General features: G+C 48.3%; 38 protein-coding genes and 1 pseudogene. 29 read left to right on the top strand and 10 right to left on the bottom strand.

Annotated features, from left to right (window positions below; all coding sequences use genetic code 11):
- Positions 1-187: 187 nt before the first annotated feature.
- The 4 genes from AC4IE8_RS06085 to AC4IE8_RS06070 all read right to left on the bottom strand — a co-directional run bounded on the left by AC4IE8_RS06085 (position 188) and on the right by AC4IE8_RS06070 (position 2,475).
- Positions 188-919 (bottom strand): hypothetical protein, encoded by a 732-nt coding sequence (locus AC4IE8_RS06085; protein ID WP_490777371.1) that lies wholly within the window; start codon positions 917-919, stop codon positions 188-190.
- 187 nt (positions 920-1,106) lie between these two features.
- Positions 1,107-1,487, bottom strand: coding sequence for a helix-turn-helix domain-containing protein (locus AC4IE8_RS06080; RefSeq protein WP_490790565.1), 381 nt, complete (start codon positions 1,485-1,487; stop codon positions 1,107-1,109).
- A gap of 83 nt (positions 1,488-1,570) precedes the next feature.
- A complete protein-coding gene (locus tag AC4IE8_RS06075; RefSeq protein ID WP_490777369.1) occupies positions 1,571-1,939 on the bottom strand; it encodes a metal-dependent hydrolase in 369 nt (122 codons plus the stop codon).
- 272 nt (positions 1,940-2,211) lie between these two features.
- Positions 2,212-2,475, bottom strand: a complete 264-nt coding sequence (locus AC4IE8_RS06070; RefSeq protein WP_490777367.1) for a hypothetical protein — start codon at positions 2,473-2,475, stop codon at positions 2,212-2,214.
- 410 nt (positions 2,476-2,885) lie between these two features.
- On the opposite strand from AC4IE8_RS06070, the gene AC4IE8_RS06065 reads away from it, so the two are divergent.
- From AC4IE8_RS06065 to AC4IE8_RS05975, 19 genes and pseudogenes are all read left to right on the top strand, one after another.
- Entirely contained in the window at positions 2,886-3,800 is a 915-nt protein-coding gene (locus AC4IE8_RS06065; RefSeq protein ID WP_490777366.1) for a WYL domain-containing protein, read from the top strand.
- A gap of 31 nt (positions 3,801-3,831) precedes the next feature.
- The gene (locus AC4IE8_RS06060) at positions 3,832-6,681 is read left to right on the top strand and encodes an SNF2-related protein (RefSeq protein WP_490790564.1); all 2,850 of its coding nucleotides are present in this window, start codon (positions 3,832-3,834) and stop codon (positions 6,679-6,681) included.
- A 189-nt stretch (positions 6,682-6,870) separates the two neighbouring features.
- Positions 6,871-7,218, top strand: coding sequence for a type II toxin-antitoxin system RelE/ParE family toxin (locus AC4IE8_RS06055; protein ID WP_490777364.1), 348 nt, complete (start codon positions 6,871-6,873; stop codon positions 7,216-7,218).
- Entirely contained in the window at positions 7,211-8,311 is a 1,101-nt protein-coding gene (locus AC4IE8_RS06050; RefSeq protein ID WP_490777363.1) for a helix-turn-helix domain-containing protein, read from the top strand. The genes AC4IE8_RS06055 and AC4IE8_RS06050 overlap by 8 nt, the downstream gene beginning before the upstream one ends.
- A 49-nt stretch (positions 8,312-8,360) precedes the next feature.
- Complete coding sequence (locus AC4IE8_RS06045; RefSeq protein WP_490790563.1) at positions 8,361-10,475, top strand: GmrSD restriction endonuclease domain-containing protein; 2,115 nt, start codon at positions 8,361-8,363, stop codon at positions 10,473-10,475.
- Positions 10,476-10,518: 43 nt separating this feature from the next.
- The gene (locus tag AC4IE8_RS06040) at positions 10,519-12,471 is read left to right on the top strand and encodes a site-specific DNA-methyltransferase (protein WP_490790562.1); all 1,953 of its coding nucleotides are present in this window, start codon (positions 10,519-10,521) and stop codon (positions 12,469-12,471) included.
- A gap of 1 nt (position 12,472) precedes the next feature.
- The gene (locus tag AC4IE8_RS06035; protein ID WP_490777360.1) at positions 12,473-13,513 is read left to right on the top strand and encodes a virulence RhuM family protein; all 1,041 of its coding nucleotides are present in this window, start codon (positions 12,473-12,475) and stop codon (positions 13,511-13,513) included.
- Complete coding sequence (locus tag AC4IE8_RS06030; protein WP_490790561.1) at positions 13,514-16,459, top strand: restriction endonuclease; 2,946 nt, start codon at positions 13,514-13,516, stop codon at positions 16,457-16,459.
- Between the two features lie 76 nt (positions 16,460-16,535).
- Positions 16,536-18,983, top strand: coding sequence for an AAA family ATPase (locus tag AC4IE8_RS06025; protein WP_490777358.1), 2,448 nt, complete (start codon positions 16,536-16,538; stop codon positions 18,981-18,983).
- Positions 18,984-19,014: 31 nt separating this feature from the next.
- A complete protein-coding gene (locus AC4IE8_RS06020) occupies positions 19,015-20,277 on the top strand; it encodes a metallophosphoesterase family protein (protein ID WP_490777357.1) in 1,263 nt (420 codons plus the stop codon).
- Positions 20,278-20,295: 18 nt separating this feature from the next.
- Positions 20,296-23,799, top strand: coding sequence for an ATP-binding protein (locus tag AC4IE8_RS06015; RefSeq protein WP_490790560.1), 3,504 nt, complete (start codon positions 20,296-20,298; stop codon positions 23,797-23,799).
- A 32-nt stretch (positions 23,800-23,831) separates the two neighbouring features.
- Entirely contained in the window at positions 23,832-23,978 is a 147-nt protein-coding gene (locus AC4IE8_RS06010; RefSeq protein WP_490777355.1) for a DUF6361 family protein, read from the top strand.
- Positions 23,979-24,431: 453 nt separating this feature from the next.
- Positions 24,432-25,034 (top strand): tyrosine-type recombinase/integrase, encoded by a 603-nt coding sequence (locus tag AC4IE8_RS06005; protein ID WP_490777354.1) that lies wholly within the window; start codon positions 24,432-24,434, stop codon positions 25,032-25,034.
- 167 nt (positions 25,035-25,201) lie between these two features.
- Entirely contained in the window at positions 25,202-25,414 is a 213-nt protein-coding gene (locus tag AC4IE8_RS06000; RefSeq protein WP_490777353.1) for a type II toxin-antitoxin system RelE/ParE family toxin, read from the top strand.
- The gene (locus AC4IE8_RS05995) at positions 25,411-25,689 is read left to right on the top strand and encodes a helix-turn-helix domain-containing protein (RefSeq protein WP_068994947.1); all 279 of its coding nucleotides are present in this window, start codon (positions 25,411-25,413) and stop codon (positions 25,687-25,689) included. The genes AC4IE8_RS06000 and AC4IE8_RS05995 overlap by 4 nt, the downstream gene beginning before the upstream one ends.
- 176 nt (positions 25,690-25,865) lie before the next feature.
- Positions 25,866-27,026: pseudogene (locus tag AC4IE8_RS05990) on the top strand (IS30 family transposase).
- A gap of 360 nt (positions 27,027-27,386) precedes the next feature.
- Complete coding sequence (locus AC4IE8_RS05985; RefSeq protein ID WP_490790559.1) at positions 27,387-28,829, top strand: hypothetical protein; 1,443 nt, start codon at positions 27,387-27,389, stop codon at positions 28,827-28,829.
- On the top strand, positions 28,826-37,357 hold the full coding sequence (locus tag AC4IE8_RS05980; protein ID WP_490790558.1) for a hypothetical protein: 8,532 nt from the start codon (positions 28,826-28,828) through the stop codon (positions 37,355-37,357). The genes AC4IE8_RS05985 and AC4IE8_RS05980 overlap by 4 nt, the downstream gene beginning before the upstream one ends.
- Positions 37,354-37,950 carry an amidase domain-containing protein gene (locus AC4IE8_RS05975; RefSeq protein WP_490790557.1) on the top strand — a complete coding sequence of 199 codons (597 nt, stop codon included), beginning with the start codon at positions 37,354-37,356 and terminating at the stop codon, positions 37,948-37,950. Before AC4IE8_RS05980 ends, AC4IE8_RS05975 begins: the two co-directional genes overlap by 4 nt.
- 275 nt (positions 37,951-38,225) lie before the next feature.
- Here AC4IE8_RS05975 and AC4IE8_RS05970 read toward each other — a convergent pair whose 3' ends face one another.
- The 4 genes from AC4IE8_RS05970 to AC4IE8_RS05955 form a co-directional block, all read right to left on the bottom strand.
- Complete coding sequence (locus AC4IE8_RS05970) at positions 38,226-38,738, bottom strand: hypothetical protein (RefSeq protein WP_490790556.1); 513 nt, start codon at positions 38,736-38,738, stop codon at positions 38,226-38,228.
- A gap of 252 nt (positions 38,739-38,990) precedes the next feature.
- A complete protein-coding gene (locus tag AC4IE8_RS05965; RefSeq protein WP_490790555.1) occupies positions 38,991-39,215 on the bottom strand; it encodes a hypothetical protein in 225 nt (74 codons plus the stop codon).
- A 95-nt stretch (positions 39,216-39,310) separates the two neighbouring features.
- Positions 39,311-40,156 (bottom strand): ParB/RepB/Spo0J family partition protein, encoded by an 846-nt coding sequence (locus AC4IE8_RS05960; RefSeq protein WP_490777348.1) that lies wholly within the window; start codon positions 40,154-40,156, stop codon positions 39,311-39,313.
- Positions 40,157-41,203, bottom strand: a complete 1,047-nt coding sequence (locus tag AC4IE8_RS05955; protein ID WP_490777347.1) for a DNA-binding protein — start codon at positions 41,201-41,203, stop codon at positions 40,157-40,159.
- A 554-nt stretch (positions 41,204-41,757) separates the two neighbouring features.
- Between AC4IE8_RS05955 and AC4IE8_RS05950 the strand changes: the two genes are divergently transcribed.
- The 9 genes from AC4IE8_RS05950 (at position 41,758) to AC4IE8_RS05910 (ending at position 55,541) form a co-directional block, all read left to right on the top strand.
- Positions 41,758-42,486, top strand: a complete 729-nt coding sequence (locus AC4IE8_RS05950; protein WP_490790554.1) for a tyrosine-type recombinase/integrase — start codon at positions 41,758-41,760, stop codon at positions 42,484-42,486.
- Between the two features lie 428 nt (positions 42,487-42,914).
- Entirely contained in the window at positions 42,915-43,808 is an 894-nt protein-coding gene (locus tag AC4IE8_RS05945; protein WP_490790553.1) for an IS110 family RNA-guided transposase, read from the top strand.
- A 129-nt stretch (positions 43,809-43,937) separates the two neighbouring features.
- Positions 43,938-44,180 carry a tyrosine-type recombinase/integrase gene (locus AC4IE8_RS05940; protein ID WP_490790552.1) on the top strand — a complete coding sequence of 81 codons (243 nt, stop codon included), beginning with the start codon at positions 43,938-43,940 and terminating at the stop codon, positions 44,178-44,180.
- A 211-nt stretch (positions 44,181-44,391) separates the two neighbouring features.
- Positions 44,392-48,054, top strand: a complete 3,663-nt coding sequence (locus AC4IE8_RS05935; protein ID WP_490790551.1) for a DUF4132 domain-containing protein — start codon at positions 44,392-44,394, stop codon at positions 48,052-48,054.
- On the top strand, positions 48,045-49,139 hold the full coding sequence (locus tag AC4IE8_RS05930; RefSeq protein WP_490790550.1) for an ATP-binding protein: 1,095 nt from the start codon (positions 48,045-48,047) through the stop codon (positions 49,137-49,139). Before AC4IE8_RS05935 ends, AC4IE8_RS05930 begins: the two co-directional genes overlap by 10 nt.
- Positions 49,132-51,528, top strand: coding sequence for a DUF5682 family protein (locus tag AC4IE8_RS05925; protein ID WP_490790549.1), 2,397 nt, complete (start codon positions 49,132-49,134; stop codon positions 51,526-51,528). The genes AC4IE8_RS05930 and AC4IE8_RS05925 overlap by 8 nt, the downstream gene beginning before the upstream one ends.
- On the top strand, positions 51,525-52,640 hold the full coding sequence (locus AC4IE8_RS05920) for a VWA domain-containing protein (RefSeq protein ID WP_490790548.1): 1,116 nt from the start codon (positions 51,525-51,527) through the stop codon (positions 52,638-52,640). The genes AC4IE8_RS05925 and AC4IE8_RS05920 overlap by 4 nt, the downstream gene beginning before the upstream one ends.
- Positions 52,637-54,589: an SWIM zinc finger family protein gene (locus tag AC4IE8_RS05915; RefSeq protein ID WP_490790547.1), complete on the top strand. Its 1,953-nt coding sequence runs from the start codon at positions 52,637-52,639 to the stop codon at positions 54,587-54,589. The genes AC4IE8_RS05920 and AC4IE8_RS05915 overlap by 4 nt, the downstream gene beginning before the upstream one ends.
- Positions 54,590-54,782: 193 nt before the next feature.
- Entirely contained in the window at positions 54,783-55,541 is a 759-nt protein-coding gene (locus tag AC4IE8_RS05910; RefSeq protein ID WP_490777335.1) for a tyrosine-type recombinase/integrase, read from the top strand.
- Positions 55,542-55,657: 116 nt separating this feature from the next.
- On the opposite strand, the gene AC4IE8_RS05905 is transcribed toward AC4IE8_RS05910, so the two are convergent.
- Positions 55,658-56,818 carry an IS30 family transposase gene (locus AC4IE8_RS05905; RefSeq protein ID WP_490790546.1) on the bottom strand — a complete coding sequence of 387 codons (1,161 nt, stop codon included), beginning with the start codon at positions 56,816-56,818 and terminating at the stop codon, positions 55,658-55,660.
- Between the two features lie 111 nt (positions 56,819-56,929).
- On the opposite strand from AC4IE8_RS05905, the gene AC4IE8_RS05900 reads away from it, so the two are divergent.
- The gene (locus tag AC4IE8_RS05900) at positions 56,930-57,583 is read left to right on the top strand and encodes a hypothetical protein (RefSeq protein ID WP_490790545.1); all 654 of its coding nucleotides are present in this window, start codon (positions 56,930-56,932) and stop codon (positions 57,581-57,583) included.
- Here AC4IE8_RS05900 and AC4IE8_RS05895 read toward each other — a convergent pair.
- Complete coding sequence (locus tag AC4IE8_RS05895; RefSeq protein WP_490790165.1) at positions 57,564-57,671, bottom strand: integrase core domain-containing protein; 108 nt, start codon at positions 57,669-57,671, stop codon at positions 57,564-57,566. The two genes, AC4IE8_RS05900 and AC4IE8_RS05895, sit on opposite strands and share 20 nt — an antisense overlap.

Genomic DNA, 57,671 nt, shown 5'->3' with positions numbered 1-57,671 from the left:
ATACTCAGGCCAATACTTTCTTTTTTACGATTTCAGATTGTACATGGCCATGATGGCGATCGAGGCAACCCCAGCTACATGTCAACTTCCATTCACTGAATAGATCTTTCAGCAGATGTGCTCTGTAATAATGCCTCTTGGATGATTGATCCATACTAGATTCACCATTAACCCACTAGCTCTTTTTTCAGAAGCGGGTCAGCTTGCTTAATGTGTCCGAACCGGCAAGTGCTTTGCTGTCATCATAATAGTCAAACCAGGGCAGGCTGGCTTCTGTATAATCCTTGGCAGTCGTAGGTTTATGTGGTGGTTGATGCCCGGTAATCATCTGGTATTGCTCACTGTTGGTCAGATGGATGAAGCACCGGAAACCGTTGTCCTGATCCCATGCGTCAATACCGTATTCGTCCTCATAAATCTCCTGCCGCATCAAGCCGCCTGGTGCCAGACCCATATCCGGGGCAGCCGATTCGCAGACCAAACGACTGAACATCGGCATATCAAGGTAGTCCATGTCTGCTTCCACGGTGCGCTCGAAATGTTCGACGTAATAATCATGCTTCATCGGGTAGACAATAATCTGGAGTCCGCCATGTTCAGCCGTACCGGTAATCTGCTCCTCGGCTGTGAAGCCTTCACCCAGGGGCATGACAACAAACTGTCGAATGAAATCTTCCGAGACATTGAATCCATCCAGCCAGGACTGTTCCGGAATCACCGCATAGTCCTGCGGACCGGCCGAAAGCCCATTGCTCCAGGGTTCCCCGGATACGGCATTGATCTTGCCGGCGGCGATCTTGAAGGCGCAGGGGTAGTCACCGGAGAAATTGATCCACAGTGCCTCTGACTGATACATGGGTATGAAGACGCCACCGTGTGTCCGCCAGGTATCAGGCAAATTGTCTGCGAAGTCATCCACGTGCTCCACCGGGAAACGACCCAGGCCGGGGGGAGAGGGTATTCCCGGTTGTCATCCGGGATTCGCAGGGTGCGCTGGAAGTCGATGCTGCACGTCGCTTTTTGGTGGACCTCCGGAAACAGGAAGGTCAGTTGGTTGATCATTAGTTCGATCATTGTCTTTTCTCCCCTGAGTCACTATTCAGGTGTTACCAGTCGCCATCACGGACATCCCGGGCAATACGTAACAGAGCGTGATCCGGTGCGGATTCGAGCTGGCGGATCAGATCCGCGAACAGTTGCGGGCGCTTACGAATGATCTCCTGCAAATCCGACGATACCTTCCCGGCCATAGCCAGCAGCACATCCGGGTCTTCGCCGAGTTCCTCGGCCAATGCCCGGATTTTTGCCTCGGACGGCGGCGCCACATCCCCGCGCTCTATCTTGCTGAGGTAGGCGGGCTCCACACCAATTCGCTGAGCGACCTGCCGGACGGAAAATCGCCGATCCTGTGACTTCAGGGCCTCGCGATGTTCACGGATGTGCTCTCCAAATGTCATGTGTAGTATATAGTATACATCTGATTCCAAGGCAAGCTTTCTGTGTGATGTCGGTCTAATTAATTGCTAATGTGGGGTAGCTTATGAAAACGGGGCCTTGATCTACGCCGCTATCAGAGACGACCTACTAGAGGCAGTGAACGACTGGTTAGCGCGTCCAGCGCCAAATGACTGAGATATGCGGCGCCGCCAACCAACAGGATGCCCCTTAGAACTTTGTCGAAATCATCCTGCGGTTCCCAATGGTAGATCTTATGCATTCCAGTAGCCAATAAAACAAGCACCACGATGCTATGGAAGAACTGTCGATGGTTAGGGTTACCAAGGGCGGGTTCGATCATATCTGGAAGTTTCCCTAAGAGCGCACCAATGGGAATGGCGGCAGCAGGATGATGTAGTGCGCCAGATTTTTCTGACGCGTCATTTTGAGTTATAACGAATGCTGCGACTGCGCCTGCTAACTGGTGGGTGGGACCATTCATTGCTTCTCCTTCAATTATTTTAATTTTTCTTTACAGCCTCAATCAGGCTGTCACAGCATCCCGAAACCTCGAATTTCAGTGAATCGAGATTACGGCCTTTGACGTTGATTTTGGGTTTCTGACCATGTTCAGGGCAACGTGTGGATCCAACCGCTTTGGTAATCGAGTCTTGCACTGATTGAAGCATGCTTGACTCGAGTGCATCACCGATATTTCGTGGAGACACCTTCCTGCCGTTTATTTCAAAAGAAATGTCAATCATATAAGTGCCCTCAACTGAACGTATATTCTTGCCAGGGGATGCGACTCGGATGGACCTTCCTCAAGAAATTCACGATGTCATTCCGCCCCCAGTAGGTTGGAGTTCCGCGAGAGTCTTGCCCCATCAGCACAATTGGCATGCCCGGAAACAGTGGCTGGACGGATTGAACTGCCTGCTGGCATTGCATCTGCGACCTCAAAATATGTTTTTTCACAACCGTGATCGCAAAAGTCACGCCTTGTTCTTTGATTACTGCACCTTGGAGTTTAATCATCAGGTAGTCTCCGTTTTCGATAATCTGGCAGGCCCCCGGAACCACTGGGAGCAAACCACTACTTTTCTTTCTTTACGCCCTTGAACGGGGACTTATCAGACGTTTTCACATCCATAAACTGACCGGTTGCGGTATCGCGCTTAACCCAGTTGCCAGCTGGGGTCCTAGTCTGTGAGCGCTGCCTGGCGGCGCCATTTCGGTGTCCATCGCCTTTCGGAGGGTTGGTGGCCATAGCTGAACTCCATTGCAAAATGAAAGAGCAGGCAGAGCAGGTCTCTAGCTAGCATGCTACTATCATCAAAATGATGATGTCAAGTGGTATTAATGATCGTAGCATGAAAAAAGAGTACTACAAGTCGTCATATTAGGGCAGAATACTTCACTATTTGGAGCTTGGGAGATGATTTACGGTGCTTCTTTCAGAAATAAGCCAGGTACAAAAAGAACGGTTATCCCATATAGATTTCAGGGCGTATTTCCTGGGGGGAATCGGTCGAAGCGACCTTGTGTCCCGGTTTGGCATTGGGGAGGCGGCGGCCACAAGAGACATAACCCTATATAGAGAGCTGGCGCCGAAAAATCTCGAGTACGACACACAAGTCAGGTCGTATCTTAAGTCCGAGGCGTTCAAACCTCTGTTTGATTACTCGCCCGCACAGGTTCTGGCCGCGCTTTCGCATGGCTTCGGCGAGGATTTCGTCGGTAGTCACAAGGCGATGATTCCATGCGCGACGCCGGCCGAACTGAACAAACCTATATTACCTGTCCTTGCCGTTCTCACTCGGGCTATTCATCGCAAGAGGGTGGTCCGCATTCAGTATCGTTCAATTGATTCCGGCCTGAGCACTCGTGAAATTGTTCCATTTGTTCTGGTCGATAATGGCCTGCGCTGGCATGTGCGCGCATATGACCGAAAGCGGGAAGCCTTCATAGATTTTGTGATAACTCGTATCACGGATCCAGTCATTACCGACAGCGAACCACAAGAGCATGAAACACGCGAGGCGGATATCCAGTGGAATCGCATCGTAGAGATGGAGTTGGTGGCTCACCCGAAGTTGCTGCACCCGGAAACCATCGAAATGGATTATGCCATGCAGGATGGTGTACTGAAGGTCAACGTACGAGCTGCCGTTGCGGGCTATGTGTTGAGACGGTGGAACGTAGACTGCACGGAAGATCATAGCCTAAGGGGGACGGGAAACAACAGCCAGAAAGGGGCAGAGTATCACCTCTGGCTTCGAAACAGGCAGGCACTATACGGCGTTCAGAATCTGGTGCTGGCGCCAGGCTACATGACTGAAACAGCCTCCGGTAAACAATAACGAGTAAGTATCAGGGAAGTGCTAGACAACAATGATTACTGATTACCATGCCAAGATTTTCGCTCATGAATTGAGTAAGCGGTATTCCGTGGCGGATGCCGAAAAGCTGGCGGGTACGTTGTTCGATGCTCAAGTTGATTTGAACCCACATCAGGTCGAAGCTGCTCTGTTTGCCTTCAAATCGCCTCTGTCAAAAGGGGCGATTCTCGCGGACGAAGTTGGTTTGGGTAAAACCATTGAGGCCGGTCTTGTGTTGGCGCAAAAATGGACCGAACGGAAGCGACGCATCCTGATTATCACGCCTGCTAACCTCCGCAAACAATGGTCACAGGAGATCGAGGAAAAATTCTTCCTGCCTACGATGATCCTGGAAGCCAGGAACTACAACAAGATGATCAAGGATGGCAAACGACATCCTTTCGAGCAAAAAGTGCTGGTGATCTGCTCCTTCCAGTTCGCCGCTCGCCATGCTGAGGAGCTCATGGTCACGCCATGGGATTTGGCGGTGATTGATGAAGCTCATCGGCTTCGTAATGTCTACCGGCCGGACAACAAAATTGGCAAAGCGCTCAAGGGGGCGCTCGCCAACACCCCCAAGGTGCTGTTGACTGCCACACCGCTGCAAAACTCCCTGATGGAGCTTTATGGACTCGTTAGCATCATTGACGATTACACCTTTGGGGATGCCAAGAGTTTTCGAACTCAGTACGCTCGTCTTACCGGTGAATCTCTATTCAACGAACTAAAAGGTCGCCTTGCGCCGGTATGCCAGCGCACACTGCGTCGGCAAGTGCTCGAATACATCCGCTATACCAACCGCATACCCGTTACGCAGGAATTCGTCCCAACCGATGACGAACAGGCACTCTACGACATGGTATCCGATTATCTGCGTCGTCCCAGCCTGCAAGCCCTGCCGTCCGGCCAGCGTACACTCATGACGCTTATCATGCGCAAGCTGCTGGCATCGTCCACCTTTGCTATCGCCGGCGCTCTGGATTCGTTGGCGCGAAAGCTCGAACGGCAGCTTAAGGAAGACAAAGATCTGAAGTCGCGTCTCGAAGAAGAGATCGCTGAAGACTACGAAGAATTCGACGAGGTTGCAGATGAGTGGTCCGATGAGGATGCCGAACGTGAACTGCTTACGGAAACTGACATAGAAGCGATCAAGTTCGAGATCGATGATCTACGCACCTTCCGTGACCTCGCCGTTACCATTACCGAAAACGCCAAGGGGCAGACCTTGCTTGGCGCTTTGAACGTCGGTTTTGCTAAAGCTGCAGAGCTTGGCGGTCCGGAAAAGACCATCATCTTTACCGAGTCCCGCCGCACACAGGACTACCTGGTGCGCTTGCTCTCAGAGAATGGCTACGACGACAAGCTCGTACTGTTCAACGGATCCAATAACGACCCACAATCAAAAGAGATCTACAACACCTGGCGTGAGGTCAACAAAGGCAGCGACAAAATAACCGGCTCACGCACCGCAGATATACGTGCTGCTTTGGTGGATTACTTCCGTGAGAAGGCATCTATCATGATCGCCACCGAAGCCGCAGCGGAAGGTATCAACCTGCAATTCTGTTCCATGGTGGTCAACTACGATTTACCCTGGAATCCACAGCGTATAGAACAGCGCATTGGCCGTTGCCACCGGTACGGCCAGAAATACGATGTGGTAGTGGTTAACTTCCTCAACAAGAATAACGCAGCCGATCAGCGTGTATATGAACTGCTGGCAGAGAAGTTCCAGCTCTTTTCCGGTGTGTTCGGGGCCAGTGACGAAGTACTGGGAGCCGTTGAGTCCGGTGTCGAGTTCGAGAAACGTATTGTCGCCATCTACCAGAACTGTCGAACCACCGAGGAGATCGAAGAAGAATTCGAACGCTTGCAAACGGAAATGGATAGTCAGATCAACGCTTCCATGGAGGATACACGGCAAAAGCTGTTGGAGAATTTCGACGCGGAAGTGCATGACCGTCTCAAAGTGAATCTTAGCAAAAGTAAAGAGTATCTCGATCGCTATGAACGCATGCTCTGGTCGATGACGCGTCATGAACTGTCTGAGCATGCGACGTTCGATGACGCCTACCTGACCTTTACCCTTAACACACAACCGGATGGCGTCACTGTGCCAATCGGCGGCTATCACCTGTCCAAAACCAGCCTTGATGGTCACCGGTACCGCATCGGTCACGCGCTCGCCCAGCATGTTCTCGGCATTGCAGGCTCACGCAAACTCAACGGCGCAGAATTGATCTTTGACTATTCAGCATGGCCTCTGAAAGCGGTGAGCGTGGAGCCGTATGTAGGTAAGTCCGGCACAATGACTGTACAAAAGCTCTCTGTCAGAGGCGCTGACGACCAGGACCATATCATTATTGCCGCCATCACCGACGACGGCGAGCGATTAAAACACAAGGCTGCCATTCGGCTTTTTGAACTGCCATCGAAGATGAATAGTCAGGCAGATCTGGCCGCGCCTGCTTCTGTAAAGCGAATCGTTGAAAACGAACGCAAGATCATCCTGGATGAGCTTGCCGCGCGCCAGGCCGCATGGTTCGACGACGAAATGGACAAGCTCGACAACTGGGCGGAGGACAAGCGCGCCGGTCTCAAGGCGGATTTGAGAGAGCTGGATGACCAGATCAAGACACTGAAAAAGGAAATTCGGCAGACAGGTAATTTGCCTGACAAGCTTGCTCTCCAGAAGAAGATGCGTCCACTCGAGCAAAAACGGGATGAAGCGTGGCGAGCCTACGACGCTGCCGCCAAAGAGATTGAAATCCAGAAGGACAGGATACTGGATCAGGTGGAGACGCGGCTCGGGCAAGAGGTTACCGAAGAAGAACTGTTCACCATCAGATTCAGGGTCAATTGAGTGAGACAGGGAGTGCTGTGGGGCAGTGGGGCGCCAGGAGTCCGCGAACTAGATCAAGGAGAACAATATGTTACGAGAATCCAGGCCGGAACTCAGCTGACGACAACCATGCCGGCGGTGGCGCCAGATTTGGCAAAATAGTAATGGATATATAGACAAAAATGTATTAACCTAATAGGTAAGTAAAAATTGATTGATATCGATTTTGCCAGCAAGAAGCTGCAAAAGCAATTTAACGAAGAAAAGACGATGCTCAAGGCCTTCGGGCAGCAGCGCGCAAAGCGAATCAAGGTGGTGATGACGGCATTACGGGCAGCCCCAAACCTGGGTGTATTTGCACCGCCCTACAGTCCACCACACCGGTGCCACGAACTGACGGGCAAGCGCAAAGGCACGCTCAGCCTGGATCTGGACGGCCCGTACCGTCTGATCGTCCAGCCGTTACACAACCCGCTACCGGTGCGGCCGGAAGGTGGGCTGGATTGGCACCGTATTACAGCCATCAAGATATTAGGCATTGAGGACACCCATGGATAACGCAGCTATCAACCACTACACGCCTGACTATACAGTCACTCCCGGCGAGGTGCTGGGCTACGAGCTCGAACTGCGTAACATGAGTCGAACCGAACTGGCCAAGCGCACGGGCTTAAGCGAAAAGCACATCATTGCCATCCTCAAGGGCAAGGGCACGGTCATTATCACGCCTGAAACCGCCATCAAGCTGGAGCGTGCCCTGGGTATGCCAGTCGAGTACTGGCTCAATCTGGAGGCCCACTACCAGGAGACCCGCGCGCGGTTGGCGGAAGAGGTTCAGCTGGAAAAAGACCTCGGCTGGCTCAAACGTATACCCGTCAATGCTATGGTAAAAATGGGATGGCTAAAAAAGCATAAGGACAAAAAGCAGCAGCTCGATGAAGTGCTGCGCTTCTTCGGTATTGCCAGCGTGGAACAGTGGGATGATATCTGGCCCAACGTGGCCGTCGCCTACCGTCAGCACAACAAGCACGAAATCTTCCCGGAGGCGGTTTCCGCCTGGCTGCGCCAGGGTGAACTGGAAGCCACAAACATCGCGTGCCAGCCATATGACAAACCCGCATTTCGGCAGGCGCTGGATGATATCCGCGCCCTCACGGCCGAAACCGATCCCGCGCATTTTGTTCCCGCCTTGCAGCAGCGTTGTGCCCAGGCCGGCGTCGCCGTAGTGTTTATTCCATGTCTGCCCAAGACCGGCGTCAGCGGAGCAACTCGCTGGGTTAGTTCCGACAAGGCCATTATCCAGCTCAGCCTGCGCTACAAAACCAACGATCATCTCTGGTTCACTTTCTTCCATGAAGCCGGGCATATCCTCTTACACGGCAAGAAGGAGCTGTTTATTGAAGGTACGAACGGTATGGATGGTGAGAAGGAAGAACAAGCCAATCTCTTCGCCGAGCAGGAGCTGCTACCGAGAAAGGCCTTCAACAATTTCGCTACACAAGCGCCGTTCAGTAAAGCGGCTATCTGCCAATTTGCACAGGAAGTGGGTATTGCTCCCGGGATTGTGGTTGGGCAATTGCAACACAAAAGACTGCTGCCGCCGACGCATTGCAACGATTTGAAGGTCAGGTATCAATGGAGTCACGAGTAGTGGCCAATAGTGGGAACAGTCCTGAAATGAAATGGATGAGCAATAACGAATGAAAGCAACTGAGGCAAAGCTACTCGATTTTCTGAAGAAATCACCACAGTTTGTGATTCCTATCTATCAGCGCACCTATTCCTGGACGGAAAAGGAAGTGCGGCAACTTTGGGATGATATCCTTCGCGCAGGGCAGAGCGATGATATCTCGGCCCATTTCATTGGTTCGGTCGTGTATGTGGAAAAGGGTCTTTATTCAATATCAGCCCAGTCACCGTTGTTGGTTATCGATGGTCAGCAACGTCTTACAACAGTCAGTCTGTTGATCGCTGCATTGGCGTCTGCGATCGGCGAAGGAGAGCCGATAGAAGGTTTTTCTCCCCGGAAACTGCGCAATTACTATTTGCTGAATCCAGAAGAGGAGGGAGGGCGGCACTTCAAGCTGATCCTTTCCCAAACAGACAAGGCCTCTCTGATTTCGATCCTCAAGGATGCACCGCAGCCAAAGGAACATTCAATCCGCATCACGGAGAACCTGAAGCTTTTCCAGGAATTGTTAGCTGAACAGAAAGAGAATCTGGAAACCGTCTGTAAGGGCATCGCCAAGTTGATGGTTGTCGATATATCGCTCGATCGCGATCAGGATAACCCACAACTCATTTTCGAGAGTATGAACTCCACGGGCCGAGAACTCAGCCAGGCCGACCTGATTCGCAATTTCATACTCATGGGCCTGGAGCCCGAGCTACAGACCCAGCTCTACGAAAGTTATTGGCGACCGATGGAGCTGGCCTTTGGACAGGAAGCCTACACGACTCACTTCGACGGCTTTATGCGGCATTACCTGACGGTCAGGACTGGCGAGATTCCCAAAATGGGCGAGATCTATGACGCGTTCAAAAAACATGCACGGTCATCCAGCGTCTCCAATGCGGGTGTGGAATCCCTGGTTGCGGAGTTGCATGCCTATGCCGGACACTTCTGTGCCATGGCACTGGGCACTGAAGAGGATTCGGGGCTCAATCGTGCCTTTCATGACCTGCGGGAACTCAAGGTCGATGTCGCCTATCCATTGCTGCTCGAGCTGTATCACGACTATCAAAGCCAGATTCTTTCCAGAGAAGACTTCCTTAAGGCGGTACGCGCAATAGAAAGTTACGTCTTCCGTCGTGCGGTCTGTGCCATACCGACCAATTCCATGAATAAGACGTTCGCCAATATCGGCAAGACGCTAAAGAAGGATCGCTATCTGGAAAGCCTGGAAGCCGCCTTTCTGTTACTGCCGTCCTATCGCCGTTTTCCGAAGGACGATGAATTCAAACGTGAACTCAAGATCAAAGATCTCTATAACTTCCGTAGCCGGAGTTACTGGTTACGAAGGCTGGAAAATCACGGGCGCAAAGAGCGCGTGCCAGTCGATGAATATACGATAGAACACATACTGCCCCAGTGTGATAACGATCCTGAAAAAGTACCCGCCGTGTGGCGAGAGGAACTCGGTGAAGACTGGGAAAACGTCTGGGAGACCTACCGGCATACGCTCGGTAACCTGACCCTGACCGGTTATAACTCGGAATACTCTAACCGCAGCTTTGCCGAGAAGTGCAATATGGAAGGCGGCTTTGCCCAGAGTCCATTGCGCCTGAACAAGAACCTGGGGGCGGAAGGAAGCTGGAATAAGGACTCCATTGAGGGACGGGCCGCCTACCTTGCGGCCCAGGCAGTTTCAGTATGGCAGGCCCCAGCGCTGGATGCAGAACTACTGGCTGCCTACAAGCCGTCACCGGCGATCACGTCGGCCAGCTACACCATTGAGGACCATCCACACCTGGCTTCAGGTTCAATGCGTGACCTGTTTGATGCATTCCGTAAACAGGTGTTGGCGCTTGATCCGGTCGTGTCAGAGGAGTTTCTAAAACTCTACGTGGCCTACAAGGCAGAAACTAATTTTGTGGATGTCGTGCCCCAGGCCAAACGCCTGCGTCTTTCACTGAATATGCCATTCCCCGATATCGACGACCCCAAAGGCCTGTGCAAAGACGTCACTGGTCTGGGGCGCTGGGGCAATGGCGACGTGGAGGTGGGACTGTCGACTCTCGACGAACTGCCCTATGTGCTGGGCCTGGTACGACAATCCTTTGAAAAACAGATGGGTAATGGCACAGATGAGTAGTCTGTCGATTGCCAAAAGAGAAAACAAAAGTGGATAACTCACTATGACTGATAGCGTGAAACCGGCCGACCAGGAAAAGATGGATGGCACATCACTCGATATTGCAGAACAAAGGCGCCGTGAACTCGAGCTGCTGTTACCCGGTGTGTTCACCGAGACCACTGGCCCGGACGGGCAGCCGGTAGAGACCATCGATTTCGAGCGCCTCAAGGCCGAACTCGGTACCTTCAGCGATGTGTACGAAGGCCGACGCGAACGCTACGGCATGGAATGGCCGGGCAAGCGTGACTGCATGAAGCTGATCCAGGAACCCTCCCGCGCCACGCTCAAGCCCTGCCGCGAGGAGTCGGTGGATTTCGATACCACCCAGAATCTGTTCATTGAAGGCGATAACCTTGAAGTGCTCAAGCTCCTGCAGAAGAGTTACTACGGTAAGGTGAAGATGATCTATATCGATCCGCCGTATAACACGGGAAAGGAGTTTATCTATCCCGATAAATACAGCGAGTCATTGGAAACCTATCTGGCCTATGCCGGGTTGGTGGATGACGAGGGTAAGAAATTCTCGACCAATACGGCTGCTGAAGGGCGTTTTCATACCAAGTGGCTCAATATGATGTATCCGCGGCTCTACCTCGCCCGTAATTTGATGCGGGAAGACGGGGTGATATTTATCTCCATTGATGACAATGAAGTAGAAAACCTTCGTCGAATGTGCGATGAGATATTTGGCGAAGAAAACTTTATGTGTACTTTTGCATGGCAGAAGCGTTATTCACCCCCGCCTGACACGGCTGATGTTGGCTACGAGCATGAGTCAATAGTTATGTATAGGCGCTCACCTGAATTCAAAGCTAATCTTTTGCCGCTTACTGAAGAGCAACGGGCACGATATAAAAACCCAGATGATGACCCAAGAGGGCTATGGAAGGCTATGGATTATACATGCCGATATACGTCAGATGAGCGACCAAACCTTTATTACCCCATTGTTAATCCTAATACTGGCGAGGAAATATGGCCAAATAAAACTCGTGTTTGGGCTATGTCACGCGAAGTTACAGAAAAGAATTTAGATGAAAATAGAATTTGGTGGGGTGCTAATGGGAGTAATTCAACGCCGGCGCTGAAGAACTTTTTAACGGAAATAAAACAAGGGCGAACCCCTAGTTCACTATTGCTTCATCAAGATGTTGGACATACAGACGAGGCTTCTAAGGAGTTCAGAGCGCTAATACCAGAAGTGAAATTTACATCAAAACCTACGAGATTGATAAAGCATCTTTTTGAATTGTCATTGGATGAAGATGACCTGGTATTGGATTTTTTTGCTGGCTCATGTACGTCATCAGATGCGCTATATCAGCGTATAACAGAAAATGGTAGCAATAACAGTTATATCGTTGTGCAGCTTCCTGAGCCTTGTGGAGAGAAAACTGATGCTTTCCAAGCAGGATATAAAACTGTCTCAGAAATTGGCAAGGAGCGTATACGTAGGGCTTCCCAAAAAATACGTCATAAACATGAAGGCCAACTAGATTTGGATGGAAAGGATGAATTGGATCTCGGTTTCAAAGTCCTCAAGCTGGATCAGTCCAACTTCAAACCATGGCAGGCTCCTAGCGAAGAATTGAGCGCAGATCATCTCAGCCAGCAACTGGCGCTGCACACTGATCATATCGACCCCGAAGCCAGCCAGGAAGATATCCTCTACGAACTGCTGATCAAGGCTGGCTTCGTGCCCACCGAAAAGATCGAGACCCTCGATCTGGCAGGAAGGCAGGTTTTCTCCATTGCCGAAGGCGCGTTGCTGATCTGTCTTGAAGAAGAACTTACAAGCGAAATGATCGATGCAGTTGCTGACCTTGAGCCCATGCAATTCATCTGCCTAGACAAGGGCTTTAAAGGCAACGACCAGCTCAAGGCCAACGCGGTACAGACCTTCAAATCCCGTTCTCAGGGTGCCGAGACCGAGATGGTCTTTAAGGTGGTCTGAGATGAAGGATTCTGACGTCGGGCAAGTGCTGATCTACCAGTCCGAATCCGGTCAGACCCGGCTGGAGGTGCGTCTGTCGGGGGAGACGGTCTGGTTGACTCAGGCGCAGATGGCGGAATTGTTTCAGACTTCGGCGGACAATATCAGTTTGCACCTGAAAAATATCTTTGAAGACAACGAGTTGGAAGAGGTGGCAACTGCCGAGGATTTCTCGGTAGTTCGACTGGAGGGGGTGAGACAGGTACGCCGCAATCTGAAGCACTACAACCTGGATGCCATTATTTCAGTGGGTTATCGGGTGAAATCCCATACCGCCACCCGTTTTCGCCAGTGGGCGACCCGGCAACTCAAGGAGTACATCGTCAAGGGCTTTGCGATGGATGATGAGCGCCTGAAAAATCCCGATCAGCCGTTCGATTACTTCGATGAATTGCTGCGTCGCATCCAGGATATCCGTACCTCGGAGAAGCGCTTCTACCGCAAGATCACCGATATCTACGCCACCAGCGTGGATTACGACCCGACCCAGGATATCAGCATCGACTTTTTCAAGACGGTACAAAACAAGATGCACTGGGCCATTCACGGCCATACCGCAGCCGAGTTGATTCAACAACGTGCCGATAGCGACAAACCCAACATGGGCCTGAGCAACTGGCGCGGCGATAAGGTGCGCAAACAGGATGTGGCCATTGCAAAAAATTATCTGAACGAGGAAGAGCTTAGCGCACTGAATAACCTGGTGGAACAGTATCTGGTGTTTGCCGAAGGCCAGGCCATGCGGCGTATTCCGATGCATATGGGCGACTGGATCGAAAAACTGAATGGTTTTCTGACATTGAATGACCGGGATATTCTGGATAACGCAGGCAAAGTATCCCATGAAATGGCCAAATCACTGGCAGAGCGTGAGTACGACAAGTTTCATCAACAACGCTTGCATGATGAAGCGGTTAAGGCCGAAGGTGAAGATATCGTGCTGTTGGAAAAGCTGGAGCATCAGTTACTGCAGCGCACATCTGAAAAAAAGAGGGACAAGTAGATGTCGTTGCTCAAATTCAAGTTCGACGGCAACCTCGACTATCAACAACGAGCCATTGAATCCGTTGTGGGTTTGTTCGAGGGACAGCCGCTGGCCAACGAGACCTACTCGGTATCCATCGGAACCCAGGAAGGCGGTAGCCAGCTTTCCCTGAGCGATGACGAATTTTCCAATATCGCCGCAGTGGCTAACCACCTGGTGCTCACCGATGAGCTGTTACTGGAAAACCTGCAAAAGATACAGGAAGAGAACAACATCCCTAAACAGTCGGAACTGGCTGGCATGCATTTCTCGGTGGAAATGGAGACGGGTACCGGTAAGACTTACGTTTATCTGCGCACCCTGTTCGAGCTGAACAAGCGCTACGGCTTCACCAAGTTTATCGTGGTGGTGCCGAGTATCGCTATCCGTGAAGGTGTGCAGAAGAGCCTTGAAATGACGCGTGAGCACTTCAAGGAGCTCTATGACCAGGTGCCTTACGACAGCTTTGTCTATGACCCGAAGCGGCTGGGGCAGGTGCGGCAGTTTGCCACCTCGAACAAGATTCAGCTGATGGTGATCAACATCCAGGCCTTCGACAAGGCCACAGCGATCATGAATCAGGAGAACGATCGTCTCTCAGGTGTGCGGCCGATCGATTTCATCCGTGCTGCCTATCCGATCATGATTATCGACGAGCCGCAGTCGGTCGAAGGCGATACCCGCAAGGAGCAGACCAAACGCTCACAGGCGCTGGAGAGTCTCAATCCCCTCTGCACGCTGCGTTACTCGGCTACGCACAAGAACCCCTATAATCTGCTGTATGTGCTCAACCCCATCGACGCCTATGACCTGCGCTTGGTCAAACGCATTGAGGTCGTCGCCCTGGTCGGTGAAGAGGGTTTCGACAGCACCTTTGTCGCCTTGAAGAATGTCGATAACAGCAAGGGCATCAAGGCTAAACTTCAGATTAATGTGGATGATGCTGCCGGGCCGAAGAAGAAAACGGTTACCGTCAAGCAGGGTGACGACCTATACCTGAAGTCGAAAGAGCGTCAGGAGTACCAGCATGGCTGGCTGGTGGCTAACATCTCCTGCGAACCTGGCTTGGAACACGTTGAATTCAGCAATGGCCAGATGGTTCGCCTGGGCGCCGAGATCGGCGGCCTGGGTGATGACCTGATGCGTGCCCAGGTGCATGAGACCGTCGAGCAACACCTGAAAAAGGAACATGCCGTACGAGGCAAGGGCATCAAGGTCCTGTCGCTGTTCTTTATCGACAAGGTGGCCAACTACCGGGTCTACCATGATGACGGTTCCAGCAGTATGGGCAAGATCGGCCAGTGGTTCGAAGAGGCCTACAACGAACTGACGCAGAAGCCGCTCTACAAAGGCTTGCTGAGCTTTTCAGCGGAAGATGTGCACGACGGTTACTTCTCACAGGACAAGAAAGGCGCGTTCAAGGATACGAGCGGCAAGACTAAAGATGACGAAGATACCTTTGCCAAGATCATGCGCAACAAGGAGCAGTTGCTTTCCAATGACGAACCGCTGCGCTTCATCTTCTCGCATACCGCGCTACGCGAAGGCTGGGATAACCCCAACGTCTTCCAGATCTGCACTCTCAACGAGACCCGGTCCCAGGATCGCAAACGCCAGGAGATTGGTCGAGGCCTGCGCCTTCCGGTCAACGAACACGGCGAGCGGGTGTTCGATCCGACCGTCAACCGGCTGACCGTCATCGCCAACGAATCCTATGACGACTTTGCCCGTCAGCTACAAACCGAGTACGAAGAGGACTACGGGATTGGTTTCGGCAAGGTCGATATCACTGCCTTCGCCAAACTTGCCGACCCGGAGCAACTTCAATATACCCCGCTGGGTCAGGAGGTCTCCCAAGACCTGTACGACTCACTGGTAAGCAACGGCTATCTGGATGCCGAGGGCAGGGTGCAGGACAAATTCGACCCGAAGAACCCGCACTTCGTATTGACGCTGCCCGACGAGTGGGTGCATATGCGCTCCCGGATCGTCGATGAGTTGAACAAGTACGTCTTCAAGAACCGGGTGGTCAATGCCCGCGATCGCAAGAACCTGGAACTGCGCAAGAACATCACCCTCGATCCGACTTTCAGGGCACTCTGGGACAAGATCAACCAGAAGACGCGCTACCGGGTAACCTTTGATACCGATACGCTGGTGGCGCAAACCGCCAGGGCCATCGCAGAGATGCCCTGGATCCACAAGCCCAGGATCACCACGGCCCTCTATCGCCAGAACATGAGCAAGGCCGGTATCGAGGGTGAACAGATCTCCGGTGGAGTACGAGACGTAGTCACCTCCCCAGTCCTGCCAGACATCCTCGCCTACCTGCAGAACAGCACCGAACTGACGCGACACACCCTGGTGCGGATTCTCAAGGAATCCAGGCGTCTGGGCGAATTCCTGCTCAATCCCCAGGTGTTCATCAACCAGGTCAGCGACATTATCCAGCGAGAGCTCCACAGGGTAACGGTCAACGGCATCAAATACGAAAAGATCGGTGGCGTGGTCTACGAGATGCACCGTATGGAGCAGGAGGCCGAGCGAGGTATTACCCGCTACCTGAACAACCTCTACGAGGTGCAAAACCAGGACAAGACTCTGTTCAACTACGTCGAATTTGATTCCGACGTCGAGAAGGAATTTGCCAAGGCTTGTGATCTTGATGATCGGGTCAAGTTCTACTGCAAGCTACCTCCGCAATTCAAAGTCGATACGCCCGTCGGTCCCTACAACCCAGACTGGGCCCTCGTCACAGAGAACGAGGAAAAGCTCTACCTCATCCGCGAGACCAAGAGCACCCGAAATCTTGCTGATCTCCGTGACAAGGAGAAGGACAAGATTGCCTGCGGCAAGAAACACTTTGAGGCGATTGGAGTTGATTATGAGGTGGTTACTACGTTGGAAGAAGCACTGAATGGCTAGTTCCGCCTATCTATGTGATGGATATGCTAACTGAATATGGCTTTTGGCAATATAAACTAGCCATTAGGAAATGGATATGAGTGGTGAAATAAAGAGAATCGATTCAATAAAAAACATGGCGGTCTTTCAGGACTTCCGCTGGGCCACATCTGTTAGAGATGAAAGTAACAACGTCTCTGAGTTCAAAAACATCAATATCCTTTATGGCCGTAACTATTCAGGTAAAACGACGTTGTCGCGTATTCTCCGTGCGATGGAGACCGGGGAGTTATCTGACAAGTTCGAAAATCCGTCTTTTGTGTTGTCTTTTGTCGATGGAACGCAAGAAAATCAAGCCACTCTTACAGGACACGGTAGAAAGATTCGAGTTTTCAATGAAGACTTTGTAAGAGACAATCTTCGCTTTATAACCAACCCGGATGACAGTGTCGAGCCGTTCGCTATTCTTGGCGATGACAACAACAAAATTGAAAAGGAGATCGAAGCACTCGAAAGTGAACTTGGCTCAAAAGAGGAAGGAGTCCAGACAGGTTTGTATGCTGAGAAAATAAAGGCGATCACCGTATTCGATAAAACGAGACAAGATCACAAAAAAGCCAGCGACGACCTTGAAAAACAATTAGCCGACAAGGCGACCGATAGAAAAATCGGTATAAAGTACAAACCAGAGCGTTTTGGCGATCAAAACTACAACATCCAGAAACTTAAAACCGATATTGGGAAAGTCCAGGATACAAGCTATCAGCCGCCAACTGATGCGCAAGTTGCCCAATACGAAAAGCTAATCACCGAAAAGACACTACAGCCCATCTCTCCCTTCCGTGCGCCTAGTCTATATATTTCGACACTGGCAAATGAAGCCGAAGTTCTCGTAACCAAAAAGATCAGTGAATCAGATAAGCTTGAGGAGCTAGTAAAAGATGCGGTTCTAAATCGCTGGGTCAGCGAAGGCCGAGCCCACCACAGAAACAAACGCGACAACTGCGCATTCTGCGGCAACCCAATCACCGAAGATCGCTGGAAGCAACTAGAGAAACACTTTGATGAAGAGTCGGAAAAGCTCGAGAAGGATATTGAAGGCGTAATCGCCAGGATTGATGCGGAGAAAAACACAGTATCGTCCGCCCTTTCAATCGACAAAAGCTGTTTTTATTCAAAATTCCACGAGAGACTTAATGAGTTAGAAGGCGCGCTAAAGGGCGCTGTTGGTAAGTACATAGAATCCCTGGATGCACTGACTTCTCAGCTCAAGGACAGAAAAGATAACATCCTTAGCCCAATATCGTTTGTGAGGCCAAATGATGCCGCTGATGGTCTGGTGGCTTCCTGGGCTTTGTATGAAGAGATTCGGGGCGAATCGGATGACTTCTCAAACTCGTTAGGCAAGGAGCAGGTGAAAGCAAAGACGGCTTTGCGATTAAAAGAGGTTTCTGATTACCTGGTCACAATACGATACCAAGAGAAGCTCTCTTTCATTGAAGGCCTAAAGAGCAATCATGATGAATCCGAGCAAGAAAAAAATCGCCTAGAAGGAGATATTAGTCAGAAAGAGAGGCTGATCGCGGCCAAGAAACGCGAACTAAACGACGAGGAGAAGGGCGCAAAGAAAGTCAATGAGTATTTGAACAACTTCTTTGGGCACCAGTTTCTTTCACTCGAGGCCAAGAAGGACAAAGTTCCAGGCGAGGAATCTAAGCGAATCCGGTTTGAAGTCATCCGGGACGGTAAGAAGGCTTACCACCTGAGCGAAGGCGAGTGTGGCCTTTTGGCATTCTGCTATTTTTTGGGAAAACTCGACGATATCGATACCAAGGATTCTAAGCCGATAATCTGGATTGACGATCCGATATCATCACTCGACGGGAATCATATCTTCTTTGTTTATAGCCTGTTAAACGCGGAGATCGTAGCTAGCGGAAAATATGAACAGCTGTTTGTTTCAACGCACAATCTTGATTTTTTGAAATATTTGAAGCGGTTGAATGGACAGTATTTTGACGTAGATGGGAAACAGAAAAACTACCAAAAGGGTTATTTCGTTGTCGCTCGTGAGGGAAAGACATCTACGGTCAGAGTGATGCCGAAATACCTTAAAAAATATGTGACCGAATTCAACTACCTCTTCCATCAGATACACCAATGCGCAGCAATTGATGCTGTTGATGACACTAACTATACAACGTTTTATAACTTCGCGAACAATGCCAGGAAGTTTTTCGAGATTTACCTCTACTACAAGTATCCAGACCAAGGAATGAACAAGGAGACACTATGTCTTTTCTTCGGTGAAGAAAAAATCCCTGCCGTTTTAACAGATAGAATCAATAACGAATATTCACATTTGAGCGGAGTGTTCGAGCGTGGATCGACGCCTGTAGAAGTGCCGGAGATGCAGACCGCTGCGCGACAAATCATTGAAAGACTGAAAGAAGATAAGGATCAGTACTCTGCGTTACTTAAAAGTGTTGGAGTGAGCGAGACTACTCCTAGTGAAACGTCAGAGGAAGATGGGAAGGGGCAATGAGAACCAGATATTTGCTCAAGTAGGTGAGTTGATGAAATTTCTTCACGCCGCAGACATTCACCTTGACAGCTCCCTGCATGGCCTAGAACGCTATGAGGGCGCCCCTGTAGATGAAATCCGTAGCGCCACGCGACGTGCTTTCGATAACCTGATCGATTTGGCGATTGACGAGGAAGTGGCGTTCGTACTCGTGGTCGGAGATCTGTATGACGGCGATTGGAAAGATTACAACACAGGCATCTTTTTTGTAGAGCGGATGGGAAGGCTGCGCGAGGCAGGCATTCGTGTATTCATCGTGGTGGGTAACCATGATGCTGCCAGTCAGATTACCAAGCATCTACGGTTACCGGACAATGTCACGCGGTTCTCAACCAAGCACCCGGAGCGGATTATTCTGGAAGATCTGAATGTAGCGGTTTATGGGCAGGGCTTCGCTACACGGGCTGTAACAGACGACTTGTCTCAGGCCTACCCTCAGGGTGACCCACAGCTTTTTAATATCGGCCTGCTGCACACATGCCTTGACGGCAAGCCAGGTCATGAGCCCTACGCCCCATGCACTGTTGATGGGCTACGGTCAAAAGGATACCAGTACTGGGCTCTGGGTCATGTCCATAACCGTGAAGAGGTAAGTCAGGACCCATGGATTGTGTTTCCGGGGAATATCCAGGGGCGACACATCCGTGAATCAGGGCCTAAAGGTTGTACCTTGGTTACTGTCGAAAACGGAGAGGTCGAGGAGGTTGAACACCGTGACCTTGATGTGATGCGCTGGTCTCTCTGTGAACTAGACGTTTCTGCCAGCGAGTCAGTTGATGACATCTATGAACAGGTACACGAGGGGCTGCAGTCCGCATTAGATAGCGCCGAAGGAAGGCCGGTTGCCGTGCGCCTGGTATTGAAAGGGGCTTGCACTGTGCATTCGACCTTGCATGCTGACCGTGAGCGTTGGATCCAGGAGTACCGTGCCCTGGCGACGGGGCTAGGTGGCGCAGGTATTTGGCTGGAGAAGATTTCCATCAAGACTAGGCCGTCTGTCTCTGTTGATGAGGTGCTTGAGCGTGACGATGCACTAAGCGGCCTGCTGCGTGCTATCCGCGACATGGAACTGGATGGCTCGGCATTGGAAGAACTTGCCGAAGAGATATCAGCACTTCGTCAGAAACTCCCCGCAGAACTGCTGGGTGGCGATGAACCCTGTGACCCTACCAATCCGGAGGTGCTAAAAGAGACACTGGAGGATATCAAAGAGCTTCTAGTCAGCCGTTTGTTGTCCACGGAGAAGGGAGTGTGAAGCCAGGATGGAATCGGCATGAAAATAATTGAATTAAATCTTGCTGCATTCGGTCCGTTTACCGAGAGGGTATTGGCTTTTGATGGAACAGGGCTCCATATCGTCTACGGCCCTAATGAAGCTGGGAAAAGTTCGGCCCTGCGAGGTCTGAAATCCTTGCTTTATGGGATAGACGAACGAACTGCGGACAATTTTATTCATGCCAATGACAAGCTCCGTATCCACGGAATCTTACTGACAGGTGATGGGCATGAGCTCAGATTTGTTCGGCGCAAAGGCCGGAAAAACACGCTATTGACTCCGGACGATGAGGTGCTGGATGAACGGGTATTGGCACCGTTTCTTAGCGGTGTGAGTTCAGAGCTCTTTGAAACTCTCTTTGGGATTGATCACCAGGCATTGATCCAGGGCGGGCAGGAAATACTGGAGCAGAAGGGCGAGGTCGGGCAAGCGCTTTTTTCAGCAGCGCTTGGCAGCCATGCGCTCCATGCTGTCCTTGGCGAGCTTGATGCAGAGACCAAGCGGCTTTTTCTCCCGGCAGGTTCAAAACCAGTAATCAACTCAGCCATCCGTGCACATACAGATCTCAGAAGCGAGATTAGACAAAGTTCACTTTCATCCAGAGAGTGGGAGGAGCATAGGCGTGCCTTGGGACGTACAACCAAGGAACTTGAAGCTGTTCAATCCAAACTGGTGGACAACCGGATTGAGGTAAATCGTTTACAACGTATTCAGCGTGTTTTACCGAAATTGGCTCGGCGTCGTGAGTTTTTGCTGGAACTGGAATTGTTGGGTGCCAATTCAGATAAACCAGTTGTCGTCCTGCCGGATGATTTTACTGACCGTCGTCGGAAAGCGGTGAATGCCTTGGAGACCGCTCAGGCCATTCTTGGTAAGGCTACCCCGCGTCTTGAAGGTTTGCAGAAACAGCTCGAAGAATTATCAACAAACCAGGGATTGCTGGAGCAAGCAGAGATCATTGAAGATCTCCATGCTCGCCTGGGCGGACATCGAAAAGCGCTGCAAGACCGACCGCATCTCGAAGCGGAAGCCCAGCAATTATTGACAGATGCTGGCTCTATCCTCAAAGAAATTCGTCCTGGTCTCGAGCTGAATGCTACTGAGCAATTACGCCCTATAGTGGCAAGGCGACAGAGCATTGCCGAGTTGGGCGGTAAAAATGCTGTGCTGAACGCTCGGGTAGAGCAGGCAAAAGCCAGCCTGCGTGAGACAGAGAAGCGACTTAAGTCAGCTCGCAAAGAACGCGATGAGATCACCGAATCAGGCAACACCAACGGTTTGCACCGGGCCATTGCTGCCGCGAGGAAACAGGGGGAATTGGATGCCTCGATCCAGTCGACTCAGAGTCAACTTACCAGCCTTCAGACAGAGTGTGCTGAGGATCTTGCACAGCTCACGCTATGGGAAGGGGAGCTGGAGGCGGTGTCCGGTTTGAAATTACCCAGCCGTGAAAGTATCCGTCACTTTGAAGAAAACTATGACGAGCTCTCGAAACGCATTCAGCGGCTTGAAGAGAAAAAAGAGGAGCTCGTCGACGCCTTACAGGATACCTCGCAGAGACTCAATGAGATCAAACGTGTCGGGGAGGTGCCGACAGAATCTGTCCTCACCGATGCCAGATCCGAACGTGATGTGGTTTGGCAGTTGCTGCGCCGGCAGTGGGTGGATGGTGAGGATGTGTCAGCTGAAGCAAGTGAACACCAGGGTGAGGGTACATTGCCGGATGCCTTCGAAATCCGACTTGCTGAAGCTGATGAAGTGTCTGATCGTCTACGCCGTGAAGCTGATCGAGTCCATGCATTGGCAAGCCTTCAGGCCAAGCAGGAGGGCGGGCAACAGCAAGGACAGCAGATTGATGAGCAGCTTGAAGCAACAAGCGCTGAAAAAGCTCAACTGGATGCGGATTGGCAGGCATTGTGGACTCCTTGCCAGATTGACCTACGCAGTCCGCGAGAGATGCGGGCCTGGCTGGATGAGTTTGAAAAACTTCGTGATCAGGTGGTACAGCTCAATCTACTTCGTCAGAAAGTGAGTGAGCTCGAGCAAAATCGCACCACGCACATCCAACGGCTTAATGAGCAGCTGGCTGGACTGGAAAGAGCGGGATCCACATCGGAGGAGCTTGAAACTGTACTCCTGGAATGCGAAACGTTAGCCAGTCAGCTTGATGAATCCAAACGAAAACACGATTTACTGCGTAAGGAGGTCAATGACCGGGAAGCCGATGTTGAATCGTTGAGCGATGAGCATCGATTGGCAACAGAGGCACTTGATAAATGGAAGGCGCAGTGGAGTGATCTGATACAGAGCCTTGGTCTGCGAGCCGAGAGCTCACCATCGGAAGTTGATGATTTCATTGAACACCTCAGAGCATTGTTCTCGAAACAGAGCGAAGCAGAAAAACTGCGAATACGGATCAATGCCATCGACGAAGACGTTGCGGCGTTCGGCGGCCAGGTAGAGGCCTTGGTCGCCACGATTGCTCCGGAACTGGTGGATTTGCCCGCGGATGATGCCGTCGTACGTCTCAACTCACTGTTATCGGAAAACCGATCAAGACAGACAAAGCGGCAACAGATTGAAGAACAGATTGAACAGGCGACGCAGGAAATACAGGATTCGAACGCATCTATCCAGACCATGACGGATCGGCTTGATGCATTATGTGTAGAAGCAAAATGTGACACCCATGATCAACTTGAAGCAGCGGAACGCCGCTCGGCTGATTATCTTCGAATCAAGGAGACGATCTCTTCGATTGAGAAAGAGATCCTGGAAGCCGGTGAAGGCGTCACCATTGCGGAGCTGGAGGTGCAGGCGGAGGGTGTCGATCCAGATAGTCTGCCCGGGCGAATCACAGAGTTGAACAATAAGATCGAGGATGAGCTCGAACCCAGGCGGACAGAATTGGCTGAAACAAAAGGGCGCGAGGAAAAAGAGCTGGAGCTCATGGATGGCAGCGATCATGCAGCACTGCTCGCTGATCAGGCTCAGGCAATACTTGCCAGCATCCGTTCAGATGCTGAGCGTTACGTGCAGGTAAAATTGGCTGGCAAGATCTTGCGTGACCAGATTGACCGTTATCGCAGAGAGAATCAGGGTCCGCTGGTCAAGCGAGCTAGCGAACACTTTTGTGCACTAACGCTTGGGGCTTTCGATGGGCTCATGACTGACTTTAATGAAAAGGATGAGCCTGTCCTTGCCGGTATTCGCTCAGGGGGAGAGCGTGTGTATGTGGAGGGGATGAGCTCAGGGACGCGGGATCAGCTCTACCTGGCGTTGCGTCTGGCCTCTCTCGAAAAATATATGGAAAGTGCAGAGCCCATGCCTTTCATTGTGGACGACGTATTGGTGGACTTTGATGATGCACGTTCACAAGCTGCATTGAATGCTTTGGCTGAATTAGCAGAAAAGACGCAAGTTATCCTGTTTACCCATCATTCACAGGTTGTCGAGCAGTCAAAGCAATTGCAAGGGGCGGTGCAAGTACATGATTTGTAACAAGACTGATTGTTAAAAAGGGCTAGTAATCAATGTCGTCAACATTTGCCTGGCTAGATCATTCAGAAAGCGACCGTCGTAAAGCGCTCGATGTCGTTGATCTGTTCCGTGAACAAGACACGCGGGATGAGCTTGGCATTGGAACAGTGTTCCCCGCATGCGCGGGGACGAACCGGTAAAAATCATGGATACATCGCTAAGATGATTTATACCCACATCACGCCTGATCACAAGCATGTTTGCAGTCCGTTCGATCAGCTGAAGAGCCTTCGATAACAGAGTTGTAAATTCTTCGGTCCAACAGGGATGGACCGAGCATCGCCATATTTTATAGGTGGTTTCTCTACAGGAAATATTCCCATGAAGGCCCGGATTTGCTAGGTTTGAGTAATATCGGGACTTTGAAAATTACCAGTATCACAGATCCCGATATGATTGAATTCGTGATATTTGCGGGAGACCCATGCGAGCAAACAGGCCCGTCAGGCGACTCAAGAAAGAAATAATTACCGGATCTGGACAAGCACAGATTATCGAACAACCCAAGCAGCTTGCTCATATTCTATGGGCAGCATCGCGTGGAGAAACAGGCATAAGAAATGTTGCGCTGATCTGGATGCTTTGGCAGTGGGTTGCGTATTAATGAGGCCGCTCAACTGACAATCAAAGATATCTATTTCCCGACTGGGGACCTGAAGGAGGCATTCAGAATACCGGCCAAATACACCAAAACCGGCAAGCCTCAAACAATCTACATATTGGTCCCACAGCAACGTGAAGCACTTAGTAACCTCAAGGCGCAGCGACTTCAGAATCGAGTCATGCTGTCCCCTGATGGCGCCTACGGTGGTTTATCACCAGAAAGCCCTGTGTTTCTCTCTCTGAAGGGCAAGCGATGGCAAAAACTGGCGTTTAACATAAAGCGGTACCGGGATATAGAAGGTAAGTTAAAAGAGACAATGGTCTGCGGTTCTCTTGAGAATTTGGCTCATGAGCTTATCAAGCAGGCAGGTGTCAATGGGGGATCCAGCCACTCAGGGCGGCGTAGCTTGGCAACCTGGCTGGACCGCAAGGGCCATGACCTAGAACTGATCCAGGGAGTCCTGGGGCATTCCAGCCCTGATATGTCACTTATCTATATAGACCCTTGGGACAGAAGGATAGATCATGCATTCAAAGCTACCTGTTGCAGCTTAGTACCACCACAGATCCACTATATTCCATCGTTTCAATGAGTTAACCACCAGCCATATATAGTTACTTGTATATTATATATCTAGGAGTATACTTTGAAAGGGATTGTATTCGTAGGGCGCTCGTTAGAAGTGATTCGCAAATTTCCTGTCGAGATTAAACGTGAGGCGGGTCATCAATTGGATAGAGTACAAAACGGACTGGACCCATGGACTGGAAGCCGATGACTTCAATCGGACAAGGAGTGCGTGAAATTCGCATCCAGCAAGAAGGGCAGTGGCGTGTTATTTATATCGCGAAATTCGACGAGACAAATTATGTTTTACACGCTTTTAGAAAAAAGACACAAAAAACGCCAATGCCCGATATTGAAATAGCTAAACGAGCGCTTAAAGAAATAGTTCAAAGGTTTTATAAATGAGCAAAGAAAACCGATATGAAAGTGTGTGGGATGCCTTGGAAGATGATCCTATTCGGGCTGAAAACCTAAAATTGAGATCGGCACTATTAATAGCGATTAACGAAGAGTTAACATCCAGAAAACTAAGGCAAAGTGAAGCTGCAGAGCTGTTGCACATCACTCAGCCACGAGTCAGTGCCTTGAGCCAGGGAAAAATCAGTGACTTCCGATTGGATACTCTGGTAGATATCGCGCATCGTTTAGGATTACACGTATCAATCGAAATAGCTGCATGATGGCCATGGGTTCGGTCTGGAAATTTTGTTGAACACTAGCTTTCATTATGCTTGAGGGATTCGTACAAAAAGTGAAAGATGGAAATAAATGGTATTAGAGAATTTCCGCTTTCGACTGTGGATTCAATCGGTCAACACAACATACTACATTCTACATAGGTAGAAGGAGTGTGTTGATGACACGAAGACCACGAATCCATTACACCGAAGAACAGCGTACATTGATGTGGGAGCGCTGGCAGAAAGGGGACTCCCTGGAAAAGATTGCTAATCTGTTTGATCGGCATCACCCATCAATCGAAAGAATCCTTGCTGAAACTGGCGGTATACGTCCTGCAGTCCGCCATCGTTCCAGATTGGCACTCACCATGGCAGAGCGTGAAGAGATATCGCGTGCAGTGGTAACAGGTCTCTCGATTCGCTCGATTGCTTCGTCACTTGGCCGTTCGCCATCCACCATTAGCCGCGAAATACAACGTAATGGTGGTCGGCAAAGCTACCAAGCGAATCAGGCCGATGAGGCAGCCTGGGAGCGTGCACGTCGCCCAAAGATCGGTAAACTGGTAGAGAACCGAGCCTTAGCACGCATCGTAGCAAGCAAGCTCCAGTCGTCGTGGGCTCCCGAGCAGATTGCCGGGTGGCTCAAACGTTTCTATCCTGATGATGAGAACTACCAGGTGTTACACGAAACCATCTATCGCAGCCTCTATATTCAGGCGCGTGGTGCCTTGAAAAAGGAACCCGCACAGTATTTATGACGACCAAGAGTCATGCGTCGGTCACGCCATCATACTCAGAAGACACCAGATCATGGCCAGATCACAGACGCTATATCGATTAGTGAACGTCCTGCCTCAGTAGAGGACCGTGCGGTACCTGGTCACTGGGAAGGTGATTTGATCTGTGGTAGTCACAATAGTCAGATTGCGACGCTCGTTGAACGTCATTCTCGCTACTTGATGCTAGTGAAGGTCGATAGTAAAGACAGCGAGACCGTTGTAAAAGCATTAATAAAGCAAGCTCATAAGCTCCCGCAAGAACTGTACAAGTCACTTACTTGGGACAGGGGTAGTGAGATGGCTGCACACAAGCGCTTTACATTGGCGACGGACATGCAGGTATACTTCTGTGATCCTCAGTCACCATGGCAGCGTGATTCGAACGAGAATACCAATGGACTATTGAGACAGTATTTCCCTAAAGGAATCGATCTTTCGAGCTACACACAAGCTAAACTAAATGCTGTTGCCAGGCAGTTAAATGCACGTCCAAGGAAGACGTTAAACTACGAAACACTAGCTGAAAGATTTAATGCATGTGTTGCGTCGACTGGTTGAACCCGCAGCCCGAAGCGGACATTCAATACCCAGTTAAAAGACTGGAATTGTTCGCGGCCAGGACATAGACTTAATTAAAATAATAAAGGGACAAGGGATGCCTCGTACTATTCAGACTCCCTCTTCTTCATGTCAGTTTTTTAGTCCGAAAAGTCCCATTTTCGCCGTATTGAAAACTGTTGATTCTAAACTGACATTTTTAAATTAAGCAATTAACTAAAAGCTTAAAAGCTAATAGCAAGTTATAGCTATATAGATGCAATATATGGCTTGGTGTGATATTTAATATAAGGCTACATTATTTTATTAAGGATTAACTTGAAATCAACTTAGCATGTTAAAACTTACGGGGAATTTGTGATGGATCATTTTCATACTAAAAAGCTATCAATTATATTCTTTTGGATCTTGATTGTATTTGTAATGTTGGTGGTTTCTGGTTGTACAGGTTACAGATTAATGAAATACCCGATACATGAAGAAGTATTTCTAGTTCCTCCATCTAATGTCTTCTCTCCCTCCTTAATTGATGTTAACCAAGGCGGGAAACTAAGACGGGATAACCAATCAATATCTGTCTTGAAACTCCCAAGTAATAGAAATACATCATCTTCTGCAATAAATATAACACTCGATCATGGTAAGTCTACCGAGACTTTGATTGATAACTTGTATGATAAACCTGAAACCATCTTACAATTCAAAGGACATTTTGACGATGAAGGATATTTCGACATATTTATGGTTTGGAACTACAGTCTATTATATGACGATGAGAATGGAACCTTTGAATACAAAAAATTCGTAAAAGTAATTGATCAGTTAAGGGGTATACTAAATGTATTAGAGGTTGAGTCTCAGTCAACTTCCTCGCGAGTAGTCACTACAGATTTTATTTCGGGCACGCTTCATTCTAAAATAAACAGTGTGCAGCTAAGTGCGGGGCAGTCTCAGGTTATTATAAATGCCTGTTTTGAGAACCTTCCTTTACCAAATAGTATCACGTTCTATAACTATGGATACTTGACAGGGAAAGCACTTGACGTAACTGGTCGTAATCAGTTCTCATATTTTCTCAATGATGGTTTTGGATTGACTTCTTTCCAAAACCCTATAGTTAGCGATGATACGAACCAAGGAAATTCAATCTTTGGATTAGGCCTATCTGCTCATTATCAACTAACAAAAGACGTTGATGGGATGATGAAAATTATGACACATCAAATGAGTGCACATGGTACCAGTCGTGATGGTGAGGGTGCTGTAATTGGAAATAGCCCGATTGATTTCAGCTTCTTCAAGGGTAATCGTATTTTTGTGTTTTCTGGGGTTGAGCTTCTACATCTTCGCAACCCTGACGATATCCGCAAAGCGCCCTCAAAAGATGTAGCTCTAATAGCAGTAGATGACTTACGATCAGCCGATAAAATTCTCGATCATGATAACCCTTCCGCAACTAAAATTTCTCGGCAATTACGTAAACTTGGTAATCAGGATCGTTGGTTCCGTTTAAAGTCAGACTCGTACCCCGGGTTCTATGAACGACTTTTCTTTATGCCAACATTTCCTGCGTACTTTTCAGTTGATAGTTGGAATGATCAATACAAAGGTTATCTGGCTTATGGATCAACATTGAATGTCATTCAAAGGAACGGTGAATTCGAACTCGAACGAAGACGCCGTATGAATGATGGGTATTTTTCAATTAGTCGAAAAATTCGAGGCTTACCCGATGGTCCCAGCGCCAACGAAATATACAACCAATTGCTCATACACCCTTACGATAGAGTGAAATCAAAATGAGATTTACCATTATAAAGTCTACAGGAAAAGGTAAGCTACTAAAGGAAGATGATCTTCCTATCTACCTATTTGTGCCAACCAATGCGAATGACACCATTGAGATTAAAGACGGTGTGGACCTCTTGCGATATTTTCTAAAATGGAATGGTGCAGTTATATTTACTGAGTCATCTGAATCAAGGTCTTCTCTCTCCGATGTTCTAAGTAGAATGGAAAGATATTGGCGCCTAGGTGTAACCACCATTCTTTGGGGCAGTGAGATTACTGAAAGGATTTTTGCCGTACGACTGTTGCATGACGGCAATACATTTTCACCATTTGTTGATGAAGATATATTGGATCAGGGCTTTTCATTGAAGTCTGATAACGATGGTGTTGTCACTGCGGTAGAAGATACTTTTGAGTTAGAGTTGACCAAAATCTTTCTTGATGACGGAGAAAATTTTTACACTTCAAATGTTATTGTTGATCTCGCAAGCAGCGCTAAGGGAGGAGTCGCTTTAAAGGTTGATACTCGTTTATCCGAAACGGCTTTCAAAGGAGGTGTTCAATATTTTAAACAAAAGAATTCCAATATAATATACCGGTATCATTCTGGGGTTTTTGATGACATCAGGGATAAAAATAAGCATCAGTTTCAGCTGCTCGATTTCTCTATTGAAATAGATCCGGTCAAAAAGGGACCAGAAGGTGTCCGCATTTATCCTATCACTAATGAAAGTAGACCGATAAACAGTCTGTTTATTACTTCAGCTATGAGTCGCTTGAGACTTCAACCTAGGAAAAGACCAAGGCGTGAATCAGATTTTCACTATCTGAGGACTAATACCCTCATCTTTGACAAAGTGGTGGGGTTAGGGTTTGTCCCGGTCGGGGAGTTGGAAGTTGCCGAACACACAAAGACAGACGTTCTACTGAATTCAGGCACATCCAAAATTGAGTTGGTACCTGGGGACGTGATTCGGTTTGAGATTACGGAAGCCGATATTGTATCAGGTGAACTGGGAGGTAAAAAATGTAAAGCCTCTGCCATAAGCGTCGTTCCGAAGGAGAATGGAGGTATACGGAATTTTTATCAAGCCGGTCAGAACAAGGCCTATTACAATCGAAATACCAGCACACCGTTTCTTCCTAGGGTTGCCAATGCAGCTGGTTCACCCTTCGGCTTGCTTCCGTATTTGAGTAAAGATAACCTTCAGTTTGAACAGGATGTGCTGGAAGACCTCCGATATGGCGCTTTATCAAAGGCAGATTTTATTCATCTTGAGCGAACTAGTGAGCGTGAGGTCATCACCTCAAAAGGGATAAAAGCACGTTTTATAGGTAATCAGGCAATTAGCTATACGTTTACCCAAGAAAATAAGACTCAATCGAAGTTTGAAATAGTCTTCGATGAAAATACTAAATGGGTAAAGTTGGTCCGTGCACTTGAAAAAGACGGTGTTTTTCTTGTCTTTGCTCCAGCAATGCTTGGGCCGGTAAAAGGTGTCGGACTTTTCAATTTTTCAGACTGGGAATTTGATTTCCTTAACAAAGGGTTTCAGCCTCTGCTCTTGTTAAATTATGGGAACATATCATTCGCAACTTCCTTTAAAGCTGAGGGGACTGAACATTGGACTAATCATCACATCAAGACTCTGTTCGATTCGCACGAGGAACGTGATTTTCTACAGGAACAGTGGCGGCAGCGGGGTGCCAAGGTTGCTGCAATGGCAGCATCAGAACATAGCGAGGTATTCAATCAGCCCTCGTGGAAAGGCGTTATGGTTATGGACATACCCTTGGAGGAGAAGTCTGTACCCAAAATTCTACAGCCATTTATTCCAAAAGCAGGGTTCAAGGCTTCCTATCTAGCATTTGGCACATCTGTTGACGATAAGAACAATGAAGAGAATCCGGCCAAGTGCTACGCGGCAATCGATTACAAAAATCCTTTCGGGGCGCTCGACAAAAGTAAAGACTTTGACTTTGAACTCCTGAGCCTAAATGCACTCTTTACCGGTTCAAGAATCGTCCGGATGGAGTGTAGTATCAAGTTAGGTATTAGAACTCTCCTGGATGAAAAAGGGAAATTCCGAGAGTTTGTTATCAAAGGGCAGTATAGTGCTAAGAATGACTCTTATGTGTTTAACATCGAAGGGGATCCTATAGTATTTAAGTTTGACTCTCTCATTAGTAAGATTATCTTTGAAGGTGCTACCCTCACTTACAATGGGCAAGAGAATAAAACGAAGCTTGATTTTAAAGGCTTGCTGGAATTTAACTTAGATTCAAATCCAGGTGTTGATTTTGGTAACTATTTACCTCAAAACATAAGCTTTGAACATTTAGGATTTGACTTCGGTTCAACAGGTGGTTCAATGCTGCCTGATTTTTCTCGTATACAATTTAAAATGAAGATTCCTTCTCTTGATGGAGATTCGTTTTTGTCTAGTTTCCCGTTGCGTTATAACTCCTTTCTCTACAAGTCTGCAAAGGGGTTGGGGTTTTATGAAATTTTTGGCAAAGGCCGTATAGCCAATTCAATAGGGTTTGTATTTGATCTTGATCTTGGATCGCTAGGTGCTTTAGCTGCCTTGGAAAACTTTCGCGCGAATGTCTTTATCGGCTGGTACCAGGATGGTTCTAATAGAGGGCTTTGCGTAGGATTCAAGTTTCAGGGTTTCACCACTAGTCTTAATTTCAACCTGTTTGACGTAATAGGTATGGAAGTTGAAGACATCACCATATGTCAATATACCGACCGTAACAATCGTACCCGATTCTTTTTAAAACTCCAACAGTGTTGGTTTAATCTACTAGGGCAGAGATTTGGAGAACTAAGCGGTGCTATATTCACAGATGTCTATAAAAGCAAGGATATCGGTTGGCTGATTATGTTGGAAAACATTCAGAATGATTTGCTCAAGTATCTTGCACTAGGTCAACGCGTAGGGCTTTCACCTGATCAGCTTGCAAAAGGTGATCTGAAAACTGTGGACGAAGTTGCTGATCGGATTAAAGATAATCTAATCAAGCTGGATTGTGGATATAAAAATGTTTCGGACGACCTCTTTAACATAGACCTTAACTGGCTGATCGGGGCGCATTTGGAGCTTGACGACTACTTCGACCTGAAGTTTGTCTTTCTGGACCCTCGGTTATACGCCATGCGCATTCATGTCATTGAGTTATTTACCTTCCAAGCGGTATACAACAAGATCAACGACAACGTCGGGGTTTGGCACACTAAACTGGAGCTTCCAGATCACCTGCGAAACTGGAATTTTGGAGCAGTAGATATTACTTTCCCCAATTTGGGCTTTGACTGCTATAGCAACGGCGGTTTTAAATTTGATTTGGGATTCCCGACAGTAGGTGCTTATCAATCTGATTACAATGATTCAGCTGTAGCACAAATAGCAATTTTCATAGGTAAAGGCGGCTTCTATTTTTCCAATACCAAAGCGGTAGATTCCTTTTGCGGAGGACTACGGGCGTTGGAATATGGGATGGCAATGCGTGTCGGTATTGGCCGCGAGATTCGAAAGGGTCCGCTTCGTGCAGGTGCCTCTATCACCGTTTATGGACTACTGGTTGGCACTGGGTGTTTTAAAGCTGGAGAATTACCGCCCAAGGAATTCCGTATACGTGGCCGTGTTGGGATAATTCTTGAAGTTTACGGTCGCGTCGATTTCGGGATCGTAAGTGGAGGAGTGCACGTATGGTTAGAAGTGTTTGCTGTGATTACACTTGCATCGAGTGGTCCGGCAGCAAGGATCTCTGCCGGTGGTAATATTTCAGTCAGGGCGTGTATAAGAATTAAGCTAGGCTTTGTAAAAATCACTAAGTGTTTCAGTTTCCGAACAAGGATTCACTATACCTTTACTCTCGGTGGAGATGAGCAGCCATTGCTTGCACCGATCACTAAAGCAGAGTGGAAAAAAATCGAGCAATTGCAAACCCAGCGGGAGAAATTGGCCCTGGAAGTGGTTTATCTTCCTGATCTGAGTGTTCGAGAAAACAGTAGTGGTGATCCTGTGGCCAGAGTCTATCATGGGGTTGCTTTGCTGACCGAATCCAATAATGACAGTGGGGAAATAAGGTATAGCAAAGAAATTTCTCTTAATGGTTCGACTGTGCCAGGGAATCCGCTAAAGGCTATTGTGGAGCGATTTGCTCTCATAGAGGATGACTTGGTAAATAACTATATTCCGAACAACTTCCCGTTTCACGATGAATTTACCTGGATTCTGGTACCGATTACTACGGAGTTTGAATCTGACGATGTATCAAGAATTCAAATTCCAATGGTGCCAGGAATATATCTAGATGGACAACTCCTGGAAGCAGAAGTGACCGAGGGACTACGGGAAGCCATTCAATTCCAGTTTATCAATTCGTATGTGCGAAGGATAGTTTCCGACGATCATATCAGTTTGCCCGATCCAATGGATAAGAACCAATTTCTTAAGGTCTGGCTAGATAACTTTTTCGCCTTTGTTTACGAAAAAGCTAAGGAAATAAACATGGATTTAAGAACTCTGAAGGACATTGACTATTACCAGCTTGAAGGCTCCATATATTACTTCCTTGAATCAGGACTTCGTTTGCCACTGCACTCAGACCTTTCGGCTTCCATCCCTGCCAGGCAGGTCTACAAGAACGCTACATCTGATGTGCTTAGTGCCAAAGAGTTTTCGCTGGCACTTGGCGACCAGGCCGGTACAATCACAGTGGAAAGAGCGAATCTAGAGGCGTTAGAGAAAGCATTCACGAGAGAGAAAACATATCTGAAAGAACTCCTTGGCAGGGTTTATCAGATAAAAGAAGAACTCGAGTTGAAAGGGGCAGAGTTTTCCGTCAACAAGAATGCCGCTCGTACCATTGACGGAGTGGTCTACTACCCATTCCCGGAAAGTATCGTTACCGAAGAAGTAGATGCTAAGTTGCGAGTATGCGAGGAAAGAGAGGAAGCCAGGGAAGGGGATCCAGCTCCGATTACCCATAATTACTTAAGCGCCACTAATATCAGGATTTATGGCAACCATGTTACGGATGCTGATAAAGAGCTCGTGCTGTTTGAAATTAATGGCGGCGATGCGGAGAACTCTAGAATTCTGAGGCAAATAGCCTTAAGCGATATACGATTTGAATCCTTGTCGCTGCAAATTCTCGGAATTGATGAGGCCTCTATTCCACAGGTGGATTTTGTGATCTACCGGAACAATCTGTCTCGCGCTACACGGCCACCGCTTCAGACAAAGCGTATAGATGCCATTTCCTTGAAATCCGGGTTGACCGGAGCAGCTCGTTTCTCTGAGGATCCCAAGCTATTTATGGAGATCCTAAGAGATGCCACGTTGACTAATAACGGAGGTTACTTCATAGAATTGGAAGGTGATTCTACCAGTAGCTTGAAATTCTTGGAGAAAGAAGACAAAGCGCTCGAACTTTTATTCTCGTATTTTGAGCACAATAACAAGAGAAGTTTTCAAAACTTTTTCCGATTTTCTGATAGTACCGTGGTTCTTGAAGAAAATGAGATACCCTATTTTGCTGAAGTAATTGTGGAAGGCCGACTAGTTCAAGATTATGTGCCGCGAATGCCGGCCGACGCAATCGGATTCCGATTGGATTACAAACCGAGTCAATCGACTGAGGCCGATGTCTATTCGCTTCGTGAGGATTTTTCATTGCTTGAATACAGCCTGAAGTGTGGAGACTTTGAGTTGAAGGCTGATCGGACTGTGTCGATTCCACCTAACAGCGCCGAGGACCCAACCAAACTGTGCTATATGCATTCCAGTCCAATTATGGCAAATTTCGATGAAGCTGGTAAACCCATCGAACACAATCCTTATGCGCATATTGGGTTGGAAGTTCAAATGGCATTCAATTGGCGAAACGGACACGGCGAACGTCTGTTTAATAAACCAGTCTCAAGCTTGCCATTTCATAAAAAATACACTGACAAGTTGGTGCCGGTCAGAGAATGGCCGGACTTCAAATTTCGTATTTCTTTTAATGATGACAGACACGAACTGAATCTCCAATTCTGCTTCGATTTTAATGAACTGGTAACTAATCTACTAATCTCTGAAGGTTTGATTAATCTTAGAACTAATCATGAGGTCAGTGGTTCCGGCGAAGTGAGGGTCGATGAAAGTGTAGAGCTTAATGATAGTCAACTGGAAAAATTAAACAGGAAGCTTAGGTCTCGCTACTTGGGGTCTGAAATATCTCTTGAAACTGATGAGAACGATGGAAGGATAGCTGGTGTGTTGCAGGATCTTCAGCGAGTTAAGCATCAGATGGAAGACTTGTTAAGTCGAAAAGAACAATCGGCGTCTATTCGCCTTTTGCTAAACGACCGGCCTGTAGGAAAACATGACTTAGATAGTCATCTTGTTAGGCTTATCACAGAATACGTCGAATTCGTCCAGTCGGAGACATTGTTTGTATCGGAACAAATCGATATCAGTACTTACTATCGAGTCCAATATGATGGAACTGCAAATAAAGTTATTCACTTTGATCGGCACGAAATAAATACTAATGCAGATTCTGGTTCATTCTCTCATGAGGTGGCTATTGACAAGGGTGACTTGGATAAATTGGCTGTGGATGAACCATTTGTGCCCATTCATTTGAGTATCGAACTAAAACGTCCTGATGAGCTTGTCTTGGAAAACGCTCTGCCGCGTGACGATATCATAGACGAGAAGCTCAATCCTTTTAGGAATGTTCGTCAGGCAGTAACCTCTATTTCTATTCCTGATTATGTTCTTTTGCAGATGAATAAATCTCTTAATGACAAAGTCTATTTTGGTAAGGGGCTGGATCCTGCTCAAGGGCGTATTGTTTCCTGGGCTATTAACACAGAGAAAGTGTTGAGCTCTCAACTTTCACTTACCCAGGAGAGAGGCATTAAGAATGAGGTGGAACATCTCTTTAAGCCAGTTCTTAACAATAAATGGACGGGTACTTATGAGCAGAGAGTGGGCAATGAGAAGGTAAAGACCAGTTTCTCGAATGTTGATATGGAGGCATCACTTAGAAATGTACTGGCAGCATACGAGACATTCATGCAGCCAGAGTATTATCACCTTATCAAAAAACGAAGTCTGACAGGATTGAACAAGTTGCTTAATCGAAAGGAAAATATGGCAAGCTATTTGTCAGCAGCATATTTGTATCAGCGTGAATTGGGATCAACTGATTCTAGACCCAGCTTAAATCCAAGCATCATTCGAGAGTTGACAAACCATTTACAGGAAAACCTCAACAACTATTACCTGCTTGATGGCGCTGCACTGTTCAAGGTTGATGGTTCTGAAGCTACGATTGGGGAACACAGGTTGTTCGTGGATCTTGCCGATAAAAGGACAAGTAAAACCGAGATAGTGGTTAAGCCCGGCAAGATTCAAAACGGTAGACTTGTGATGGTCACCGATATGAAAAATGAGAGGGGTGAAGTTGATCCCGCACCAAATGATCAGTTCAAGCTATCTATCACTCATATTGAGCATTCCATTCAGACTGACCCTTCAGGTATTGAGGAGTCCTACTGGATCCAGTTGATAGAACCATTTCCTTTCGATGTGAAATTCTCAGGTATTTCACGACCAAGTCGGGAGCACCCTGATGATCCAGTTGCTTTATCGCACAGATTTGTCTACGATCGATATAAGGATAACCCTCTTGAAGGAGCTTGGTCGTATCACCTTGATTTCAAATATGCCCCGAAAGAGGATGATGATCTGTATCTAACCATACAGGACGATATGGATGTCAATAAATTCTCTGGGTCAGCTGCGGATAACAAACGATTGGACCTTAGTGCGGTCGCCTATCTGAGTGAGGCTATCGATCTGTACCGAGAAAAAGAACCAGAAAAAATCATTGATAAACTACTGAAGACGGAACTTTTTCTCGATAAATACAAGGCAATGATGCAACCGCTGGTTGATCCCATTCGGTTTAGGTACTCCGAAAATAATAAAGGATGGATTTCCTACAATGCTCAGTGGATTATTGAGGAAGCATATGATGACCTTGGTAGACGTGTTGATGGTAGATGGACAATTCGGAATTCAGAAGATCAGCGCCTAACAGTCTTTGGTGGTTTCCAAAGCGTATTCTCAACTATTCAAGTGATCCAGAACAATGATTTCGGAGACAACTTCCGCTTCCAAACTGATATTGTAGAGTTTCCGGGGCATGTAGTACCTAACTTGGATTACATTAATATCGAAGATACAGATGAAAATGTTATTCGAACCCTTTCAGGCACTGATGTGCTGAGTCAGATTCAAACCACTCAGCAGAAAATGGGAAGTTATACCGTCATTGAGCGCATGAGTTACATAAAGAATGGTGTAAAACACTTACTAAATGGCCGAGAAATTTGGTCCGGTCCGATATCAGAATATGTAACAGACTTTGAGGCAGGGGATTACTACAAAATCATACATTTCATTAGCTCCCGCGACGGTTTCGAAGAAATCTTTCAAGTGGATTTCATACATGGAGACAAGGAAAAATGATTGTAACAGGGTCGGTAACTATTGCGGCTGAAGATTACGAAAAACGAGGTGAGTCTTCTGGCTTAAAAGATGATCGCTTTGATCATGTTGAAGTGTGGTATCGTTTTGAAACCGTCTTGATTGAATCCAGAGATAAGATGGAGATTGGCGGGATTCCTCACATTAAATATAAAAATCTTGAAGCGATCCGGTATGCAAAAAAGTATTGCTCTCAGAAGAAGAACAGCTGCGGCGTCTACTTTCAGGGTGTGAATCGGAGCGACTGCGCTCATTTTCTGTCTCATTGTTTGCACAAGGGCGGTATCACAATTCAGCGGGAGTCCGGCCCAGATGAGTGTAAGGACAAATTGTCAGTTCGTGTAACTGAAATTGTGAAAGTATTGAGTGAACTTAGTGATAAATACAAGAATGTCTACCCTATTACTTATGACGAAGCTATTTATGGAGATCCGGCTTATCTTGAGACATTTCGTATTAGACCCAGCCATGCAATGCTGGTACATGAGACACGACCTGTAGCAGGAGATCCAGATAGAGGGTTGGCCGGGATTCCTACCATATCCGCCAAAAGCAACCATATCTCAATGAATTAATTAGTAATACTTTGCATTGTAGCAAAGTGATTCTTCAGGAATCGCTACAGGCTGGAGACTAATAATTTCACTGTATTCCATTAAGTTAAGCGTGAAGTGGCTATATTCAACGCTTTTCCCGGCCGGACCTCAAATACAGATGGGGCACAGATCCCGCCCTCGATGCCGGGCCTGGTGTAACCCGGGAAAGGAGTTACAAAAACGCCCATCGGCACACCACCTAGTGTAACCCATACCCAATCCAAGCAAGTTTCCAACTAAAACCAGCCCAGTCGCTACTGATTGTTTTGATTAGATATGAAAGAAAATTTATCGTTATAGAAGCTTGTATATTGAATTTCCAACTCACATCTACTCAGTTTTTCTTCGAGCTCATCTGGTGTAATGGTATTAGGCTCCAAGAACTGTATATCGACGATAGTCTTTTCTTCATTAGCTGGCATCGAATAACCTGTATCAAGCAGACCTGTTTTACATTTATACTTATCGCCAGTAAACAATGCCCTGATTACACTATCCAGAGGTTCCGTACCTTTTCCCTTTATAACGTTATTATCTAGTCTGACAACAAAACGCTTAATGAGAGCAGGACCCAATCCATTGTTGACAAGCTGTATACTGTATTTCTGTTGTTCTGGCCATCTTGATGTCCATGTGGTTAGATGAGGCTTAACTGAAAGCTTGTTATGTACGTGGGTACGCCATCCTGCCCATACAGTGAACACTAGAACGCAAAGTGCAATAACAACACTTGCAATGCCAGTTAAAGCCTCCCAATCTTGCATCATCAGCCAGTCAATAATGTACGAACAGTCCAATTTGCAAACTCCTATGAGGCGGTTTTACTGGCAGATTCTCCGAGAGTCCCTTAAGAATATTAATGAATACTCACTCAATGCATTTGCTTATGAGATGATTGAAAAGACCGATACCCTAGAACATGCGGTATCATCCCTGAAGGAAACCCAACACTGGATGGAAACGCATCCTTTCCGAATCATCTGGGGGCAACTACGCCGGCTGTTCATCTGATCAGTCGATCAACCTCGAGCGACGATATAGCCATGACGGACTCGTAATTTGCCGATCTCATCGAGGATTTTTCGTCCCTGTTTGAGATCCGAGATGAGCTCGTTTTGAATTCGACCCAACCGACTGTCCAGACTCCCCCAGGATCGGGTGAGGGTAAGATCTCCCAGGAGATCTCGGTCCATATGGACGCGATAGTAGCGACGCTTTTGCTTATTAACCCAATATTTCATCATGTTGAAGATCTTCAATTCGCATTTCTCACCATCGATTATATTTATGGAGAGGCTCAATCCATGAGCCTCTGCGGCTAAAATCTGGCTTAAGATGGTCAGTTTTTATCAATCCCCCAACTTTCCAGCAACCCCTGCAGCTCTTCCAGGGAGTGATAGGTCAGCGTCACTCGGCCTTTGGCCTGGCTGTCTGAAAACGTCACCTGACAGGGCAGGCAGTATTTTTCACTGAGTAACCGTTCCAGTCGATCGATGTTGGGATCCCGATCCGGTTGTGCCGTTCGACTGGCCTGACCGGATAAAATCGCCTTGATGTCATTGACGCGCTCTGTCAGTACCTTGACTGACCATTCCCGCTGAATGGCCATTGTGGCCAGCTCGATCTGGTACCGGCTGGGTAGAGGGAGTAGGGTCTTGGCGTGCCCCACATCTAGCTTCTTTTTATCAACGAGCGCTTGCACTGGCTCGGAGAGCTCGAGCAAGCGGAGAAGATTGGTCAGATGAGACCGAGATTTACCTACTGATTGAGCTGCCTCCTGATGGGTTAGCTTGAACTCCTCAATCAGTCGTTGGAGTCCGAGCGCCTCCTCGATCGCAGACAGATCCTCACGCTGGACATTTTCGATCAGGGACATAGCGCAGGCTTGTGCGAGCGTGAGATCGTTTCGCACGATAGCCGGGATCTCATGCAGGTAGGCTTGCATCGAGGCGCGCCAGCGGCGTTCTCCGGCAATGAGTTCGTACTGCCCATCGGTTTTGTCGAATCGCAGCACGACCGGCTGAATCACCCCTTGCTGCTCAATGCTTTCAGTGAGCTCCGCCAGGGCTTCCGGATCAAAATGTCGTCGCGGTTGCCAGCGACCGCGCTTGATCTTGTCGACCGGTACATTTCGCAGCTGGCCAGCGGTGGGGTCTGTGGTGGAGGGTAGGGTAGGGAGGGCCATCTATTTCGCCTTCTTGGGTAGTTTAGCAACCTGCTTGGTGAGTTTCTCGATGGCTTTGGTCTTTTGCTGACACTCTGTTTCCAGTTTAGCGCAGGCTTGCTCCAAATCGTCGTGTCGGTGCTGGTCATGCCGACGCTCTGCCTGTTCAGTTGCCAGGGCTGCTGCGAGCTCGGCACGTTCGGCTTGTACAGACGCCAGTTGAGTCTGCTGCTGCTGATAGGCGGTCTCCAGCTGCTCGACCTGGCCAGCGCGTCGAGCGACCTCTTGACTCAGCTCACTGGCGCGCTCGGTACTGGCCTGTTTCGCCTCCAGGAAGCTTTGGTTGAGATTCTCAAGCTTCATCTGCAAAGTTTGTTGTGTTTTCTCCGCTTCGACACGCTCCTGTGCTCGTGCAGTACGCTCCTGGTCATAAAGCGTGGTCAGTCGGTGCTCGGTGGCTTGGTGGCGCTCCTCTTCCTTGCGTAAGGCCATCTGTGCACGCTGTGTTTGGCTTTCGGCCTGTTCCAGGCGTACCCGGAACTCTTCATGGAGGGTGGGGATTTGCGCCTCAAGCGCTTGGCGCCGATCGGTCTCTGAGATCAGTTGCTGCTGCAGGGTATCGCGTTTTTCCACCAGCTGCTCAATCTGATGTTGCAGGGTTTGGATCTCTGCCTTGGCGGTTTCCAGGGCCTCCAGGGCGGCGCGTCGTTCGGTTATAGCGGTCTCTACCGCTTCACGGGCCATTTGGGTATCGGATTCGTAATTCGATCGAGCCTGGGCTTCGGCCTGGGCGCGGATCCCGGCGAAGGCCTCCAGGAGGGGGGTGAGGGCTTCGGGTGGAAATCCCTGCAGGTACTCCAGCTGCTGTAGGTGGGTCCCCAGGTCGGCCCAAAAATCCCCCAGGGCCTGCTGGATGGTTTTCATGGAGCCCCGGTTGCCGATGGCCTCATAGATCTTGCGTTGGGTGATCGCTTGGCCTTGCCCTTGGCGGAGCAGTTTGTGGGCGGCGAGGGCGACCTGGTCGGCGGTTTTGAGGGTGTCGGTCTGTGTCTCGGGAGCAGGGTGCATGGTGTGGCTCATTTTATAAAGTGAGATCAAAAAGTTCTATATGTACTATATAGTATCAGATATTCGATATTTTAATAATATCATGTGATATTATTTTAAGCCTATATGTCTGATAACTCCCATTATCAGATGGATAAAAAGCAGTTTTTGCCCTATCCTGGTTTTCTGAATCACCGAGACCCTCCCGGAGGGGCGGCGGCCGGCATTTACCACCCGGAGGCCCCATGAACGAACTGCTTGCTTCGGTCGCGACCCTGATTGAACTCCCTCGGGACCAGCTACCTACTTGTCCTGCCTGGGAGCGGCTCAGTCCCCACTGGCCGGCGCCGGAGGACAGGGAGATCCCCGGTCAGTGGGCGGCCAAGGTGCAGCTGTTCCGTTACCTGGCCAAGGCCTGGGGGGCGATATCGGACGACTCCTACCGGGCCCTGTGCGGGGATCTCCGATTGTTCTTCGAGTGGTGCCGGGCTCGGGAACTGCCGGTCCTGCCGACGACACCCCGGGCGGTGGCCGACTTCGTTGTCGACCAAGCCGAGATCAAGGCCAAGTCGACGGTGCGTCGCTACTTGGCCTCGATCGCCAAGGCACACAAGACAGTCAATCTGGCCAATCCTGTCACCGACGAGGATGTGACATTGACCTTTGAGCGGGTCTATCGGGACGATATCTCAGAGCCCCTTCAGTCCGAAGGCCTGCGCTGGAAGACCTTGAGCATCGGGCTGACCAACCTGGGGGAGGGCACTCGGGCCGTGCGCGATAACGCCCTGCTGCGGGTGATGTACGATTGCCTGCTCCGTGCCTCAGAGGTACAACGTTTGACCATTGAGGGGCTGAGCCAGGATCGCAACGGTTACCGGATGCGAGTCATCCGGTCCAAGAAGCGTTCAACCGCACAGCAGGGGGTCGTGAAAACCAAGTTCATACACGAGACCACGGCGGCCGCCATTGAGGCCTGGTGCGCGCTCGCCAGCATCACACAGGGAGTGATCTTCCGGGGGGTGACGAAGAGCGGCGATGTCCTCGAGGCGCCGATCAGTACCAAGGGGGTGAATCGGGCCGTACAACGGATGGCCCAGGCGGCCGGCCGGGATGCGCGGGGATTCAGCGGGCACGCCTGCCGGATCGGGGCCTGCCAGGACCTGCTGGCCGCCGGCATCGATATCGGCCGGGTTATGCTCGCGGGGGATTGGGAGCGCCCTGAGATGCCTGCCTACTACGGAAGGAAGCTGACACCAGACCAATCCGGGATTGCTGAGCTATCGGTATTACAACAGCGTCGCTGATTGTATGCTCCAATTCAGAGCATCGAATGAGTGCTTCCGGCCAGTACCAGAAGATTGAACGAATATGGTTCAAGAAGCCTCGTACTCAAAAGCAGATCTAAGTACTGTACAGCGCTATAGACCGTAGCCGACCCATAGCAGACATTAACGATTACTTAACTGGCGCGAACGGAGTGTGCGTCCATGCGAGGCACGAGCGATTTTTAAGTGCTTGTATGGTTGAATTGATGCACTGATAGCTAATCCCTGCCTCTAAGTGGAGAGCTGATAAAATGAAGCCCGTAACTTGTAGCAGCAAGTTACCGGTTCAGTAGCCCGATGATGCACAGGTCTTGAAGACCGTTAACAAGCAGGGGCACTGAACCGACCCGATTTATCTCGAACAGTCGAATGGGCTTCAAGCCCGAATTTAGCAAGGGTGAGTGCAGATGACAAACCTTAAAAAGAGAAAATCCCGTGTGAATGTCGGTGTCGATGTAGGTAAATGGATGCTCGATATCCACATTTATGAAAAAGATGTCCACTGGCAGGAAGAGAATTCGCCTGAAGGGATCCAGCGAATACTCAAGCGTCTCGCCCACTACCGGGTAAAACGCCTAGTCATGGAGGCCACAGGGCGCTACCAGTTGGCCCTGGCGACGGCAGCCTACCAAAAGGCTCTACCCGTCTGTATCGTCAAACCCATGTCGGTACGTCGCTATGCCGGTGCCATTGAACAGCTGGCCAAGACCGACAAGATCGATGCCCGGGTGATTGCCGAATATGCCGCCGTCATCCAGCCGAATCCAACGCCAAAAGTCAGTCGTAATCTACAGATAATCAAAGACTTAATAGCCCGGCGTCGACAAATCATGGAGATGCGTACCCAGGAACTCAATCGGTTACAGATCATGGGCAAGACCTTTGAAGCCTCCTGCCGACGAATACTACGAACACTGGACGCGGAGATTCAGCGAATAGAGAAGAGACTCAACGACGTCATCGAAAAACAGGCTGAGTGGGCTGAACGGAAATCGATCTTAATGTCAGCCCCGGGTGTAGGTGAAACACTGGCATATACTCTGCTGGCCGATTTGCCAGAGATGGGATCTATGAGCAGTAAGCAGGTAGCCGCCCTGGTCGGTGTGGCACCCATCAATCGCGACAGTGGTAAATCACGGGGCAAGCGACGAATCAAAGGCGGCAGAGCGGGTGTGCGTACGACACTCTACATGGCCACCCTGAGTGCAACTCAATGCAATCCCATCATTCGGGCTTTCTACCGACAGCTCGTTGCACAGGGTAAACATAAGAAGGTGGCATTAACTGCCTGTATGCGGTAGTTTATTACCATGTTGAATGCCATGGTAAGAGATCAAGTTACTTGGGCTTATTGATCTCTCTATTGACGGGGTTGACGCCACAGTCGCTTGTATGCGGGACGGTTTAGAAAGTCTGAAAGAATCTTTCCGATGGCGCGGCAGACGGTCAACCGGCATATCAACAGCCTGGTGGAGCGCGTAGGGGGGGCGGATTTTCGGATCAGCTGCCACACATTCAGGCACGCCTTTGCGGTGCACCTCTTATTACATGGGCGGCCTTTGAAAGTGGTGAGTCAGTTATTGGGGCATCGCTCTGTGGACAGTACGGAGATCTATACCAATGTGCTCACCGTGGATGCGGCACATTTTCTGGACGGGGTGGATTTTCACTAAACCTTTACACTGAGATGTGAAGATATGACCTTGTCCCTTGAGCCAACAAGAGATCACTAAATACCATGTGTCTCCTAATCAAGCCCCGAGTTTGGAAAACCTATTGATCGGAATTTAAAAATTGCATTAACAATGGAAGTAGGATTCAGTGAATATTTTTAACAAACTTAAGCGTGCGGTAGACCCGCGGACCAAGACAGTGACTGCGGACATGAAACGGCTCAATGCTGTCCAATCTGGCCTGGATCAAAAGGCTATCGACTATATTATCGATGGCAAGCATGAGACCGTTTTGTCCACGCTATCGAACGGTTGTACCGGGTCAGAGTTGGAAGTGTGCAAGACTTATCTAGATCACAATTCAGCCACCAGGAGTCGCCGACAGCTGTTGGCGCAACACGCGCCTTACGACGTCGAATTTGCAAATCGATACACCGAAGTCTTATCAGCCTCTCTCAAAGATATTCCTGATAATTGTGCGGGCAGCAGCAAGGCTAGCCGATTGGTAAGAGTCTTCTTTTCTGAAGTGTTTGAAGGAATCAAAAAGAGCATCAATACTTGGCCAGCACAGCCTGAAAAGATTCGTGAGAGCGGGCTGACGCTTGCAACGGCGCAGGATATCACCTTGTCTTTTGGTGGGACGCTTGTCGACCTGGTCGATGTTTTATTCCATGAAAATGGACAATGGAGTTCCATTACTGGCGATCTCTATCGTCAAGCCATTGACGTTAAACCACTACTCAAAACCTATCCCAAGGAAACCATAGATGCAGGTCGACGAATTCATGCAATCTCACGATCCAATCTGATTCAGGAACTACATCGATGCGGTTTGGCGGACACACCGGAATACCGGGATTTTATAGTCGAACTTGCCGGTGACAATTCCAAAGCAGTACGAGAGGCGGCGATATCACTGATAAGTACATTCGATACGGGCTATCTTGAACCCAAAGCCATTGAACTTTTGGATAAAGGTAACGTATCAATGCGTGCAGGTATGGTTGAGTTACTTGCCAAGCTAGGGACGGAACAGGCATTGCAAGCCTTACACTCCCACAAAGAGAAGGAAAAAACCGCCCGAATCGTGGCCGCTATTGATGCGGCGATGACAGTCTCCAAACACGTCAAAACTGAGTCACCAGACAGCGACAATAACAAGCAATATCAAGCTATCGATGGAACTGTTGTTGAGATACCTGAGCTCGGAACGATTCCCGATGGAGACAACCCAAAATTTGGACAAGATGACCGTATTCATCTGGTAAAGATAATTCAGGAAGAAAATAATCGAATAAAAAAACAGAATGAAGAAAATAAAAAGTCTGGATATAGCTATCGGCTGCCATTGTTGAAAGAAAATCTCTCAGATACAGCGCTTGCGTTTTTTAATCAAGCAGGACGACCCAACAACAAAGCCAATCAGGCGTTAATTTATTTTCTATCCCGCGGATCGGGTGAACAGTGGTCCCGTAACGCGCTGGCAAAACTGCCACAAAAAACCGCGCTTCGATTAGCTGTCAAAACGACGCAAAGTGCCTATGCTGCGTTATCACCTTATGGACAAGGGCCATTTGTGGACATAATACGCGATTTTATCAATGGTCCGAATGGTGATCTTCGAAATCTTGAAGCGATCGATGTCGAGATGGAATCTGAAAACTGGTTTGGCTATGGATCAAACCGAATAACGAGAAATGTACAAGCAGGTGACCTACTGCGCTCTGTGATTCAAGACGATTACGCCTACATGGAGCCCAATCTCGATAATGTACCATCCGATGCTGTGTGGCCCTATCTGGCACAAAGTTTTGATGTGATCGACGAGGCATTTGGGCTAAAACCCCAAACAGAGATAAAGCTTAGCCGCGTAGGCGCGATTAAAGTGCTATATCGGCTTCCGAAGACGCCATCGCGATATTTTGGCCAGCTACTTGAAGCCGCAACCGGTGAAACAAAAGCCGGGAGAGCCGAAGCACGCGAGATGCTGGCGAATGCACCAGCGGTGGATGATCATATATTGGCATTGCTCAATGACTCTCGTCAGGCTGTTCGTGCAGGTGCTGCCGAATGGATTACAGCAAGGCACTACGTAGAAGGTATTCCAGCACTCAAAGCGCGGTTGAAAAAAGAGAAATCTGAGGTGACTAAAGCTGCGCTCCTCACCACATTAGACACACTTGGAGAGGATTTGACTGGATTCGTTGGACCGAAAGCGCTGCTCGAAGAGGCAGAAGCCGGTCTTAAAAAAGCCAAACTGGATAAACTTGCATGGCTAAACCTCGATCATCTGCCCAAACTGCGTTACCCCTCAAATCGAGCTGTCCCGAATGAAGTGCTTAAGTGGTGGATCTTTCTTGCGGTAAAATTAAAACAACCCGGAGGAAATGCACTCTTTGATATTTATCTTGATCGCCTGAATCCGCAAGATGCAGAACACTTTTCAACTTGGATTTTAGATAGTTGGTATAACTATGATACCGAACAGCCTTCGGAGCAGGAAGGCAACGCCTATGCGAAACAGAATGCAACCAATCGCTATAACAGTATGAAGAAGTGGTATAAGGAATATACTGAGGAGAAGGCCTACGCAGACCTAAAACGGGAGTTTATGTCAAACTATCTCAATAGCGGCGCAGCGACAAAAGGATTACTCGCGCTGGCAAGTCACACACCTGCAACCCTCGCGGCGGATAGGGTGAGAAACTTCCTGAAAAATCATGGCTCAAGAACTTCGCAGGCTTCCGCATTACTAGAGATGCTTGCGCACAAAGGAGATCCAGTGTCGTTACAGGTTGTCATCGCAGCGGCAACCCGACTAAAACAAAAAGGCGTACAAAAATTCGCGGCGACTCTTATCGAGAAAGTGGCTGAGGCCAACTCCTGGAGTTTAGACGAACTTGCTGATAGAACGGTACCCAGTGCAGGTCTGGATGACGATGGCATTTTGCGTTTACCCTGTGGGCCAGATCATAAAATCTATGCAGCAAGTATCGGTGATTCCTTCATTTTCGAAATCCGAAATCCGGACGGTAAGTTCGTAAAATCTCTACCCAGTGGGCAAGACGATACAACGAAGGCGTCAAAGAAACAGCTATCCACGTCCCGCCGCGAATTGAAACAAGTCATCTCAATGCAGTCGTCCCGGCTTTACGAGGCGCTCTGTGCCGAGCGAAGTTGGCGCCTCGAAGAATGGCAACGCGATATTGGCGGACACCCCATCATGCGACGACTGGCTGAACGCAGTGTCTGGTTGGGTTTGGATGACAGTGAAAACGTTGTCACCGCGTTTCGACCGACCCAAGAAGGTGACTACACCGATGCTAACGATCAAGATATCGACATTGAATCGTTTTCATCGATCCGTCTTGCCCATGGCGCACTGATTGAGGCCTCAGAGACTGAGGCATGGCAGCGCCATCTTGACGACTACGAGGTTAAACCACTGTTTGAACAGTTTACTCGTCCCCTGTTGTCTATTGATAAAGAGCAAGCGTCGATGACCGTTATTGAAGATCGAAAGGGGTGGGTCACGGATACCTTCACGTTTCGAGGTGAAGCCTCAAAACTGGGATATGAACGCGGTGAAGCTATGGATGGCGGCTACTTTAATGAGTACACAAAGAATTTCCAAAGTGCTGGTATATTGGCAAGCATTGAGTTTTCCGGAAACTGTCTTCCCGAAGAAAATGTTCCAGCCGCAATGATCTCACTTGCATTTGAACGCTACTCGTCTGGAAGAAGAACCGGAGGAACCTTGAAACTCTCAGATATCCCGCCAGTATTACTCTCAGAGTGTTGGAATGATTATCGATCAATTGCTAAAAAAGGCGCATTTGATGAAAACTGGGAGAAAAACATGCCATGGATGTAACTCAAGTACAACGCGCACCTGCAGAGAGTAAGTTTTCGGAGGAACTAAACCGGCTGCAGGAAAATGATCGGGAGGCCAAACCAAATGGATGGTTGCTATCACCGAGATCGGTAAGGCGTTTTATCCTCGGGGATAAAAGCCTAGATATATCACAAAAGTTCTTTGGGGATGATCCGCTAGTAGACCGGTGTATCGTTTCTTTAATGGGGCACCAGGGATTGATGCTGGTTGGAGAGCCTGGCACAGCAAAGTCTCTGCTTTCCGAACTATTGGCTGCCGCGATCAGTGGTGACTCAAATCTTGTGATCCAAGGCTCGGCGGGTATTCTAGAAGATCACCTGCGATACGGATGGAACTATGCGCTTTTGCTAGCGGAAGGGCCTGGTGAAAAGGCATTGGTTCCCTCACCTGTACTTTCGGCGATGCAAACGGGAAAAATTGCACGCCTGGAAGAGTTGACACGTTGTGCGCCAGAGGTTCAGGACGCCATGATTTCTCTTCTGTCCGAAAAGACAATCTCGATTCCTGAACTTGGTCCTGGTAAAGAGGTTCGTGCTGTTCCCGGTTTCAATGTGATTGGAACCGCAAACCTAAGAGATCGCGGTGTACACGACATGTCGAGTGCGTTGAAACGACGTTTTAATTTCGAAACCGTTAAACCCATAGCTGATGCCAATTTTGAAAAGGAGCTGGTTGCTCGTCAAGTTGCTGAGCGGATGGATAATCATGCAACAATGGCACCTATCGATACCAATGTGATCGATGTACTGGTTTCAGTATTTCGGGATTTGCGAACCGGAAAGACTGAAGATGGTGCGTCTGTAGCAACACCCAATAGCGTTATGTCTACGGCAGAGGCAGTTAATGTCGCGCATGCGGCGGCACTCGATGCACTATATTTAGATGGTACCAACATGTCGACTTCACATGTTGCTCGGCAAATCCGTGGCGTCGTTTTCAAAGATGACCTTGAGGATGCTCGGAGGTTCCGTGCCTATGTTGATCAGATCGCTAAAGTACGAATGAAGAGAAACAAAGCGTGGTCAGAGTTTTATAAGGCAGCAAAGAAGGATTTAGATGGATGACCTGTCACAGTTAGACTCTCTTCGTGGGTCATTGATTCAGGAAGACACCGGACTCTATTTCGCACCGATAAGACACCACTCGCCGGCTTGCGCTTGGGCAGTGAGAGCACTCATTCGTGAAATCAGGCCCCGCCAAATTCTAATCGAAGCGCCTACTGATCTGCAAAAGCACATCAATTTACTTCTCCACAAAAACACAGTTCCACCTGTTGCGCTAGCGGTTTTCATAGGTCAAAAAGAACACCCACGCCTAGCGACCTATTATCCATTCTGTTCCCATTCTCCGGAGTATGTTGCCTTAGTAGAAGGTCAGAAAGTCAAGGCAAAGCTTCAATTCATCGATTTGCCATCGGCTAATAAAGCCATGATATCGACACCTTCAACGGATGAGAATTTAGTGATCGATAGTGAAGAGCATTTCGACACAGGTGATTTCGTTGCTTCGATGTGTCAAAAGATTGGTTGTCGAAATGGCTATGAGCTATGGGACCACCTATTTGAATCTCGCCTTGGACAGGATAATTGGAGAGACTTTTTAGCCGACGTTGGCGCTTACTGTGCATGCCTACGATACACTACACCAAAAAGTGCGATAGAACTTAATGGCGATCAAACTCGTGAAGAGCACATGAGTAATGCACTCCTTGGGGCTTTAAAAAAGGAAGGCCCTGTTTTGGTAATTACCGGCGGTTTCCATACCAGCGCATTGATAAAAGCTGTTGAAAGCAGAAAAAGAACAAAGAAGGCCGCAACCGTTCAACCGGGAAATTCTTATCTCATTCGATATGGATTTGAAGCGCTTGATGCTTTAAGCGGCTATGGAGCAGGTTTACCGCAACCTGGTTACTACGATTATTTATGGCATCGGGCTAAAGATGCAAATGGCGCACCCCAGTGGCGTGAAACTGCGTTAGATCTGGTAACCAGATTTAGTCGCAATCTTAGAGAAGAAGGCCATACGATGACTGTTCCGGCACAAGTAGAAGTACTCCGTGTTGCCGAAGCATTGGCAGCTATGCGTGGGAGAGAGGGGGCAGGGCGTCATGACCTAATTGATGCGGTTAGAACAGCCTTGGTGAAAGGCGAAGTCGGAGTTCGAGAGATATGGACGGAAAGGCTTTTTGACTTCCTTCGAGGTAATGCAATCGGAGATATCCCTTCCTCGGCAGGGTCACCCCCCATTGTCGACGATGCACGATCTCGAGCGCAGAGTCTGCGTGTCGATATTCGCGATGGTGCACGAAGACAGCGCAAACTTGATATTCGCAGAAAGCCTTCACATTTAGCTGTGTCACAGTTCTTTCACGCGATGTCCCTGTTAGAATCCGGTTTTGCAAATCGAATTACTGGGCCTGATTTTTTATTTGATGTACATACAGAAAGATTGTTTGAAGAGTGGTCTTTTGCTTGGTCTCCGATGGTAGAAGGACGCTTGATCTCGCTGGCAACAATCGGCGATAGCGTCAATAGTGCCTGTATCAGCGTGTTGAGAAACAAACAGTCTGAGATCTATAAAGCAGGCAAAAGTCGGGATATCATCAGCTTGACTGATTTATTCGTACAAGGTTTACTTGCTGGTCTCGGAGAGAATCTACACGACTTCCTTAATGAACTCGCGGCAGATATAAAATCTCACGGTGAATTCTATTCAGTGGCACAGACCTTACGACGACTTCACACAATCACAAACGCATCTGGCCCCCTACAGATTTCATATAGTTTACCTCTTAGTGAAGTCCGCCAAGCCGCGTATCAAAGGCTTATTTATCTTTGTGAAGACCTTCCTAAATCATCAGATGAAAATATTCAGGAACACATTGAGTCATTACGACTCATGATGGATTTGTTACGTTCGCCCGGCGCTGAAGCGTTCGATCGAAGTCAATTTGACGAAGCGATTAATCGCGTTGCGGATGTTAAACCACCACCTGTTATTCTCGGATCAGTCCTGGCAATTGCGCTCATGGCTGACATGAGATCGCCTGAAGAGGTTTGCCGCGCTTTAGCTGGGAGTTTCAATGGTAGCTTTGATCATGCAAAAGATCGAATAGGAATCTTAAGAGGACTCATTTTTACTACCCCGGAGATCATCTGGCGTAACAAAGAAGTACTACAACAAATTGATAAATTACTCTGTGATCTCACAGAAGATGAGTTTCTTGAATTGTTACCCCATCTTCGACTGGCATTTACAGCGCTGAATCCGCGCGAGACCGATAGGGTTGCCGGTCTGCTTGCAAATATGCATGGAGGAAGAGGATTAGAGTATCTCGATTCCCAGCACGAACTTTCGGAAGAAGATCTAGAGCAAGGTATTGAGATTGAGCGCAAACTGAGGTTGTCGATGCAATCAGATGGATTGAAGGCATGGTTAGAGGAGGGCAGATGACCAGTAAGCCACAGCGACGTTGGCGTCTGGCCCTCGGGCGATATGCCCGTGATAATCTCGAAATACTGGAGAAAAGTGATCAGGAAATTGATCGCGCCCTGGATTTCCTATATTCACGTGAATACGAAAAACGCGGTGTAAAAACCGGTCGTGGCCCAGGAAGTCTTGATCCCACTCAAATGAATGCGATCAATTGGCTCGGTAAAGCGAGAAGCCTTTTTCCCGAAACGGTGTTTGAAACCTTACAAGACCATGCCCTTGATCGATACGGCCTGTCTGATCTGCTCAATGACCCACAAACCCTCGAATCACTCGCGCCCAATCAGAATCTGCTAAAAGTCCTCCTTGGTTTCCAGGGCCGCGCGCAGCCTGCCGTAAAAGAGAAGTTACGCGAAATCGCAGATCAAGTCATTCGAGAGATCGTTGAGCGGCTGCGGTCAGAAATTCAACGCGCATTTTCAGGTCGCAAGAATCGTTTCAGAAGATCAAACATCGCATCAGCAGCTAATTTTGACTGGCGCACGACAATTAGAGCGAACCTGAAAAACTATGATCCAATTCGAGAGCGTATTATCGCGGATAGAATATTCTTCAATGCCCGTGAGCGCCGACACCTCCCTTGGCGGATCATATTATGTGTAGATCAGTCCGGTTCAATGACAAACAGCATAATTTACTCCGCGGTAATGGCAGCGATTTTGTCAGGATTACCTGGTGTTACAGTAAGCATGGTGCTTTTTGATACCTCGGTGGTTGATGTTTCTGATCGCCTAACAGATCCGTTAGAGACGCTGCTATCAGTTCAACTTGGTGGTGGTACCAATATTGGCAAAGCGGTGGCCTACTGTGAGAATCTTGTTGAGGATGCAGATCGGACGGTGCTTACACTAATCAGTGATTTTGGCGAGGGTGCTTCTCCGCGTCCGCTGTATGCATCGATCGCTCGCCTTGCTGAGCAAAGAGTAAAACTCATCGGTCTTGCTGCATTAGACGATGGCGGCGAACCGGTTTACGACCAGATGATTGCAGGGAGATTGGCAGACCTCGGCATGCATGTCGGGGCCATGACACCAGACCGGTTTGCCCAATGGCTTGCAGGAGTCATGCAATGACACTCAGGTCGATGATTTTGAGCCACGACAGTATGGCGCTTGAAACGTTGACATCAAAGGGTTTGCTCAGACGGGCTCAAAGAGATGTCGAGGCCGGTCTTGGAACTATTGAGAATATCGATGATAACAAAGCAACGGTAACAGTAGGCAAAGCGTCCGTAGATCTCGACGAGAAAGGCCCTAAGGCAGCCACTTGTACCTGCAAAGCACATGGAATTTGTCGACATATCCTAGTGGCGGTTTTATTGCTTCGTGAGCAAAACTCCTCTGTTGAAAAGACACCTAACGAACCTAAACCGTCCTCTGCTTTAGAGGAAATCTACGCGCTAAAGGATGAGCAAATCATAAAGTTTTCCGGTGCTGACTGGAGTAAATCCCTTGCCTTAATATCCGACAATCCCAAATATTGCATAATTGAAGAGGGGCTTAATGTAGCGGTTTTATTTGAAGAAATGAATGCCAAAGTCACCTTTATCGGTAGTAGCGGTTTAAAGGGTGCTGCATATAAAGGACCAAAAACACGTAAACGGCTTTTATCTACGGTAGCGGCGCTACTGGTCCGGCAGAAAGAGGGATTACAACTTTCAGATAGTTCGTATGCTATAGGAACAGGCCCGAATATTGACAATGCTTTCATCAACAGCACGCAACTAACCATCGAGCAAGCAGTAACGGCCACATTATCGAGCAGGTCTCCTCTTGGACACGACTTGCTCTTGGATCTTGCAATCTCAAGCCGCTGTGAGTCACTTCCAAGACTATCGGCAGAATTGAGGGCTTTAAGCCGGCAAGCACGAGCTTCTAGCGAACGAAGTATTGATTTTGATCCTGCAGACTTCTTCTTGCGGGCATCACGTGCCTATACTTTATTGGAGGCACTTAGAAATGATCCAACGAACCAGATATTAACCGGTTCAATAAAAAGAGAGTACAAAAGCGGCAAGCCGATGGAGGTATGGCCATTGGCAGTATCGCGATGGCGAAGTACGACGGGCGCAAGGGGGCTGAGTGCTTATATATTTGATCCTGTATCCTGTGAATGGTTAACCATGCTTGAAGGACGAAGCGCTGGAATCGATCTTTCTTTCGATGTGTCAACAGCCTACCAAATGCCAGTCTGGGGTTTTAGTACATTGCGTGGCGTTATGGGGCGTCGAGTTCACTTGGCAAAACCTCTGATCGCGAGTGATGGGGCAATTTCCAGTAAGAGCCAGCATGCAAACCATGACCAACCAATGCCAATATCACTGGGTGAGATTCTAGAGTCTAATGGGGTTCATGACGAATGGTCGTCCTTCAGGAGGGATGTGGAAATTCGACTCGGTCACGGGATTGGTAGGCGCCAGGTGCAGCTACCTGCAATGATTATCCCTTCCAGCTATGGACAGGTAGGATTCGATGACATTAATCAGGTCTATATGTACGAAGTGCGTGACAAACTTGGAGATACCCTCATCTTAAACATCCCCGCTGATGACAATCAAACAGCAATACGTTTATGGAAAATGGGTAGAGACGTTCAGGGTCTTGTCGTTGAGACGTCATTCGGATTACATGGCCTTGATGTAAGACCTGTTTCTATAATTTTAAATGATTCTCAGGGCGTAGCTATCCATAATATAGACTTTGATTTTTGGAAGAGAGAACGCGGTATTAAAAAGTTATTCTCTAACTTCCGCGAAAGTGTCGCTAAACCGCTAGTGGCACATCAAACCAATGTACGCAGTCCGTTTCAGCGAACACTGTCTGATTCTATCGATGAGTTAATAAGCCTCGTCTGTCATTTGCCCGGCGAAAACAACACTAGATTACTCGTTAGTAGACTTGAATCCTTTGGATTCTCGACGTTTGCTGATGCTTTTGAAAAAGCGACATATTTAAAAGATTTGAAATCGATATTAAAAGCAGGCTTTGTCGCCAGTGAGATTGACGAAATGCTCAAGTTTTAATGATATCAGAGGCCTGCCTGCAGGATATCTCGACTTTCAAAAGGCCCAACTGGATATGAACTTACTCGACTCTGTCATTCATGTAAAAAGGGAAGATTCCAATGAAGTCCTATAAACACTGTGTTCAGATTGATTTCTGATCTAACAAGTATCATTATTGGAATTTGGCACCACATTGAGGTGGATTCAGTCTATGGTATCTAAGGTCAGGCCGGTAAAGCGGCTTATTGAACTGTATGAGCCGGGGGAAGGGAAAGCTCAAGTCATTGATCGACCAGGGCAACTGACTGATGTGTTATGGCGAGCATCACGGGGTGAGCTTGGACGCAGAAACGTAGCGATTATCATGATGCTCTTCGGGTCAGGCATGCGAATCAATGAGGTTGCTCAGCTTAAGGTCAAAGATGTTTGCCGACCGAATGGAGAACTGAAAAAGACATTTTCGATTCCGGCAAAGTATACAAAAACCAACAAGTCACGCATTGCCTATATTGTTGCTCCTCAACACAGGCAGGCGCTTCACTGTTGGCTACAACAGAGAGTCAACGAGCAAGCCATGATTTCTGAGGATGGAAGCTTCGGGGGACTCTCAGGTGATAGCCCACTCTTCCTTTCAAAGAAAGGCTCTTGGCGAAAGTTCGCGTTCAACACAAAACGCTACAAAACGAGTGAGGGCATGAAAGAGGTCCTCGTTTGTAGCTCCCTCGAGAACCTGATGCGGGAGATCCTCAAAGGTGCCGGCATAGAAGGGGGATCGAGTCATAGCGGCAGGCGGACCCTTGCCAGCTGGTTAGATCGCAAGGGGTGCGATCTTGAGTTGATCCGATACATACTCAATCATGAAGATCCCGAAATGACGATTGAATACATTGACCCATCGCAGAAGCGAATCGAAGAGGCGTATAAGTCTTTGTTCTTGGGTTTGAAGATGCCCGAGGCGTTATTGGTATAAATTATTTACCAAACATGATATTCGTTTTGGCGAGAAGTTTTCGGTATTTCGTTTACGCAGCTTCGCTTTAGAACACATAAAATAATATGGTGCATAGTCTGATTTCGACTGCGGATTCAATCGATCGACGCAACACATTGGTTAAACTGTTCAGCTGGTGTTTTGTAGTTTAACGTTTTTCTTGGCCTTTCGTTCAATCGCCTAGCAACAGCATTCAATTTTGCTTGTGATATCTCCGACAGATCCATTCCTTTCGGAAAGTATTGTCTTAACAGACCATTAGTATTTTCATTAGAACCTCGCTGCCAAGGGTTATGGGGATCACAGAAATATACCTGAATACCGGTGTCTAAAGTGAAGCGTTTGTGATCGGCCATTTCTTTGCCACGATCCCAGGTAAGAGACTTATAAAGCTCCTTCGGTAATCTATGTGCTTGTTTGATCAATGCGTTGATTACCGTTTCAGTGTCTTTGCTATTGACTTTGGCCAGCATCAGATAACGCGTATGGCGTTCCACCAGAGTCGCTATCTGGCTGTTGTTGCTACCGAACAGCAGATCACCCTCCCAATGACCAGGAACAGCACGATCTTCAACTGAGGCAGGCCGCTCGCGGATCGATACCGTGTCGGTAATCCGGCCATGATCCGCTGTTTTTTGGGTGTGGTGGCGTGAACGACGCATCATTCGTGTACGCCTCATATGTTGCAATAGCTCTTTCTTCAAGGCACCTCGCGCCTGGATAAACAAGCTCTTATAGATCGTCTCGTGTGACACCTGGTAGTGCTCGTCGTCTGGATAGGTGAGCTTGAGCCAACCCGCAATCTGCTCGGGTGACCACTCCAACTGAAGCTTGCTGGCTACGATTCGAGCCAACGTCCGCTTCTCAACCAGTTTACAGGTTTTAGGGCGATTTGCCCGATCCCAGGCCGCCTGCTCAGCCTGACTTGCCCGGTAACCACGATGACCGCCGTTACGCTTGATTTCTCGGCTGATGGTCGAAGGCGCTCGACCAAGAGAGGCGGCAATTGAGCGAATTGAGCGAGCTGTAACTATGCCGCGCGATATTTCTTCGCGTTCTGTTAAGGTTAGTGCGTAAGGTGATCGTCGACGCTCTGGCGGGCGTATACCACCATGCGCTCTAATGATGCGCTCAATTGATGGGTGATGTCGGTCAAACAACCGAGCAATCGAACCCAGGGTTTCACCTTTTTGCCAACGATCCCACATTATCGCCTTTTGCTCTTCTGTGTAGTGTATTCTTGGTCGCCGCTTCATTTTCAACATCCTCCTCTCTATAGTTAGAGATTAGATGTTGCATCGATCAATTGAATTCGCAACCCAAAGCGGACATAGTTATTAATGCGATAGTAGAGGTTGAAAAGGGATATGAAAATTGATGTTCACGTCCACACAAAAAAGACGAAGCAAGGTGACGCAGCCTCTAGAGAGGTCGATGCAAATAGGTTCCACCAAATAATCGCTTCCACAGAAGTGAAAATCGTCGCAATCACTAATCACAATGTTTTCGATTTAGATCAGTATGAAGAGTTTACCCATACAGTGGGAGGCGATTTTCAAATATGGCCAGGTGTTGAGCTCGATGTTGTTGTTGAGGATCGACGCGGACATTTGCTTGTGATTGTCTCTCCTTCGAAGGCAAAAGATCTTGCAAAAGTGATTTGTGAAGTTACAAAAGACACAACCCCAGACGCATTTACGATTTCGATCTCAGATGTTGTCTTAACATTTGATCAGCTAAATCCAATCTATATTGCACATTACAAACAGAAGAAACCTGATCTCCTAGATGAGGATATTGAGTTCATTATTAATAATACGGCAAAAAATAATAGAGTGCTCAAAGAGGCGACTAACGCAGTATCTGCAGGAATATTTATATGTCACGGTCATGCATCTATTTACGGATCCGATGTTCAAAATTGGGATAAGTATCAAGCATATCCAGAAAAGCTGCCTGATCTAAGATTACCAGTCGAAAGCTTTTGTAAACCCACCTATTTTAGTGCCAGCCTAAATTAGAGTTCTCCTGCTCATATTTCTTTCGGTATTCGACAGGTGTTAATTTACCGAGTGACTGATGCGGCCGCTCTTCGTTGTATTTTCTGAT

The organism is Candidatus Thiodiazotropha sp. AKAK2, assembly GCF_058244685.1.
This window is presented reverse-complemented; position numbering and strand designations above follow the sequence as displayed.

What these genes read in the sequence shown, in the direction of transcription:
- AC4IE8_RS06075 (WP_490777369.1), bottom strand. Translation starts at nt 1,939, where the DNA reads ATGAATGGTCCCACCCACCAGTTAGCAGGCGCAGTCGCAGCATTCGTT.
- AC4IE8_RS06070 (WP_490777367.1), bottom strand. Translation starts at nt 2,475, where the DNA reads ATGATTAAACTCCAAGGTGCAGTAATCAAAGAACAAGGCGTGACTTTT.
- AC4IE8_RS06060 (WP_490790564.1), top strand. Translation starts at nt 3,832, where the DNA reads ATGATTACTGATTACCATGCCAAGATTTTCGCTCATGAATTGAGTAAG.
- AC4IE8_RS06050 (WP_490777363.1), top strand. Translation starts at nt 7,211, where the DNA reads ATGGATAACGCAGCTATCAACCACTACACGCCTGACTATACAGTCACT.
- AC4IE8_RS06045 (WP_490790563.1), top strand. Translation starts at nt 8,361, where the DNA reads ATGAAAGCAACTGAGGCAAAGCTACTCGATTTTCTGAAGAAATCACCA.
- AC4IE8_RS06040 (WP_490790562.1), top strand. Translation starts at nt 10,519, where the DNA reads ATGACTGATAGCGTGAAACCGGCCGACCAGGAAAAGATGGATGGCACA.
- AC4IE8_RS06035 (WP_490777360.1), top strand. Translation starts at nt 12,473, where the DNA reads ATGAAGGATTCTGACGTCGGGCAAGTGCTGATCTACCAGTCCGAATCC.
- AC4IE8_RS06030 (WP_490790561.1), top strand. Translation starts at nt 13,514, where the DNA reads ATGTCGTTGCTCAAATTCAAGTTCGACGGCAACCTCGACTATCAACAA.
- AC4IE8_RS06025 (WP_490777358.1), top strand. Translation starts at nt 16,536, where the DNA reads ATGAGTGGTGAAATAAAGAGAATCGATTCAATAAAAAACATGGCGGTC.
- AC4IE8_RS06020 (WP_490777357.1), top strand. Translation starts at nt 19,015, where the DNA reads ATGAAATTTCTTCACGCCGCAGACATTCACCTTGACAGCTCCCTGCAT.
- AC4IE8_RS06015 (WP_490790560.1), top strand. Translation starts at nt 20,296, where the DNA reads ATGAAAATAATTGAATTAAATCTTGCTGCATTCGGTCCGTTTACCGAG.
- AC4IE8_RS06010 (WP_490777355.1), top strand. Translation starts at nt 23,832, where the DNA reads ATGTCGTCAACATTTGCCTGGCTAGATCATTCAGAAAGCGACCGTCGT.
- AC4IE8_RS06000 (WP_490777353.1), top strand. Translation starts at nt 25,202, where the DNA reads ATGGACTGGAAGCCGATGACTTCAATCGGACAAGGAGTGCGTGAAATT.
- AC4IE8_RS05995 (WP_068994947.1), top strand. Translation starts at nt 25,411, where the DNA reads ATGAGCAAAGAAAACCGATATGAAAGTGTGTGGGATGCCTTGGAAGAT.
- AC4IE8_RS05985 (WP_490790559.1), top strand. Translation starts at nt 27,387, where the DNA reads ATGGATCATTTTCATACTAAAAAGCTATCAATTATATTCTTTTGGATC.
- AC4IE8_RS05980 (WP_490790558.1), top strand. Translation starts at nt 28,826, where the DNA reads ATGAGATTTACCATTATAAAGTCTACAGGAAAAGGTAAGCTACTAAAG.
- AC4IE8_RS05975 (WP_490790557.1), top strand. Translation starts at nt 37,354, where the DNA reads ATGATTGTAACAGGGTCGGTAACTATTGCGGCTGAAGATTACGAAAAA.
- AC4IE8_RS05970 (WP_490790556.1), bottom strand. Translation starts at nt 38,738, where the DNA reads ATGATGCAAGATTGGGAGGCTTTAACTGGCATTGCAAGTGTTGTTATT.
- AC4IE8_RS05965 (WP_490790555.1), bottom strand. Translation starts at nt 39,215, where the DNA reads ATGATGAAATATTGGGTTAATAAGCAAAAGCGTCGCTACTATCGCGTC.
- AC4IE8_RS05960 (WP_490777348.1), bottom strand. Translation starts at nt 40,156, where the DNA reads ATGGCCCTCCCTACCCTACCCTCCACCACAGACCCCACCGCTGGCCAG.
- AC4IE8_RS05955 (WP_490777347.1), bottom strand. Translation starts at nt 41,203, where the DNA reads ATGCACCCTGCTCCCGAGACACAGACCGACACCCTCAAAACCGCCGAC.
- AC4IE8_RS05945 (WP_490790553.1), top strand. Translation starts at nt 42,915, where the DNA reads ATGACAAACCTTAAAAAGAGAAAATCCCGTGTGAATGTCGGTGTCGAT.
- AC4IE8_RS05940 (WP_490790552.1), top strand. Translation starts at nt 43,938, where the DNA reads ATGGCGCGGCAGACGGTCAACCGGCATATCAACAGCCTGGTGGAGCGC.
- AC4IE8_RS05935 (WP_490790551.1), top strand. Translation starts at nt 44,392, where the DNA reads ATGAAACGGCTCAATGCTGTCCAATCTGGCCTGGATCAAAAGGCTATC.
- AC4IE8_RS05930 (WP_490790550.1), top strand. Translation starts at nt 48,045, where the DNA reads ATGGATGTAACTCAAGTACAACGCGCACCTGCAGAGAGTAAGTTTTCG.
- AC4IE8_RS05925 (WP_490790549.1), top strand. Translation starts at nt 49,132, where the DNA reads ATGGATGACCTGTCACAGTTAGACTCTCTTCGTGGGTCATTGATTCAG.
- AC4IE8_RS05920 (WP_490790548.1), top strand. Translation starts at nt 51,525, where the DNA reads ATGACCAGTAAGCCACAGCGACGTTGGCGTCTGGCCCTCGGGCGATAT.
- AC4IE8_RS05915 (WP_490790547.1), top strand. Translation starts at nt 52,637, where the DNA reads ATGACACTCAGGTCGATGATTTTGAGCCACGACAGTATGGCGCTTGAA.
- AC4IE8_RS05910 (WP_490777335.1), top strand. Translation starts at nt 54,783, where the DNA reads ATGGTATCTAAGGTCAGGCCGGTAAAGCGGCTTATTGAACTGTATGAG.
- AC4IE8_RS05905 (WP_490790546.1), bottom strand. Translation starts at nt 56,818, where the DNA reads ATGAAGCGGCGACCAAGAATACACTACACAGAAGAGCAAAAGGCGATA.
- AC4IE8_RS05900 (WP_490790545.1), top strand. Translation starts at nt 56,930, where the DNA reads ATGAAAATTGATGTTCACGTCCACACAAAAAAGACGAAGCAAGGTGAC.